Raw genomic sequence first — 54,996 nt, 5'->3', positions numbered from 1 at the left:
ATTCGGAAAATGATTTTTCGACTTTTTTTCAAGCGCGAAATCGAAACGGTTCTGAAACCGGCACCCAATTAAATAGGTGTCCCAAGAAGTGCCTTGGTGATGCAACGAGGAGGTGAAGACCATGCAATCCGGGATCTGGGTCTTGATCGTAATCGTTGTTGGCGTGCTTTTCTTTGGGATCGGTTATTTCGTACGCAAGTCCATTGCGGAGGCGAAGATCTCCAGCGCCGAGGAAGCAGCCCGTCAAATCGTCGAGAGTGCCAAGAAAGATGCGGAAGCGATCCGCAAGGAAACGGTACTGGAAGCCAAAGACGAGGTGCACAAGCTCCGAAACGAAGCGGAACGCGACATTCGCGAGCGCCGCAACGAGATACAGCGTCAGGAACGCCGGCTCGTCCAGAAGGAAGAATCGCTGGACCGCAAGCTGGAGTCCCTCGAACGCAAAGAGGAGCAAGTGGCCAACAAAGAGAAACGGATCGAAGAGACCCAAGAACAGATCGAAACGCTTCATAAGCAGCAAATGACCGAGCTGGAGCGCATCTCGAACCTGTCGATGGAAGATGCGAAGCAGTTGATCCTCTCGACCGTCGAGCAGGAAGTGCGCGTCGAGACGGCTCAAATGATCAAAGAAATCGAACAGCAAGCCAAAGAAGAAGCGGACAAGCGCGCCCGCGACATCATCTCGCTCGCCATCCAGCGCTGCGCCGCCGATCACGTGGCGGAGACGACGGTATCCGTCGTATCGCTGCCGAACGAAGAGATGAAGGGACGGATCATCGGCCGCGAAGGCCGCAACATCCGCGCGTTGGAGACGTTGACGGGGATCGACCTCATCATCGACGACACGCCGGAAGCGGTCATCCTGTCGGGCTTCGATCCGATACGACGCGAGATAGCGCGGACTTCGCTCGAGAAGCTTGTCGCGGACGGACGCATCCATCCCGCCCGCATCGAAGAGATGGTCGAGAAGTCCCGCAAGGAAGTGGACGAGAGAATTCGGGAATACGGGGAGCAAGCGACGTTCGAAGTGGGCGTCCACGGTCTCCACCCGGATCTCATCAAGATTCTCGGCCGCCTGAAGTTCCGCACGAGCTACGGCCAGAACGTGCTGAAGCATTCGATGGAGGTCGCGTATCTGACCGGCTTAATGGCTGCGGAGCTCGGGGAAGACGTATCGCTCGCCAAACGCGCCGGCCTGCTGCATGATATCGGCAAGGCGCTCGATCACGAAGTGGAAGGTTCGCATGTCGAGATCGGCGTGGAATTGGCAAAGAAATACAAAGAGCATCCGATCGTCATCAACAGTATCGCATCCCACCACGGCGATGTGGAGGCGACTTCGGTCATCGCGATGCTCGTCGGCGCAGCCGACGCGCTCAGCGCGGCTAGACCGGGCGCCCGCCGGGAAACGCTCGAGACCTACATTCGCCGGCTCGAAAAGCTGGAAGACATCTCGGAGTCGTTCGACGGCGTCGAGAAGTCTTACGCCATCCAGGCCGGACGCGAAGTCCGCGTTATGGTCCAGCCGGAGAAAATCGACGACGCCGAGGCGTTCCGCCTGGCGCGCGACATCACGAAGAAGATCGAGAACGAGCTCGACTATCCGGGCCATATCAAGGTCACCGTGATCCGCGAGACCCGCGCGGTCGAGTATGCGAAGTAAATGACGGGAAGGCTGAGAAGTGGCTGCGCAATCGCAGCCACTTTTCCCGTTCTTGTCCGCCCGGGACGCTACCTTCTCGCGGCTATCGCGAGTCCGCCGTCCATCCCCGGCCGGCCCGGGATCGAAAGGAGACGTTATGAAAGTCGTATTTATTGGAGATATCGTCGGCAACGTCGGACGCGACACCGTCAAGCGGCTGCTGCCTTGGTTGAAGGATCAATACCAGCCTCATCTCATTATCGCCAACGGAGAAAATGCCGCAGGCGGGCGAGGAATCAACGCCGCGATCACCCGCGAGCTGTTCGAAGCGGGCGTGCACGGCATCACGATGGGCAACCATACGTGGGATAACCGGGAGATCTTCGAATTCATCGACGACGAGCCCCGCATGATCCGGCCGGCCAATCTGCCGCCGGGTACGCCAGGCAGGGGATATACCGTCGTCAAATCGGGGAGCAAGGAGCTCGCCATCGTGAACCTGATCGGGCGCACGTTCCTTCCGCCGTCGGACTGCCCGTTCCGCAAGGCGGACGACATCGTAGACGAGCTGCGCAAGAAGCACCGCTGCATCCTCGTCGATTTTCACGCCGAAGCGACGAGCGAGAAAATCGCGATGGGCTGGCACCTGGACGGTCGCGCTTCGCTCGTGCTCGGCACGCATACCCACGTGCAGACGAACGACGATCGCATCCTGCCGGGCGGGACGGCTTACGTCACCGATGCCGGCATGACGGGACCGCGCGACGGCGTTCTCGGCATGGACCGGGAGAGCGTCCTCCGCAAGTTTATTACGGGCATGCCGACCCGGTTCCAGGTGGCCGAAACGAAGTGGCATCTGAACGGCGTCTTCGTCGACATCGACGAGGCGACGGGACGCGCGAACCGCGTCCGGACGATCCGCGTCGACGAGGACAGCTGGATCCCGGCCTAACCAGGTCTGGCGGCACGGCAAGGCGGCAATCCCCAAATGGGGGTTGCCGCTTTTTTTATGGCTATGTGTAACCATGATGTTGAAATTCGAATGATGCACGGTGTTGCTTGTTTGCCTGTAAGGTTAAATCTGGACCTCAACCTGCCTTTTGAAGGCGATGGGGGATTTGAATTCGAAAAATCGAATGGGAAATGCCCTTTTGGCGGGAGGGAGGACCTTTGGATGCGAAAATTCGAATTACATCCAGCTTTTTGGCGTGTAAAGAGACATTCGTATGCGAAAATTCATACTAAGAAGCACGAAGGGGACCGCAAATCGGCGGGCGCATAGGGGAATGACCACGCCTCGTTCGCTGCTATTATAATATGTAGCTTCGAGAAAACCCGGACGCATAGCAGTCGCCCGCGATGGCGCGGAGCCATGCCGGTTCTCGACATGAACTTTCAGAATTTTTCGTCCCTTTCTCCCCGACTCCATCTAAAGTTGCAGGAATTAATAGAGACGCTACCGAATAAGTATCCGTTAGTGGGCCCATCCTTTACCCCTGAGGAGGAAATGGTCATGGAAGTATTAAAGGTTTCGGCAAAATCGAACCCAAACTCCGTCGCAGGCGCATTAGCTGGGGTGCTTCGGGAGCGCGGAGGCGCCGAACTGCAGGCGATCGGCGCAGGCGCGCTGAATCAGGCGATCAAAGCGGTCGCGATCGCGCGCGGCTTCGTTGCGCCGAGCGGCGTGGACCTGATCTGCATTCCGGCGTTTACGGATATCGTGATTGATGGGGAGGACCGCACGGCGATCAAGCTGATCGTCGAGCCGCGGTAACCGGGAGAAACGGGCGTTTCAAATCGTCGACCTGTTGACATGGATGCGCGCGTTCGCGGCGAAGTATTTCGCCGCGCCGGCATCGCTGGGACAGGTTTTTTTGTTTTGGGCTAGCATTGCGAACAAGGGAGGCATCAGAATGAGACAAGTCGCCGATTTGCACTGCGACGTGCTGAGCAAAATGCTGCGGGACGACAAAGTGACGCTCGGCCCGCCGAACGACGGCAAGCTGGATGTCAGGCTCGGACGGCTTCGCCAGGGCGGTGTCGGGCTGCAGGTGTTCGCCATGTGGGTGCCGGACGGACTGGCCAAGACGCCGGAGACGCTGCTGCGGACATCGGAGCTGTATTGGTCCAAGATATTGACTTGCGAAGGAATAAGGCTCGTCCGCAAGCCGGCCGACGTCTCGGCCGTGCTGAGTGGCGACCCGGACGGGCCGACGGGGGCCCTGCTTTCGCTCGAAGGCGTCGATGCGCTGCAGGGCGAATGGTGGGCGCTGCGGCTGCTTCATAGGCTCGGTCTACGTTTGCTCGGCCCGACGTGGAATCATGCCAACTGGGCATGCGACGGCGTCGGAGAGCCACGCGGCGGGGGTTTGACGCGGGCGGGGAAGCAGCTCGTCGCCGAATGCGAGAAGCTCGGTATCCTGATCGACGTCTCGCATTTGTCGGATCGCGGCTTCTGGGACGTGGCGGACGCGGCGCGGCGTCCCTTTTTTGCGTCGCATTCGAACAGCAGGCGGCTGTGCGACAACCCCCGCAATTTGACCGACGACCAAATCCGGGCGCTGATTGCGGCGGACGGCCTCGTCGGCCTCACCTTCGTGCCGTACTTCGTCACGGTGCCGGGGCCGGCGACGATCGAAGACGTGATCCGGCAGGTGGAGCATGTGTGCGAGCTGGGTGGAGAACGGCATATCGCGTTCGGATCGGACTTCGACGGCATTGAAGTGCACGTCAAGGGCTTGTCCCATCCGGGCGAATACCCCGCGCTCGCCGAGGCGCTGCTACGACGGTATCCGGAGGCGCTGGCGGATGGATGGCTGAGCGGCAACGTGCATCGGTTTCTGACGACGAATCTGCGAGAATGATCGAAATACGGATCATTTATATCGGAATCATATGGGTTTCATCAAAAAGAGTTATACATTCATTTGGGCGGAAAGGCTTGCAATTTAACCTTGCGAATCATAAAATTTATGTGGTCAAACAAGTTCGTGAATTTTCTCTCATTTATAGGCACTTCTGAGCAGAAGTACGCAGCGCGCGTTGTCATAAGGGTCGAACCAGAGATTAGAGGAGATGTTATTTGTGATCAGTCAACTGTCATGGAAAATTGGCGGCCAGCAAGGGGAAGGCGTGGAAAGCACGGACCGGATTTTTTCCACTGCCTTGAACCGGCTCGGGTATTATTTGTACGGCTACCGGCATTTCTCCTCCCGCATCAAGGGCGGACATACGAACAACAAAATCCGCATCAGTACGAAGCCGATCCGCGCGATCTCGGACGATCTCGACATTCTGGTCGCCTTCGACCAGGAAAGCATCGATCTGAACGCCGGCGAGCTGCGGCCGGGCGGCGTTATCGTCGCGGACGCGAAATTTGATCCGAAAGTGCCCGAAGGGGTGCAAGCGCAGCTGTTCGCCGTTCCGATTACGAAGATCGCCGAAGACCTCGGCACTTCCCTCATGAAAAACATGGTCGCGTCGGGGGCTTCCTGGGCGCTGCTTGGTCTGCCGATGGAAGTGTTCAACCGGGCGGTCGAGGAGGAGTTCGGGCGCAAGGGCGCTGCCGTCGTCGAGAAAAATATCGAAGCCGTCAAACGCGGCGGGGACTTCGTTCTGGAGCAGGCCGGCGGCCCGCTCGAGGCGTTCCGGCTGGAGGAAGCGGACGGCAAACAGAAGCTGTTCATGATCGGCAACGAAGCGCTCGGTCTCGGCTCGATCGCGGCAGGCTGCCGCCTGATGTCCGCTTACCCGATCACGCCCGCTTCGGAAATCATGGAATACCTCATCAAAAAGCTGCCGAAGTTCGGCGGCACCGTCATCCAGACGGAGGATGAGATCGCGGCAGTCACGATGGCGATCGGCGCCAACTATGGCGGCGTACGCACGATGACGGCGTCGGCCGGCCCCGGCCTCTCGCTCATGATGGAAGCGATCGGCCTGTCCGGCATGACCGAGACGCCGCTCGTCGTCATCGACACGCAGCGCGGCGGTCCCTCGACGGGGCTGCCGACGAAGCAGGAACAGTCCGATATCAACGCGCTCATCTACGGGACGCACGGGGAGATCCCGAAGGTCGTCATCGCGCCCAGCACGATCGAAGAGTGCTTCTACGATATGATCGAAGCGTTTAATATTGCGGAAGTGTATCAAGTACCGGTCATCGTCGCGACCGACTTGCAGCTTTCGCTCGGCAAGCAGTCTTGCGAGCCGCTCGACTACGACCGCATCTCGATCGAGCGCGGCAAGCTGGTCACCGAGGAGCTGGAGCCGAACGAGCCGGGCAAGTTGTTCCCGCGCTATGCGTTTGCCCAAGACGGCGTCTCGCCGCGCGTGCTGCCGGGCGCCAAGAACGGCATTCACCATGTGACGGGCGTCGAGCACGACCAGGAGGGCCGGCCGTCCGAGAGCGCGGTCAACCGGCTAAAGATGATGGACAAACGTCTGAACAAGCTGGCGTCGCTCCGGATATCGGACGCCGTCAAATTCGACGGTCCTTCCGAACCGGCCGATCTGCTCGTCGTCTCGATGGGATCCACGGGCGGTACGATCAACGAAGCCCAGGATCGACTCGCGCAGGACGGCATCGCCTCGAACCATATTACCGTCCGGCAGATGCATCCGTTCCCGAACGAGCTGATCGAGCCGTATCTCTCACGCGCGAAAAAGGTGGTCGTCCTCGAAAACAACGCGACCGGCCAGCTTGCCAACCTGATCAAACAAAACGTAGGCTATCACGACAAAATCGTGAACCTGCTCAAATATGACGGCACGCCGTTCCTGCCTTCCGAAATCTACAAAGCCTGCAAGGAGTTGAACTAAGATGGCGACATTCAAAGAATTTCGCAATAACGTCAAGCCGAACTGGTGCCCAGGCTGCGGCGATTTCTCCGTACAGGCTGCGATTCAACGGGCGGCGGCAAACGTGGGCCTCGAGCCCGAACAGCTGGCCGTCGTCTCCGGGATCGGGTGCTCCGGCCGGATCTCGGGCTACATCAACGCCTACGGCCTGCACGGCATTCACGGCCGCGCGCTGCCGATCGCCCAAGGCGTCAAGCTCGCGAACCGGGAGCTGACGGTCATCGCCTCCGGCGGCGACGGCGACGGCTTTGCGATCGGGATGGGACATACGGTCCATGCGATCCGCCGCAATCTCGATATCACCTATATCGTCATGGACAACCAGATCTACGGCCTGACGAAGGGCCAGACCTCGCCGCGCAGCGCCGAGGGATTCAAGACGAAGTCCACGCCGGAAGGCTCGATCGAGTCGACGCTGTCCCCGCTCGAAATCGCGCTGTCGGCCGGTGCCACGTTCGTCGCTCAGTCGTTCTCCAGCGATTTGAAGCAGCTGACGTCCCTGATCGAAGCGGGCTTGAGCCACAAGGGCTTCTCGCTCATCAACGTCTTCAGCCCGTGCGTTACTTTCAACAAGGTGAACACGTACGATTGGTTCAAGGAGAACATCGTGAATCTGGATCAATTCCCCGAGTACGACCCGTCGAACCGGATCGCCGCCATGACGAAGATCATGGAGACGAACGGCATGCTAACCGGTCTGATCTACCAGGACAAGACGCGCCCGTCCTACGAGGACCTCGCCGTCGGCTTCAAGCCGGAAGCGTTGGCCAAGCAGGACCTGAAGCTGTCCCGCGAATCGTTCGACAAGCTGGTCAAAGAGTTTGTGTAATCCGCATAGACGTTTGAAGAGGGCTGCAGCCGGCAGCCCTTTTGACTTTTCCGCGGCCTTTATTCCGCAGGAGACGGCCAGCCGGGTTCGATGTTCGAATACCGCGCTAAAAACGACAATCTGGTGGCGGAAGGCGCGATAGGCGCCCAGAGGCAGGCGGATCGGGGCTATTCCGTTGGGTTTCACCCGTTGCGTGCGTTATAATAACGGTATAGCAGGAGGAAAGGTGGAATCTTCCATGAGCGATGCCAAACGCATTCCGATCGGCGTGTCCGCGCGCCATATTCATTTGACCCAAAAGCATGTCCATATCTTGTTCGGCGAAGGCGCGGCGCTGACCGAAATGAAGCCGCTGAGCCAGCCGGGACAGTTTGCCGCGAACGAGACGGTCGCCGTTTACGGGCCGAAGGGCTCCTTTCCCAAGGTGCGCATCCTGGGCCCGGTCCGCAAGGCGACACAGCTGGAGGTGTCGCGTACGGACGCGTTCGCGCTGGGTCTGAATCCCCCGGTGCGGGAATCCGGGAACATCGAAGGCACGCCCGGCCTCCGCATCGTCGGTCCGGCCGGCGAAGTGACGATCGACGAAGGCGTCATCGTGGCGGCGCGCCATATCCACTTCCATACGTCCGACGCGAATCGGCTCGGCGTGACGGACAAGCAGCTCCTCCGTGTCCGGGCAGGCGGCGATCGGGGCCTCGTTTTCGAAAATGTGATCGCCCGCGTATCGCCCTCCTTCGCGCTCGACATGCACATCGATACCGACGAAGGCAACGCCTCGGGCGCCGCAACGGGCGACTTTGCCGAGTTGATCGACTAAGGAGGACGCCTCTCGCGTCTCTCTCGATCCGGTCGCGCGTCCGATCGCCTGCTTGGCTGTTCACCGGGGAGGGTAAATAAGGAGGAATCCTTAGAAACCGGAGGTGGATCGACATGACGGGCAAGGGCGTAAACGACAAGAGAGGCGTCGACGTGCAAGAGGAAGGCAAGTTGTGGCGGGAACACGCCAACAGGGCGAAAACCCAGTTCGAGGCGGTCAAGGAACAACGAGCAGTCGGCACGAACGATCATCCGGACGGTCAAAACCGGATGATCGACACGCGCAACTTGCGAAAATAGGGAAACGAGCGGCCCCGGCAGCGAACGCGCTGACGGGGCTTTTCCTGGACGCAAGGGGATCTGCCCGCCGATTCTCGCCTTCCGGTTCGGCTTGGTTCGGCGCGGAATCTACTTGGGCGCCTTCCGTCGCTATGCTATAATGAAACATTGAATGGTCCCACGCAGTTGAGGGCTGACGACAGGAAGGAGTCGCTTCGCATGACGAAGGAAGGCCAAGACAAGCAAGCTGCCGGCCCGGCTAAAGACTACGCCAAATACTTCGACTTCTCGGACGCGAAGGTCGTCGCCCGGGAAGACGGCAAGACGACATATCGCATCAACGGGCGCCACGTCCAAATCTCGTCGCCGCCCGATCTCCGCGAAGGCAAAAAGAGGGGCAAAGAAGACATCCGGGTGCTCTACGATACGGGCATTCCGGAAGAAATGAAGTCGTTCGGCGCCGGCCGCTACTACTGCATCTTCACGTACGGCTGCCAGATGAACGAGCATGACACGGAAATCATGCGCGGGCTGTTCGAGGAGATGGGCTACGCCGCCACCGAAGACAAGCAGCAGGCGGACGTCATCCTCATTAACACATGCGCGGTGCGGGAAAACGCGGAGGACAAAGTGTTCGGAGAGCTCGGCCATCTGAAGCGCCTCAAGCTCGAAAAGCCCGGACTGATCCTCGGCGTATGCGGGTGCATGTCCCAGGAAGTATCCGTCGTGAATCGGATCCTCGAGAAGCACCCGCATGTCGATCTCATCTTCGGCACGCACAACATTCATCGGCTACCGCAGCTGTTGAAGGACGCGCACTTCGGCAAGGAGATGGTCGTCGAAGTGTGGTCCAAGGAAGGCGACATCATCGAGAATTTGCCGAAGAAAAGGGAAGGCCTGCGCGCATGGGTGAATATCATGTACGGCTGCGACAAGTTCTGCACGTACTGCATCGTCCCCTATACGCGCGGCAAAGAGCGCAGCCGACTGCCCGAGGACGTCATCGCGGAGGTGCGCGAGCTTGCGCGCCAAGGCTTCAAGGAGATTACGCTGCTCGGCCAGAACGTTAACGCCTACGGCAAAGACTTCACGGACCGCCAATACCGGTTCGGTGACCTGATGGACGACATCCGCAAAATCGACATCCCGCGCGTCCGGTTCACGACGAGCCATCCGCGCGACTTCGACGATCATCTCGTCGAGGTGATCGCGAAGGGCGGCAACCTCGTGGAACATATCCATCTGCCGTTCCAGTCCGGCAGCACCGAGGTGCTGAAGCGGATGAGCCGCAAGTATTCTCGCGAGCAGTTCCTGGACCTTGTCGGCCGCATCCGGAAGGCGATCCCGAACGTCGTGCTGACGACCGACATCATCGTAGGCTTCCCCGGCGAGACGGAGGAGCAATTCGAAGAGACGCTCGAGGTCGTGCGCGAGGCGGGCATCTCCATGGCATATACGTTCATCTATTCGCCGAGGGACGGCACGCCGGCCGCCGCGATGGAAGACAACGTGCCGTATGAGGCCAAGCAAAAGCGGCTTAAACGGCTGAACGAGCTGATCGCCGAGATGAGCCTCGCGAGCAACCTGGAGCTGGCGGGACAGGTCGTCGAAGTGCTCGTCGAAGGCGAGAGCAAAACCAACGCGAACGTCCTGTCCGGCCGGACGCGCTCCAACAAGCTGATCCACTTCGAAGGACCGAAGTCGTGGATCGGACAGTTCGCCCATGTACGCGTGACGCAGCCGCAGACGTGGTTCATCCGCGCCGAGGCGGTCGGCTTGTCCCCTTCCGTTCAGGAAGCTTATACGCACGGTGCTTAATACGCAGTTCAAGATCGAAGCGGGGCGCGTCCGTTGACCGGCTGCCCGTCCGCTCACGAATCGGGAGGAAACTCAAACATGTCGCAATTCGCGCATAACCATGATCACGATCACGACCATAGCTGCCAAGTCCCGGACCTCGGGCAGCCGGAGGGCTATATCATCCCGGAATACGACAACCGCGAGCTGATCGTTCGCGAGGACATCCTCGCCCGGGCCAAGGAACTCGCCCAGTTGATCACGACCGCCGAGGAAGTGGAGATGTACCAAAACGCGGAGCGTCTCATTCAGCGCCACGAGAAGGTCCAAGGCTTGATCGCGCAGATCAAGAAAAAACAAAAAGAGCTCGTCGCCTTCCAGACGACGTTTAAAAACGCGCAAATGGTCGAAAAGATCGAACAGGAAATTTCCGTGCTTCAGGACGAGCTCGACGGCATGCCGGTCGTACAGCAATTCCAGCAAAGTCAGACAGACGTGAATTATCTGCTGCAATCGATCGTCAGCATTATTCGCGATACGGTCGCGGAAAAGCTGGACGTCGAAGCGGCCAAACCGATTGAAGCACCCGAGGAGTGCGACTGACCGCACCCGGCGTGAGATCCATCAACCCATCAGACGGGCGGCGCCTTTTGGCGCGGCCCGTCTTTCGCTTAGGCACGGCCGGTCGGACCGAGGATCGTGAGGGTGCGGGTGCGCTGATCGTATCGCAAACCGTAGGATTTGCCCGGGGCCAGACGGAGCGCCTTGCCCGTACCTGGCGCGGTCTGCATCTCGTGATCGAATAGATTGCTGGGGGTGCCAACGAACATTTTCCGCACGGCGTCGCCGCTCTTGACTGTAACGGCGTAGCCGCGAATATCGGGAATGCCGAGCTGCGACTGCAGCTGGTAGCCGATCGATATCGTCTGGCCCCTGAGCCTTGGACTGTGCCGGTGCATGCCTGACGCCACGCTGACGGGAGCGGCATCGATGCGGACGACGTCGTTATTCGGATCGTGTACGAGCCGGTAGCGCTTGTAATCCAGGAGCCGCATCTTCTTGGCGAGCGCCGCATTCATTTCGAACATGCCGATAAAGCACTCCCCGGCCGCGCGAAACTGGATGGTGGCCTCCTGCCGCAATCTCCCATGCTGCAGGACGATTTTTTGTCCGGGGGCGAGCGAGGTCAGTTGTTGGTCGTCGTTCTGCAAAACGCCTTTGGTCAGATAGACGGTTTGATCCCTCACGGACGTGAGGTTCAGGTCCATGATGCTACTTGACATGTTGCCGGTTCACGCTCCTTGATTCGTTCCGCGTGGGTTGCCTCAATCCTACCTATTAGGGTATGCTGGCAACAATCCCGACGATTGTACCTTCGTCCCTGGGCGTACGGCCCGCCATTTTGGCGGGCGGTGCGGCCCGGACCAGACCAGAGAGGAGGAAGCGCCGTTGTCGGACTTCATGCAGATCAAGGGATTGACCGGGGAACTGAAGGTGTCGCACAAAAAAGGGCCTTTCGGGCTGACGCTTTCGACCCGGGAGCTCGTCGTTCAGAAGCCTCATATGAATTACTATATTTTGTTCGAGCACATGATCAGCGTCGTCCCATGCGAGAGCGTCAAAAGCGGCAAACCGGCCGTGGCCGCCAGCAAACGGAGCGAATGGTCGTTCGGCACGATCGCGACGGGGAGCGCGTACTACGCGATTTACGCCAAGGAGGTCGTGGTGCATCATCGCGGCGGCGTACACCGGACCGGTCCGATGGAGTTTCGGATCCCGATCCACCGGCGGCTCCTCGAAGAGCTAGCGCGCTACGGCGGGATGACCGCCTTTTGAATGGCGGCTCCGGACGCCCAAAAGGGGCCGTCCCAAAAGCCCCCGTTGGCGCATTTTGCTCCAACCGGCGGCGCCGCCGCTTCAGCGGGATTCGTTCGTGGATCATGCCCGGCCTTTCGCACCTCTCTCCGAATCGCGTGCCAATGAACGGGGGCTCGTTGTCGGTCCGTATAGGGGGAGTGCGGGGAATAAGGAACATTTTGCTCCCTATTTTGGCGGAGGGGCTGGGGCGCGTGGAATTAAGGAACATTTTGTTACCTATTTCGGCGGAGTGACGGGGGCGTGGGAGAATAAGGAACAATTTGTTCCCTAATTCGGCGGAGTAGTGGGGGTGCGTGGAAATAAGGAGCATTTTGTTACCTATTTCGGCGGATTGGCGAGGGAGCGTTGTTCCCTACTTCGGTAATTGAAGCCCGGCTACAACGTACAAATCGGCACGGAAAAGGGCGGTTATGAATTAAGGCCGGGGATTCCGGCGTTTTCTGCTTCGAGGCTTTCGCAAGGCGAGCCTGGAGGTCGGCTGGCTTTGCCTTGTTCATAGCCTGCTCAAGCGAGCAGCCAGCGACCAAAAACGCAAACGGGATGAGGCAGAATAGGAGTCTGCTTCATCCCGTTTTGCTCGTTGATCTTCATTTTGCATTTTGGAGCCGGGCGCGGCGCGTGAAATCCGCAGCCTAATCCGCGCGGCGCCGGCGCGGACGCCGAAAGCCGGGGACGAGCGGGCGCACCGTGCCGATGACGAACGTGGCGACCGCCGCCTTGAGAAGATCTCCGCCCAAAAACGGGTAGCAGGCGCCGACCATGGCGGCGGGCAGAGAAAGCTTGGCCTTGTAGGCATACCAAGGAACGCCGCCTATGTAAGCCAACGCAACGCCAAACAAACAGATGCCGGCGAAAAGGAGCGCGTACTGCAACGGTCCGAACCGCCGTTCGTCCCGGAACAGGCGGTCGCTCACCCAGCCGACGAACAGGGCTTCGAAAGGGAACATCCAAATAAAGCCGCCCGTGAAGCCGAACACGGTCGACAATCCGCCGTGCCCGCCGAAAAGCGGCAGCCCGGCGGTCGCCAGCAGAACGACGATCGCGATGCTCCAAAAGCCGTATCGCGCGCCGAGCAGACCGCCGGCGAGCATGACGGCCAGCGACTGAAGCGTGATCGGGACGCTTGTGAACCCGAGCGGCAGCTGGATCGAACCGAATGCGATGAACAGCGCGGCAAAGAGTGCCGTATAAACGGTGGAGCGGATCCAGGAGGTCGTCTCTCTCGCGCTTGCCAGCGTATCGAGCGTCGCCGCGTCGCCGGCCGGATTCGCTTGATCGACGGTGTTGGATGCAGGGGTAGAACGTGGCATTGTCAAATCTCCTCTCAAATGTTAACCTATTTTCTGGGTTGTGGTTAACATTTCGGATTGTATCACGAGCGGAATCAATTGGGAAGAGGGAATCGCATGAACGGATCGAATCGCACGGAACCGCTTCGGTTGACGAAGCTGTCGGTATATGGACGAATGCCCGGGGGAGAGAGGACGACGCGTCTCGAAGAAGCGACGCTCGCGCTTGCGCCCGGCGAATGGATCTACGTCGTGGGCACGAACGGGAGCGGGAAGTCCACGCTGGCGCAGCTCTTGGCCGGGCTCGTGCAGGAAGGCGCAGCGGGAGGCTATAGCCGCGGCTTTGCGGGCCTGCAGCCGGCGCCTTACGTCATGCAGCAGCCCGACGCCCAGCTGTTCGGGAGCACGCCGCGCGAGGAGCTCGTCTTCGCGCTCGAATGGCGCGCGGCGCCGCCCGAACGGATCGCGGCCGCGGCCGCGGAGATGCTCGCGGCCGTCGGGCTGCGGGAAGCGGCGGACGAGCCGTGGTCCCGGCTGTCCGGCGGCCAGCGGCAGCTTGCCGTCGTCGCGGCCGCTGCAGTCTGCGAGGCGCCGCTACTCGTGCTGGACGAGGCGACTTCGATGCTGGACGAGTCGGCCCGCCGGCGGGTTCGCGGCATCGCGGAGCGGCTGCACGCCCGCGGGGCGGCGATCGTCTGGGTGACCCAGCGGCTCGACGAGCTGGATCCGGACGCGCGGGTGATCGCGCTGCGGGACGCGCAGATCCGCTTCGACGGAACGGGCAGGCAGTTCCTGTACGGACCGGATCCGTTGCGTCCCAGCCGATCCGGCGCGGCGTGCGAGCAGGTCGGTCTCCGGCTGCCTTATTTGGCCGAGCTGGCTTACGGCCTGCACCGGCTCGGCAAGCTCGCGGCGCCGCTGCCGGCGACCGCGGAGGAATGGCGGCGGAGCGGGATCGGGAGCGGAATCGGAATCGGGATGACAGGCGATACGAGTCGGGATTCGGAAAGGATGGCAAGCGGAAATGGGTGAAGAAACCTTGAGGAAGCCGACCGACGCCGTCTTCGCGGAAGCGGAGTTGCGGATCGGCGGATTCGGCGACCGCTTGCTCCGACAGGCGGATGCCCCGGCCGAAAAGGACCGCGCGCTCGTGCTTCGGCCCAGGACGATCACGGTCCTGCTCGGTCCGAACGGCGCCGGCAAGACGCGTCTGCTCGAAATCGCTGCCGGATTGCGCGATCCGGAAGGGCTCGCGGTTTCGTACGGCGGAGAAGCGCTGTGGCGGAAGGGGCGTCGACGGCTGAAGCTTCGCCCGGACGTATTGAAACGCTACAGCTATGCCTGCCAATCAGCGGAGGAGCAGTTGTTCGCCCGATCGGTCGAGGCGGAGCTGCGCTACGTGCTCGCGCCGTTCGGCGGCGGCGAAGCGGAGGTCGCGGCCCGGGTGGAAGAAGCGCTGCGCGCCGTCGGGTGGGACCCTACTTGGCTCGCGCGCGATCCGTATGCGATGAGCGGAGGCGAGCGGCGCCGCACGGCTCTCGCATGCGCGTTCGCCGCGCCGGCGCCATGGCTGCTGCTCGACGAGCCGACGTCGGGCTTGGATGCGCGGGCGCACGAGATGCTGGCCGCGCGGCTGCTGGCGGAGCGGGAGCGGGGCAGGGGCGTGCTGCTCGTCTCGCACGACGCCGATTGGGCGCTGCCGCTGGCGGACATGCTCCTGCTGATGGCGCCGGGCGGCCGGATCCGTCCCTGCACGCCGGAGGAGCTGCTGGCTCGCCCGGAATGGTGGCGCGAAGCGGGGATGGATATCCCCGCGTGGTTCGAGATCGCGCGAGCGGGGTGGCGCATGGGGCTAAGCGCCGATGAGGTTCTCGATCCGCGCAGGCTGGCGGCTCGGCTGGGCGGCGAAGGATCTGGAGAGATCCCTTCGCCGCTCGCGCCTGTATCGCCTGAGCCGGCCGTCGTAAGCCCGACGGCTCGCCATGCACGGGCGGATGCGCCGCCGGATCGTTCGGCGCTGCAGGCGGTTTCCCCGGCGAAGCCTCATCCGCTCCTGCGTTTCGACCCCCGATCGGTTTGGCTATGCTACATTTTACTGTCGCTCGCGCTGTTCTCGATCCAAACCTGGATCAGTCTGGCCGCAGGCGCGGTCGTCACCTTCGCGGCCGTGCGGCTCGGGCGTTTTCCGCTTCGCCGCTGGCGAGGCGTGCTGCTCGGCTTCGCCTCGTTCGCCGTTTCGGCCACGCTGCTCGCCGGCTGGACCGGGAGCGGGGGAGACGGCTTGTGGCATGCGGACGCCGCCCGGGCGACGCTTCTGTCCTTCGGCCGTACGTGGCTCGTGCTGCTGCTCGGACTTGGACTGCCGCTGGCGATCCCGCCGCTGCGTCTGCGCCGTTCGCTGCTCCAGCTGTCGACGTTCCGCGGGCGGACGAGCCGCCGCGTCCAGCAGGTCGTGCTCACGGTAACGCTCATCCTCCGATTCGTCCCGCAACTGTTGGACGAATGGGGGCGGTTTACGCGCATCGCCATCGCGAGAGGCAAGGAAAACGCGAAGACGCCCGGCGCGATCGCCAGGCGTCTGAAAGAAACGTCCGTCCCGTTCCTGCTCGCTTTGTTCCGCATGGGCGACCAAGTGTCGCTCGCCCTCGAGAGCCGCGGGGTCGGGCGGGTGCCGCAGCCGACGATGTCCGAGCGGCTCCGCTGGCGGGGCGGGGACTGGCTGCTGCTTTTGGCCGTTGGAGGGATCGCGGCCGCGTTGGCGATCGGCGGACGACTCGGCTGGTATTAGCCGCGGTCTCGCCGCGAACGAAGCCAGGCGACCGCTGCTCCAAGAAGGCCGATCGCCGCGCCGAAGCCGAACCCGGCCCGGAGGCCGCCTTGGCCGTTCAGCCAGCCGGCCAGGTAAGGGCCGGCGAACATGCCGATCGAATACATCGACTGGTAAAAACCCATCGCCGTCGCCCGTTCCCGGGTCGGAATATCCCGGATGGCCAGCCCGAGCAAGAGAGGGAAATAAAGCGCCTGCCCGATGCCGTTAAACGCTTGCGTCACGATCAAACCCGTCAGCGAACCGCTGAACGGGATCGCGGCCGTGCAGACGGCGGCCGTCAAAAATCCCGCGACGATCACGGAACGCTCCCCGAAGCGGGGCGCGATGTAACGCCCGTTCCACAACGAAACGAGCGCGTGCGGCACCATAAAGGCGATCACAAGCCAGGTCAGCTGGCCTTCGCTCGCGCCGAGCTTGACCGCCTGCAGCGGCGTAAACCCGAACATCGTGATGAACAGGATGCAGTGCGCCATGATCGACAGCACGGACACCTCGATGAGCAGCGGCGAGTGCCGCAGCATCTCCTTCCAGCTCCGCCGGGGCTCATCTGCCGATCCCGCCGATTGGTTCGGAATCGCCCGGGGTTCATGCACGAACAAGGTCAGCGCAGCGCCGACCGCCGCTACCCCGATTCCCGTCCAGAACGCGGCGTTCCATCCGCCCTGCGACGCGAGATACCCGCTCGCCGTCATGCCGGTCAACTGGCCGATGACGGTAAGGAAGCTCAGCGTCCCCATCGCTTTGGTCGATTGATCCGGGGCGAAATAAGACGCGTAAAGCACCGAGAAAGCGACCCACACCGACGCGCAGATGCCGGCCACGAGCCGGCCGGCCAGCGGGCCGGCCCATCCGCCCGCCGTCAGGAACAGCACGCAGCTGCCGAGTCCGGCCAGCATTCCGACGAACAGGAACGGCTTGCGCCGCTGCAGGCGATCCGAGAACATCCCGAGCGGAAACCGAATCAGCATCTGCGTTAAGCCGTAGCTCCCCACGATCAGCCCGATCATCCCCATCGAAAGGCCCCGATCCTCCAGAAAAGGCGTCAAAATCGGCACATAAATATACATCGTCATCCAGTACATCAGCGTCGCCGCCGCGAAGATCAAGTGGCGACGCCGGGTTAAGCCGACCGCTTGCGCGGGCAAAGGCGCCGTGCGTGCGACATCGGCTTTCGACCTTCCCGCCGCGCGGCCCTGTAAGTTCGAATTGGGGTTCAATATGTCCATCCTCCGGTCCGCGGTCATTCGCTATGCCCCTTTACTTTAACGGAAGCGCGGCTTTCCGTGAAGCCCCGCGATCCTTCTTTCGTCCGCCGCCTTGCGAGGAAGCAGGTTCCGAAGCCGGGCCGTTTCAGGTAGAATGGTAAGGTGTGGAAATGGAGAACGACGACGGGAAGGCGGAGGTTGTTTGCTAGACAAACGCAACAGTTGGAAAAGCGTCGTGTTGATCGGATACGGTCTTCTCGTCTTGATCGCGGGGATCTTTTACGTCCCCTGTTACGAGGTTTGGGGACCCGAGCGGAATGTCGATAAGTACAGTTATCATTTTCGGTTCCAGCTGTCGAGAGGCACATATACGATCAACGGGTTTCGGGTGACGTACGAGATCGACTTCGCCAGGGTGCTATACACGATGGGCGTGCTGACACTGCTCGCGGCGACGGTGTGGCTTCTCCTTGCGACGTGGAGCCGGGAAGATCGGGATACCGCGGCGGCAGACTAAGCCGGCCGGATGCGATTCGACGGAGGCGTTGCCGATGACGAGATTTTTGTACCACTACTTTGATGCGAGCCGGGGACCGTTCCGCAATTTGTCCGGCTTGCCGATCCCCGATGCGGAGCGTCTATCGAGGCAGATCGTTCGGGAAGGCCGGGCCTTCGCCGCCAAGCGGCCGGAGGGCTATATGGCTGTCCGGAGAGAGCTGGAGGCGCGAGCGAGGAAGTTGTTCGAAGATAAGGGCGGGCGACCTCGAACGGCGTTTCCGCACTACATGACGCTGGAAGCCTGCGACTGGCTGTTGAGCTGGTACGAGAACTCCGACTGCCTCAGCATGGATTGGGACGTCTTTCCCGAAGACGCGATCAGCTTTACGTACGGCGATCTATTTCCGACGATGAAGGTGCAGGACGGCAAGCCTTATCGCGGGCAGGTGTATACGAAAAGCGAGATCGTACAGGTCATCGATGCTTACGGAATGCCCCAATCGTGGAACGCGAACGGGGAAAAGGGGCCCGAGCGGTATATCGAGGCGCAAATTTGGGACGAAGAGGGGATCCGGGCCTGGCTCGTCTGACCATCTTTCTACCGGCGTGGTGTCCGCACGCGTAGTTATCCCCTATTTCCTCGAGTGTCCAGGTGGAGGCCATTTATGATCATCCTGATTATTCTCGTCGCGTTCCTCTTGATCGGGTCGGGAAGCATCTACACATTGCTTAAACGTAAGCTGGAAAACGACCAAAAAATAATCGGGCAGCTGGAGCAAATTTTGGACGAATTGCGCAAACGCTAAGAGCATCACGAATCAGGAGGTGCGTCTTACGAATGGACGAGACGCTGAGGCAATTCATCACGATTTCCAAGCATCGCATGATCCATCACTATCTCCCAAAGCTGACCGCCAGTCTCGAATCGTTGGACGAGTCGACGCTGCGACTGAAGGAAGCGGAGGGCATGAACAGCATCGGGGGTATCGTCGGGCATGTGTTGTTACATATCCGCCGGAACACGCAGCGGTTCCGGGACCCGAGCGCCGTTTTCGCGCAGGGCATCGAGAACGAATTTCCGGAAGGGAACGGCGATAAGCGCGCGTTGATCGCGGAGGCTGAAGAGGCGTTCCAAGCGTTCGACGAGGCCGTCTGCGCCTGCAGGGATGTGGATATGTACGACCTGTATCATCTGGTCGAGCATACCGGCTATCATCTCGGACAGATCATCGATCGGGCGCAGCGGCTGACGGGAACGCGGTACCGCTTCATGCAAAGCGGCATTAGCGAGACGGCTTTAAAGGCGTGGATCGTGGGGGATTGAGACCGGATCGGATGCGGAAAGAAAAGCAATCGGCTTCGTCGGCAGACCGCAACGAGGGGCCGTTCTAGCTCGTCTAACATGGAAACGATAGGAGGCGCTGCGGGATGGAACCCCTTTGGCTGCAGTGGGCCAAGCAGATTCAAGCGATCAGTCAGGCCGGATTAGCTTATTCCAAGGACATCTACGACCTGGAGCGGTTCGAGATGCTGCGCACGCTCAGCGTCGACATTCTCAAACGGTATACCGATGCGGAGAGCGAACGGATTCGCGAGTTGTTCGCTTCGGAAACCGGGTACGCGACGCCCAAAGTCGACGTGCGCGGCGTCGTCTTCGAGGGAGACAAGATTCTGCTCGTCCAGGAGCGGCTCGACGGGGCTTGGTCGCTGCCCGGCGGTTGGGCGGATATCGGGCTGTCCCCGAAGGAAGTCGCCGTCAAGGAAGTGCGCGAAGAGTCGGGCTTGGACGTGAAGCCGGTACGGCTGCTCGGCATCTTGGACAAAAAGTTTCATGGCCATCCCCCTTCGCCCTGGCATATCTATAAAATATTCATCCTGTGCGAGTCGATCGGCGGCCGGATGGGTGCGGGAATGGAGACGCTCCAAGTCGGACTTTTCGAGCGGGACCAGCTGCCGGAGCTGTCCGCCCAACGGAATACGAAAGCGCAGATCGAGCGGATGTTCGAGCTCCGGGATCTTCCTGGAGAAGTGCTGTGCGATTAGCCGGGACCAACGACACACCGACGGGAGAGGAACAACTTCGGCTCTACCATATGAGCGAGGAGCCGGACATCGTCCGCTTCGTACCTCGACCGCCTCCTTCGCGGCCGGAAGATGCTCCCGTCGTGTGGGCGATCGACGAGGCGCATCTGGTTCACTATTTGTTTCCCCGGGATTGTCCCAGAGTGATCTATGCCGATTCGGACGCGGTCAGCGAGGAGGACCGCAGCCGCTTCTTCTCCATGTCCGCCGCCAGGAAGATAATCGCAGTGGAGCGGGCTTGGTACGAACGGATTCGGGACGGCGCGCTCTACCAATATCGGTTCGCTTCCGAAGGGTTCGTGTGCGCCGATGCGATCGCCGGCTACTACACGACGACGGAGCCGGTCGAGCCGGTCTCCGTCGCGCGGGTGGACCGCCTTCTCGACCGGATCGTCGCCGCCGACTGCGAGCTGCGCTTTACGCCGAGCCTATTTCCGCTGCGTGACGCCATTCTCGCCTCCACGTTGACGGACTTTTCAATCATTCGGTTTCGGAATGCGGGCTTGGAATCGGCGGAGTCGTGCTGACGGGTGCTTGCCCATCGTCGATCCACCGAAGAAAAGGCTCCGGATCGAAGCGAAGCGAGACTGCGACGAAGCCGGAGGCCTGAACGAGTAGCGCATACGGCTGCCGACCGCGTGCCAGAAACAAATAAGCCTCGCGGACGGGATAGGCGTAGAAGCGATGCCCGGGGGTCGCGGCGGGTTCGAAACGGACCCGCATCACCCAGCCGTCTTCCGGATCCAGACGAAGGCCGGGATATACCTGGGGATCCGAGGCGAGTGCCGCCAGGATGTCGGATTGCAGCGTCTTCGTAAGCGGCCGAACGGCGACGACCGTGCTTTGCCGGACGTCGAAAACCGATACGCGCGGCTCTTTTTCCGCGTGCGCGCTCGCAGGGCATAACGAACCGATCGCAAGGACGAGGAGCGTCAGGAACAGAGAAACGGGAAAAGGCTTGGGCATGCGAAACACCTCCGTTTTCTAGCATCGCCCAAATCCGCGTTCGTTATCTTCAGGAGCATCGCGAGATGCCGTTTGCATCGATCTACCTTTCCGAAGGGGGGTTTCCGATGAGTCCAACCACTTTTGACAAGGACAAGCTGTATCTCGTGGCGGATATGCCGGGCTATTCGCCGCATGTCGGGCGGTTGCTATCCATGATGAACTATGCCCGCTACACGACGTGGAGGGCGGTTCAAGGGCTCGGCGTCGAGGAGCTGGATACGGTCACCGACGTTAGCCGCAATTCGATCGCGATGCTGCTTCGCCACTTTGCAGCCGTGGAATATGCCTACCAAGTGCAGACGTTCGAAGAACGGCGCCTAAACGAATCCGAACGTGCCGAGTGGGGGCCGGCGCTGAATCTAGGCGATGAAGGGCGGGCTAGCCTAAGCGGCCGCGACATGGATCATCATTGGCACGTGCTGCAGTCGGTCCGCGACCGTACGCTGGCTTTGTTCCGCGAGGTCGACGATGCATGGCTGGCGACGGAAAAGCCGTTCTGGCAAGGCCATCCGGCCAACTACCATTTTATGTGGTATCACGTGTTCGAGGACGAGATCAATCATCGGGGACAAATTCGTCTCATCCGGCAGAGGTTGGAGGTTAGCCGCCATGGCTGATTACATTCTTCCCGACGCCAGCCTGATCGACGAAATCGAGCGTTCCGAGATCGCTTACATGTCCGATCGCATGACGGCCATCCGCGCACGGCCGGGCAATCCCGAAGGCGTTGACATTCGGGAATTCGGCGGTGCCGTGGCCTATTACAGCGAAACGATGCCCTGGGCTTCCTTCAACACGGTCAAGGGGCTTCGGGCGGGCGACGAATCGCTGCTCGCCGACATTGACGCCTTCTACCGCGAGCGGGGCAGGCGTCCGCAGATTGAGATCGTGCCGGGACTGACGGACAACGGGTTGACGCGGAAGCTGGGCGAGCTCGGCTACGAGCTCGCCGGATATCATACGACTCTTTATCGTGATTTGTCCGAGCCGCTCGTCTCGAGGGAGCCGGCTCTTCAGACGGTCGGAGATCGGGGAGAGATCACAAACCGCGTGCTGTTGGACGAGGAGATCGACCTTTACGCGGCGATCCAATGCCGGGCGTTCGGACTCCCCGAAGACGGGATCCGTCCGGTCGCGACGAACAACGGCGTGCTTCTCGGGCGTCCCGGCTGGACGTTTTGGTTGGCTGCGGTAGACGGGCGGCCGGCGGCTGCCGGGGTCCTGCACCTGCGGGACGGGATCGCCTCGTGCACGTTCGCCGCTACGCTGCCGGAGTTTCGCGGGAAGGGGTTGCAACGACTCCTCTTGAAGCGTAGATTGGAAGAAGCGATATCCGGCAGCTGCCGGTTGATGGTCGGACAGTGCGTTTTTCTGTCGCAGAGCCATCGCAATATGGAGCGTGCCGGGATGAAGATCGGCTATATCCGCTCCGCCTGGACGGCCCGGTCCTGACGCGGGCCGGGCGCCGGGCGGAGGGAGCGTCTTCGCCGGGCGCCACGACAACGAGAGAAGGAAGTCATGACCCGTGAGAGACCGAATTCCCGGGTACGATCCCGTTTGGCACGAGACGACCGAGGCGTTGATGGCGGCCGAAGGCCCGCAGCTGGAGCGGCTGCAGGGCTGCAGGCTGCTCAACGTCTATTCGCTTTGGGACGTCGGCATGGAATGTTGGCACGACCGGGCGCCGGTCGTATTCGAGCTGGATGCGTTCAACTTGGAGGTGTGCCATGCCGGATTGCATGCGTTGGCGGTGACGGTGAACGCGGTCGAGTTGATGCCTGTGCCCGGCTGCGAATGGCGAATCGGCCGACCGGAGCTGAACGGATTTGTCGGCGCCTTCATCGCGGGCGTCGACCTGGTGGAATTCGCCGCAACGCCCGCCGAAGGATCCGGCTGGATGCTGCACGGCATCGGATTCGAGACGACCACGGGCTACTTCGCCGTGGATAACGGATGGGACCGCAATGTGATCCGCATCGGCAAAGACTACGCCGACGACATACGGACGCGAATGGTGGTCGGATAAAAGGGGTGGGGAGAACGATGACGATCGAATTCAAGACGGCGCGCCTCGCGCTTCGGACGATCGACGAGACCGAGGCGGGCGCGCTGCTCGACTACATGCTGCGAAATCGCGGATTTCTGAAGGAATGGGAGCCGGACAGGCCGTCCGAGTACTACACACTGGAGCATCAAGCCCATCTCCTGCGGCACGACCAGATGACGATGGCCACGGGCCAGCTGTTCAGGGTATGGATGTACCCGCTGTCCGACCCCGAACGGATCATCGGCTCGGTCTCGCTCAGCAATATCGTGCGAGGAGCATTTCTGTCCTGTCACCTGGGCTACCGGCTCGATGCCGAGTTTGAATCGCGCGGCTACATGACGGAAGGGTTGAAGCCGGTCATCGATTATGCGTTCGAATCGCTCGGGCTGCACCGGATCGAAGCCAACATCATGCCGAAAAACAAAGGCTCGCTGCGCGTGGTGCAAAAGCTCGGTTTTTACGACGAGGGGCTCGCTCGGCAGTATTTAAAAATCAACGGGCGCTGGGAGGACCACATCCATATGGTGCTTCTTAACGACAAGGTGTAACGCGAGGACGCGGCGCTCGCGCATGCGAGCCTTGAAGCCGGCGGGGACGGGGCAAGCTCGTCATCCGTGCGGGCGAGGCGTGACCATTTCCCGGGAAGCCGCAGGATGCGACAGCTTCCGCAGGCGATGCCGCGAGATCGGGTGTCCGTCAGCGCCTCCGATTGATCTTTGGGCGGGATTTGCGTACGATTAGACCAGGACTGTTTATCGATCGAAGGGGCGAACGCAGGTGTTGAAGGATATTCGCGACCGGCTGGACAAGCCGCAAGTGTACGAGTTGCTCGAAATGGCGGTGTTTCCCGATCCCGACCGCATCGTGGAAGTGCTCCGGGAATACCGCGAGGATCCATCTCTGGACATCCGCGGCTTTTATGAGGAGGAGACGCTGATCGGCATCATTGGCTCCCGGATGGAGGACGACGGCGTCCTCGAGATCCGGCATATCGTCGTTGCGCCTGACGAGCGCGGACAAGGCTACGGCAGAGGCATGATCCTGACCCTGCTCGAAGCCCAAAACCCGAAGGCGATCGTCGCGGAGACCGACGAAGAGGCCGTGAATTTTTACCGCGGCATCGGCTTCACCGTCGAGAGCCTCGGCGAGCGCTACCCCGGTGTCGAGCGCTTCAGATGCACGTACGACGCCATGCTGGATTAAGTTAGCGCACCGGCAGAGCCGGCCGCCCGAACGGGCGTCCGGTTTTTGCGTATTTTCGCCTTCGGGCGCGATTAAAGATGACCGGGGCGCGGGCGGGATGGTATAGTTAGAGGATCATAGCCGATAGGAGGCCACTCCGATGATCGTACGCGAAAACGAATACGCTTTCGTCATGACGACGCAGGACGATCATGCGCGGTTGTCCGGGGAGATCGCCAAGGGGCTCCGGCGATCGTGGTTCGGAGACGGTCCCTATGTCGACGAAGCGCTGCTCGCCGTCGCGGAGCACGACCGCAGCTGGATCCGGCTCGACGATACGCCCGTCTGGTACGACCGGGCAGGCGCGCCCTTCTCGTTCATGGATTATCCGCTGCTGCCCAAGCTCACCTTTTACCGGCTGGGTGTAGACGAAGCGGAGGAAATGAGCGCCTACGCCGGGCTGCTGTGCAGCTTGCATTTCTCTTCGTTCTCTTCGCCGGGCGACGCATACGCCGCCGAATGGGCGGCCTTCATCGATGCGGAGCGGGCGAGGCAGCAGCGGCTCCGAGCCCACTTATATCATCCGGACGAAAGCATGGTACAGCGGCATCTCGATCTTTTGCAGCTGTGCGACCAGATTTCGCTGTACGTGTGCTTCAACGAGCCCGGCGTCGCCAAAGCCGACGAGCATCCGTGGTACCGGGAGGGCTTCGGCGTCCGGTTGGACGGACGGCAGCTGTCCGCCGCTTGGGAGGGCACGGAGCGCGTTCGCGTTTCGCCTTCGCTGTTCGAGGCTCCGTTCGGCGCAGCGTTGCGGACGAAGATCGTCCCGAAAGAGGCCGTGGCGGCGCTCGGCATCGCGAATGCGTTTCGGGAGACGCCGTGGACGGAGCAAATGATTCGGTTCGAATGAGAGGTGTCGAAGATCGCGAACTTTCTCTTTTTTGCGGGACTGATCATTTTCATCTTTGGCGGATTTATGGGAATCGTTACGAACCAATTCATCTTTATGCTCCTCAGCGTCGTCGGGGGTTTCCTGCTGATGGGGCAGTCCAAGCTGGTGGAACTCGCAGAGGGGACGCAGCGTCTCCTGGCCAAGCTGTCGGAGTCGAACGGCTCCGTGGCCCATGCCGTACGCAGCTCGGCCGAATACCCGATCGAAACCGACGTTTTCGAAGTTTATCCCGCGTTAGACGCGCGCTACCCGCTCGTCGTGCTCGACCATGAGCCGTACCTCCGAGTCAAAGCGTTCATCAAGCACGTCAGCCAGCAGGGCGACGAGTACAAATTCAGGCTGCCGGGAATGGAACCGATCGTCCTCCGGCGGTCGGATGCCTACTTTCAAGGCGTGGAACTGTTCGCCTTCGAAGAGCAGGTGCTCGTGATGCTGCGCAAGCTGGGCTGCCGGGCCAAGGTGGCGGGCGGCAAGCTGATGATCGACCGATTGGAAGACGCGGCCGACTGACCGCTTCGCAAGGAATAGGGAAGGGAAGCGAGACGCATGACGGACATCGAAAGCCGATTGCGGGAAGCGATCGCGATGCTGCTCCGACAGCTGGCCGAGACGAGCGCGGATGACGGCATCCGCGCCTACCGGCGGGCGATCGCTTTTTACGCGGCCGAATTCGAACGGGGGAGCCCATGAACGCATGGAGGGAAGGCCGGTACGCCGACAACGACGGCGTCCGTCTCCATTATCTCGATTCGGCGGCGGAGGCGAATCCGGCCCTGACGCCCCTGGTCATTTGCCCCGGGTTGTCGGAGACGGCGGACGAATACGCCGATTTCATGGCGTGGCTGCTCCCTCGCAGGAGCGTCGCGCTGTCGTTTCGCGGCCGGGGCCGCAGCGATGCGCCAGCCGCCGGATACGGTTTGGCACCGCATGTGTCCGATCTGGCGGCGATTTTGCGGGGGCTTTCGCTGTCCGAGTTTCATTTGTTCGCTTACTCGCGGGGCGTCTCCTATGCGCTCGGTTATGCGTCCGAAACGGCTGAAGGTCGGATTCGCAGTCTTGTGCTGGCGGATTATCCGCCGATGCACAAGCGGATGCCGACGGGTTGGGACGACGACTACATCTACGGTTATCTTCGCCCGGAAGGCCGGTCCGACCGGATCGCGGAAGCGGCCGTCCGCGGCATTCAGGCCGAATCGGAAGATGTCGCCTTCGCGCGGTTTCCGCCGATTCCGGCTCTTCTCCTCTATGGCAGGCTGGCGGACAGCCTGGTTCTCCCGAGCGACGTCGAAGCATACGGCCGTCTGTTTCCGTCCCTTCGCGCCGTCGCCTTCGACCGCGCCGGGCACACCGTATTCGCATCGGAGCCGGACAAGGCGCAGCGCGAGCTGCTCCAATTTTTAGCCGACCACGATCGCCCATGATCCGGAAAGAGGGAAAATCATGAACCGTTTCATCGAAGTCCATCCGGCCTCTGTCGCCGATTTGAGCGCCCTGGTCCCGCTGTTTGACGCCTACCGTCAATTTTACGGGCAGCCGTCCGATCCGTCCGGCACCGAGCAGTATTTATTCGAACGCTTTTCACAGCTGGAATCGGTCGTTTTCCTCGCGCGGGACGCGGATACCGGCGAAGCGCTGGGCTTCGCGCAGCTGTATCCGGCCTTCTCGTCGATCTCGATGAAGCGCGCCTGGATTTTGAACGATCTGTTTGTCGGCGCGTCCCATCGACGGCAGGGTGTCGCGAGGCGTCTCTTGACCGAAGTCATCGCCTACGGCCGTCTGACGCGCGTCAAAGGGATCGAGCTGTCGACCGCCCGGTCGAACGCGCAGGCGCAGCGGCTGTACGAGGAACTCGGTTTTGAGCGGGACGAGACGTTCATCTCTTATTTTTTGGCGTTGTGAGCGGCGCTGCCGAATAGACTCTCGCAGCCCGGCAAGCAAGTTCGCCCGGACCCGGCATACGATAAGAGTAGACGAGCCAAGGGAGGGAGGGGGGACGGCATGCGGTGCGAAATCCGGACGGCAGGGGAAGAAGAATTGCCGGTCGTCCATCGGATCATGAGAGAGGCGTTCGGCGAGTACGAGGGCAGGCTGCATCCGCCTCCGACCGCGCTGCGGGAAGAGGTGGAGGATATCCGCCGCAAGCTCGCGGGCCGCGGCGGCGCGGTGCTCGCGTGGCTTGGAGACGAACCTGTAGGCTCCGCTCAGTACTTTTTTCGCGGCCGGTATCTGTATATCGGGCGAGTGTCGATCCTCCGGCGTGTACGCACGCAAGGGATCGGCAGCGACGTCATGGCGGCGATCGAACGGCTGGCCCGGCGGAGCGGGTACGCGGAAACGCGAATCGAAGTGCGCGCCTCGCTGCCGGAGAACGTCGCGTTTTACCTCCGGCTCGGCTATGCGATCGCGAGGCGACACAATTACCCGGACGGAACGGACGGCTGGTACGTCATGCGCAAACGGCTTTCCGACCAGGACGTCCAAGAGGAGGGGAAACGCCATGGCGAACTTGCAGGGGCGTGAAGCGATCGCCGTCATATCCGATATCCACAGCAATCGGCCCGCGCTGGAGGCCGTCCTGCGCGACATCGGCGAACGCGGCGTCCGCCGCATCGTTTGCCTCGGAGACAGCCTGTTCGGGCCAATCGATCCGCTCGGAACGGCTCGGCTGCTCATGGACGAGCCGCGCCTCGTCCATCTGATGGGCAACTGCGACGAGGTACTGATTCGTCCCGAGGGTGCGGGCCCAACCTATAACTACGTGAAGCCTTTGCTGACCGGAGAGATTGCGCGCTGGATGTCGGACTTTCCGGCCGTGTGGACGGACGGGGATTGGCTGTTCTGCCATGGGACGCCGGATGCCAACTATGTTTACCTGCTGGAGGAGGTCGGCCCGAACGGCGCGTCGTACAAGCCGCTTGAGCGGCTGCGGCGGGAACTGGCGCACGTTCATGCGCGCCTGGTCATCTGCGGACACAGCCATGTGTTCGCAGCACGCAAGCTTCCGGACGGCAAGCTGGTTCTGAACGCGGGCAGCGTCGGTCTTCCCGCGTACGAAGACGACGAGCCGCTGCCTCACCGGATGGCCTCCGGCACGCCTTACGCCGAATACGCGATCGTGAGCGAAGGCTCCGCCGAGGGGGGCGGCGATCCGCAGATCGAGCACCGCCTCGTGCCCTACGACTGGGAGGAGGCGGCCGAGCTCGCGCTGCGGCGCGGGCGGACGGACTACGCGACCGCCGTCCGCACGGGCTTCATCTGACGCGTCAGGCGGGCGGGGCGGACCGATGCCCGGCTACCCGACCGCGATTTTTCACGAAGGAGTGTTCCCATGATTCTCGAAGTGGCCATTTTAAACGTCAAACCCGGCATGTCCAGCGATTTCGAGAGCAGCTTTCGCAAAGCCTCCAAAATCATCTCGTCGATGCGCGGGTACATCCGCCACGAGCTGAACAAGTGCGTGGAGAAAAAGGACCAATATATTTTGCTCGTCCAATGGGAAACGCTCAAGGACCATACGGTCGGGTTTCGCGGATCCCCGCAATATCAGGAGTGGAAAGCGCTGTTGCACCATTTTTACGATCCGTTTCCCGAGGTCGATCATTACATCAACATTCGGCTGGACGAAGGACCGATCCCGCCGATCGGCGTGCCGAACGAAACGGAACATTCGGAGGAAGAGAAGCGATCATGAGTACTGCCTACGAGATCGTCGACGCGACCCGGGACGACCTGCCCGCCATCGTCGACATTTACAACGCCACGATCGCGGGCAGACAGGTGACCGCCGATCTCTCGCCCGTCACGGCGGAGAGCCGCATCGGTTGGTTCGACGCGCACGAGCCGGTACGGCGGCCGCTGTGGGTGTTGAAGTCGGAAGGGGAGATCGTCGCCTGGTTTTCCTTCCAGTCCTTTTACGGGAGGCCCGCGTACGATGCGACGGCGGAGATTAGCATCTATATCGCGGAGAGCCATCGCGGCAGAGGGATCGGGAAGCTCCTGCTGCGCCAAGCGATTGAGGCGTGTCCGCGGCTCGGCCTACGCAATCTTGTCGGCTTCGTCTTCGGCCACAACGAGCCCAGCATCGCCTTGCTGACGAAGTTCGGCTTCGAGCGCTGGGGCTATTTGCCCCGGGTGGCCGAACTGGACGGCGTAGAGCGCGATCTGGCGATTCTGGGGCTCCGGGTGCCGGGCTGATCCGTGAAGCCGCGTGCGCCCGATTCGAGCGGAAACGCAATCGTGAGAGGAAACACCCATGCACGCATGGGTGTTTTTTTGGCGTGCAAACGGACTTGAACGACGCAAATGGCGGAACGATGCTGAACGACGCTGAACGACGCAAATGGCACAGCAGGAGTTTAACGACAAAAGGGATCAGCGTAGGCCGGAGCGGCAAACTCTCGATGGCCCGGGCAACGCCGTTCTGTATGATTTTTCGAATACATAAAGGCAAAATGGGGGCACACGGGCCCATTTTGTTCGATTTTTAAGCTTACTACCCAATTTTTCGAGACAAAAGGGGAAAGGAAGATGATTTTTCATATAGAAGGCTTCGTTTCCGCCCGCGCCGCTCTCGTTTGGACTCCGCTCATCGTATCGCTTCTCCTCTCGAAATCCGTTTCGGCTTGAAAAGGAAGTATTCAAAGACAAACAAATATGATATGATCAAAACAAATAAAAACAAACATTTATTCGGAGGTTATCATCCATGGTACAAAGCTTGTGGGATTCGGCTGCCGCTTCGCAGCAATCCGGCGGATTGAACGAACTCGTCTATCGCTCCAACCTGATCGGCGCGGACCGCCGCGTCTGCAACTGGGGAGGCGGCAACACCTCGGCGAAGACGGTCGTGAAGGATTTCCGCGGCCGCGACGTCGAAGTCATGTACGTCAAAGGCAGCGGCTCCGACCTGGCGACGATGAAGGCGGGCAACTTCACGGGCTTGCGCATGGATGATATCCGTCCGCTGTTCGAGCGCGCGGAGATGTCCGACGAAGACATGGTCGCCTACCTGGCGAACTGCATGATCGACGCCAAGCACCCGCGCGCTTCGATCGAGACGCTGCTGCACGCGTTCCTCCCGTTTAAGCACGTCGACCATACGCATCCCGACGCCATCATCAGCCTTTGCTGCGCGGACAACGGCAAAGCGCTGGCGAAGGAGATTTTCGGCGACCGCTTCGTGTGGGTGCCGTACATCCGCCCCGGCTTCTCGCTATCCAAGATGATCGCCGAAGGCGTGCTGGCGAACCCGAACGCCGAGCTCGTCCTGATGGAAAAACACGGCCTCGTCACCTGGGGCGAAACGTCCGAAGCCTGTTACGCGCAGACGATCAAGATCATCAGCGAGGCCGAAGCGTACATCGAGGCGCGCGTGAACGAAGACAAGCTGTTCGGCGGGGTCAAGCATCCGGCGCTGCCGGCCGACGTCCGCCGCCGGATCGCGGCCGCCGTCATGCCGACGATCCGCGGTGCGGTCAGCGACCCCAAACAAATGATTCTGACGTTCGACGACGAAGCGGACGTGCTGGCCTTCGTAGGCGGCGAAGCTTCGCCGAGGCTGTCGCAGGTCGGCGCGGCGTGCCCGGACCATCTCGTGCACACGAAGGTCGTGCCGTTGTTCGTGGACTGGACGCCGGACGCGGAGGACGTCGACGGCTTGAAGACCGTTCTCAAGTCGAGCATCTCCGCTTACAAGGCGCAATACAAAGCGTACTTCGAGCGCAACAAAAACGAAGGCGACGTCATGTTCGAAGCGGCTCCGCGCGTCATTCTGATCCCGGGCGTCGGCATGATCAACACGGGCAAGAGCTGGGCGATGTCCCAAGTGAGCGGCGCGCTCTACCACCGGGCGATCGCGGTCATGCGGGGCGCGACGGCGCTCGGCGAATTCGTCTCCCTGAGCGAGAACGAATCGTACAACGTGGAATACTGGCCGCTCGAGCTGTATAAATTGTCATTGGCCCCGCCGGAAGCCGAATTCACCCGCAAGATCGCCTTTATTACAGGCGGCGCCGGCGGCATCGGCAGCGAGACGGCCCGCCGCCTCGTCTCCGAAGGCGCGCACGTCGTGCTGGCGGACCTCAATCTCGAAGGCGCGGAAAAGGTCGCGGCCGAGATCAACGCCAAATACGGCGAAAACCGCGCGATCGCGGTGAAGATGGACGTCACGAGCGAAGAGGCGGTCCAGTCGGCCTACGCGGAGACGGCGATCGCCTTCGGCGGCGTCGACATCATCGTGAACAACGCCGGCCTCGCCACCTCCAGCCCGTTCGACCAGACGTCGCTGAAGGAATGGAACCTGAACATGGGCGTGCTCGGCACCGGCTATTTCCTCGTGGCGCGCGAAGCTTTCAAACGGATGAAGGAACAGGACATCGGCGGCAACATGGTATTCATCGGCTCCAAAAATTCCATCTACGCCGGCAAAAACGCGTCGGCCTACAGCGCGGCCAAAGCGCTCGAAGCGCATCTCGCCCGCTGCATCGCGGCCGAAGGCGGCGAATACGGCATCCGCGTCAACACGATTCTGCCGGACGCCATCCTTCAGGGCTCCGCGATCTGGAACAGCAACTGGCGCAACGAGCGCGCGGCCGCCTACGGCATCGAGCCGGATCAGTTGGAGGAGTACTACCGCAAGCGCACGACTTTGCTCGTGAACATTTATCCGCGGGACATCGCGGAAGGCATCGCCTTCTTCGCCTCCTCCAAGTCCGCCAAAACGACGGGCTGCATGCTGACGATCGACGGGGGCGTGCCTGCGGCGTTCACGCGTTAAGCCGGAAGACGACCGAACGGAAGGGGAGAGACGCAAAATGCCTCAAGCCACAGGCGAGAAGTTATGGTATATCCCGGACGCCTACATCCCGGAGAAAAGCGCGGGCGGCCTCGTCAGTCACGAATCGGTATGCGTCATCAATACGGCGGCGGAGGACGCGCTGCTCAGCTTTACGATCTTCTTCGAAGACCGCGAGCCGCTCGAAGACATCCTCGTCGTCGTTCCGGCCAGGCGAACCAAGCATATCCGCACCAGCTCGCTGACGAAAGGAGGGGCGTCGATTCCGGTCGGCGTCCCCTACGCCATCGAGGTGCGCAGCGACATCCGCATCATCGTGCAGTACAGCCGGCTGGACGCGACCCAAGCGGAAAACGCCCTCATGTCGGTCATCGCCTTTCCGATCCGCTCATCATCCTAATCCATGAAGGGCCGAAGCCCCGAGGAGGAATCATCGCATGCAAGAGATCATCACACGCCAATACGAGGACGCGAAAGCGCTTTACGAAGCGCACGGCATCGACGTGGACGCGGCGCTGGAGCGCCTCGCGCAGATCAAAATATCGATGCACTGCTGGCAGGGCGACGACGTGCGGGGCTTTCTCAACCGCGACCAGGATTTGACCGGCGGCATCTCGGTAACCGGCAACTACCCGGGGGCCGCGCGCACGCCGGACGAATTGCGGGCGGACCTGGAGAAAGCGTTCTCGCTCATCCCGGGCAAGCACAAGGTCAACTTGCACGCCATTTACGCAGACACCGACGAAAAGGTCGAGCTCGATCGGCTTGAGCCGAAGCACTTCGAGCGCTGGGTCGCCTGGGCGAAGGAGCAGGGACTCGGACTCGACTTCAACCCGACCTGCTTTTCCCACGAAAAGTCGGGAGACGGGTTTACGCTCAGTCACGCGGATCCGGACATTCGCCGGTTTTGGATCGACCACTGCAAAGCTTCGCGCCGCATCGGCGCTTACTTCGGCGAGCAGCTCGGACAGACTTGCGTCACGAACATTTGGGTGCCGGACGGCTTCAAGGACACGCCCGTCGACCGGATGGCGCCGAGACGGCGGCTGAAGGAATCGCTCGACGACATTTTCGCGGAGGAGCTGAATCCGGCCTACCATCTCGACGCCGTCGAGAGCAAGCTGTTCGGCCTCGGCTCGGAAGCGTATGTCGTCGGCTCGCACGAGTTCTACATGGGCTACGGCATCCAGCGCAACAAGCTCATCTGCCTCGACGCCGGCCACTTCCATCCGACGGAAGTCATCTCGAACAAGCTGTCCTCGCTCGCGCTGTTCGCCGACGGCATTCTGCTGCACGTGAGCCGGCCGATGCGCTGGGACAGCGACCATGTCGTCGTGCTGGACGACGAGCTGCTTGCGATCGGCCAAGAGCTCGTCCGCGGGGACCTGCTCGCCAAGACGCACATCGGCCTCGACTTCTTCGACGCCAGCATCAATCGCGTCGCGGCGTGGGTCATCGGCACGCGCAACACGATCAAGGCGCTGCTGCGCGCCATGCTGGAGCCGGTCGAGCCGCTGCGCGAAGCCGAGCTCGCGGGCGACTATACGACGCGCCTCGCGCTCGTCGAAGAATTCAAATCGTATCCGTTCGGCGCCGTCTGGGACTACTATTGCGCCAAGATGGGCGTTCCGGTGCGCGAGCAATGGCTGGCCGAGGTCAAGGCGTACGAGCGGGAAACGCTGCTGAAGCGCGGCTGATCGAAGCGAGGCGTTCGCAACGCTGCGTTCACTGCGACATCCAAACGAAAGGAGCTGCCGCATTTGGCGAGCATACTCGCATACGATCTCGGCGCCGGCAGCGGACGGGCGCTGCTCGGCCGCCTGACGGACCAAGGAATCGAGACCGAAGAGCTGCATAGGTTCCCGAATGACCCCGTTCAGGTCGGCGACCGCTTGCATTGGGACATCCTGCGGCTCTATCATGAGATGAAGCAAGGGCTGCTGAAGACCAAGCACCGGGGCGTCGAGGTGCATAGCCTCGGCATCGACTCGTGGGCGGTGGACTTCGGCTTCGTCGGCGCGGGCGGCGAGCTGCTCGGCAACCCGTACCACTATCGCGATCGGCACACGGAGGGCGCGATGGAGCGGCTGTTCGCCGAGATTCCCCCTGAAGACGTGTTCGGCCGGACGGGCATCCAGTTTCTGCCTTTCAATACGATCTTTCAGCTATATGCGCTCAAGCGGGCCAACCATCCGGTCCTGCGGGAGACGGAGCGGTTCCTGATGATCCCAGACCTGCTCCGCTACTTCCTCACGGGCGAAATGCAGAGCGAATTTACGAACGCGACAACCACGCAGCTGTACAATCCGACGCTCGGCGGCTGGGACAAGGATCTGCTGGCCAAGCTGGGGCTGCCCGCGTCGTGGTTCGGTCCGATCGCGCAGCCAGGCACGCTTGTCGGCGCGCTGCGCCCTTCGCTGACGGAGGAACTCGGCGTTGGGGCGGTGCCCGTCTACGCGGTCGCCGAACACGACACCGGATCGGCCGTCGCGGCGGTGCCGGCGCTGGATCGCTCGTTTGCTTACCTTAGCTGCGGCACGTGGTCGCTCATGGGCACGGAGGTTGAACGCCCGGTCATCGACGAACGGGCGAGGGCGCTCAACTTTACGAACGAAGGCGGCGTGAACGGCACGTTTCGGCTGCTGAAAAACATCATGGGCCTGTGGATTTTGAACGAGACGCGGCGCGCGTGGGAGCGGGCGGGAAAGTCGTACGCGTTTCCCGAATTGGTGAAGCTGGCGGGAGAGGCGCCGCCGCTTGCCGTCTTCATCGAGCCGGACGACGAGGCGTTCCTTCACCCTGGCGACATGCCGGGCGCGATCCGCGATTATTGCGTTCGCACGGGGCAGCGTCCGCCCGAGGCGCCGGGCGCCGTCGCGCGATGCATCCTGGAGAGCCTGGCGCTCAAGTACCGTTACGTGCTGGAGCTGACCGAAATGTTGTCCGGCCAGTCGTTCGGCGGCTTGCACATGGTCGGGGGCGGCATCCAGAATGCGCTGCTCTGCCAATGGTCGGCCGACGCGATCGGCAAGCCGGTGTGGGCGGGGCCCGCCGAAGGCAGCGCGATCGGCAACCTGGCCGTCCAATGGATCGCCCGGGGCGAGCTGTCGGACATCTGGGAAGCGCGCCGCGTCATCCGGGATTCGTTCCCGGTGGCCGTATACGAGCCGAGGGCTCGGGAAGCGTGGGACGACGCCTACGGCCGGTTTTTGCGCGTAACGGGATTACCGCGGCCCTAAGGCTCGCGGACCGAATCGAAAATAGATCAAGTCAGTGGAGATGAGGTTGCTTATGCTGGTCGCGGAACGCTACGAAAAAATAGTGGAGCTGGTCAACGAGCGAGGGAGTATACGGGTGTCCGAGCTGAGCGAGCTGTGCAAGGTCACGGAGGAGACGATCCGCCGCGACCTGGACCGGCTCGAGCAGGCCGGACGCCTGCGGCGCTCGCACGGCGGCGCGGTCAGCGTGAAGGATCAGCAGCAGCAGCAGCCGGAAATTCCGTATTTCGAACGGGAGATCGTCCACGCCGAGGAGAAGAAGCGGATCGCGCAGGAGGCGATCCAGCTCATCCGGCCGCACGACCGCATCCTGTTGGACGCGAGCTCGACGGCCTGGTACATGGCGCGCGAAATGCCCGACATTCCGCTCACCGTCCTGACCAACTCCATCAAGGTCGCCATGGAGCTCGCCGGCAAAGAGAAGATCGAAGTCATCTCTACCGGAGGCTCGCTCGCCCAGCGCTCTCTTTCGTTCGTCGGTCCGCTGGCCGAACGCTCGCTCGACGCCTATCACGTCGACAAGGCGTTCCTATCCTGCAAAGGCGTTCACCTCGAGCGCGGCATCAGCGAGTCGAACGAGCTGCAGGCGCGCGTCAAGCACAAGATGGTCGGCATGGCCGATCTAGTCGTCGTGCTGGCCGACGCCAGCAAGTTCGGCGTGCAGGCGTTCACGCACGTGGCGGATCTGGACGGCGTCGGCACGATCATCACCGACCGGCGTCTGCCGGCGGAGACGAAGCGGCAGTTCGCCGATCGGGGCATCGCGGTCCGGACGGTGTAGTGCCGCCCGGCTACGTCGTCCTGGAGAGGCGACGTAGCCGACGGTGCGCGGGAACGCGCCGCGTCTGCGCCATCTTTCCATATTCAACTTGTCTGACAACCTGACAAACTGATAAAATGAAGCAAGCAATCATCGATCGATTGATCCCAAAGGGGTGCCATTCATGAAGGTGTCGTTGTTCATCACCTGTCTCGGAGACGCGATTTACCCCCGCGTGGGGGAGGCGATGGTCCGGGTGCTGGCCCAATACGGCGTGGCGCTCGACTTTCCCCGGGTTCAGACGTGCTGCGGCCAACCGGCCTTCAACAGCGGCTATTGGAAGGAAGCCCGGACGAGCGCGCTGACGATTCTCGACGCGTTCGAGGACAGCGACTTCGTCATTTCGCCGTCCGGCTCGTGCACGGGCATGATCCATCACTATCCGAAGCTGTTCGAGGACGATCCGGCGCAGCGGGAGCGGGCGCTGAAGCTGCAAGCCAAGTCGTACGAATTCACCCAATTTCTCGTGAACGTGCTGGGCGTGACCGACGTCGGCGCGACGTTCCCGCACAAGGTGACGTATCACCCGTCCTGCCACGGCTCCCGTCTGCTCGGCATCAAGGACGAGCCGATGGCGCTCATGGAACGCGTGAAGGGGCTGGAGTTCGTTCCGCTGCCGTTCGCGGAGGACTGCTGCGGATTCGGCGGGACGTTTGCGGTCAAGATGGCGGACATCTCCGGCGCCATGGTAACGGAAAAGGCAGACCACGTTAAGGAGACCGAAGCCGAAGTTCTCGTCGGGCTCGACATGGCTTGCCTGATGAATATCGCGGGAAACTTGCGTTACCGCAACGAACCGGTACGGGTCATGCACCTGGCCGAGCTGCTCGCGGAAGGGGCGAACCTGGGATGAGCGCGACGGGTACGGCGCACGTTTCGGTCAAGGAGCGGGCGGAGCTCGCCTTGAACGACGAATTTTTGCGCAAGGCGGTCAAGTTCACGACCGAGCGGCTGCGCAACGGGAAGAAAAACGCATCGGCCGACCACGGCAATTGGGAAGAGTGGCGGGAGCGCGGACGCCAGATCCGCCTCCATACGATTGCGAACCTGGACTACTACTTGAATCTGTTTGTGGACAACGCGCGCGCCAACGGCGTGCACGTACACTTCGCGGAGACGGGCGAGGAGGCGGTCCGCATCTCGCTCGAGATCGCGGAACGCAAGTCCGCGAAAAGCGTCGTCAAGTCCAAGTCGATGGTATCCGAGGAGCTGCACCTGAACCGAGCGCTCGAGAAGATCGGCGTCGAAGCGATCGAGACCGACCTTGGGGAATACATCATCCAGCTGGCCGGCGAGATGCCGTCGCATATCGTCATCCCGGCCATCCACAAAAACCGCTACCAGATCGCCGATCTGCTCTCCGAAGTGGCGGGCGAGCGTCTGGAGGCGGATACGACCGTATTGGCCGGCTTCGTCCGCAAAAAGCTGCGGGAGAAATTTCTCGAGGCGGACATCGGGATGACCGGGTGCAACTTCGCGATCGCCGAGACCGGCTCGATGGTGCTCTTCGAAAACGAAGGCAACGCGCGTATGGTCACCACCCTGCCGAAGACGCAAATCACGCTCATGGGCATGGAACGGATCATCCCGTCCTTCGAGGATCTCGAGGTGATGGCGACGCTGCTGCCGCGATCGGCGACCGGGCAAAAGCTGACGATGTACATGTCGGGCATTTCCGGCCCGCGGCGGGCGGACGACGCGGACGGCCCGGACGAGATGCACCTCATCATCGTCGACAACGGCCGCTCCCTGCAGCTCGGCGATCCCGAATTCCAGGAGCTGCTCAACTGCATCCGCTGCGGCGCCTGCCTGAACGCCTGCCCGGTCTACCGCCATATCGGCGGACACGCGTACGGCAGCACGTACAGCGGGCCGATCGGCGCCGTCCTGACGCCGGCGCTGAACGAGAACGTCGCCGAATGGGACGACATCGCCAACGCGTCCAGCCTCTGCGGGGCGTGCTATGAGGCGTGCCCGGTCAAGATTCCGCTCCACGAAATGCTGATTTACCTGCGCCGCCGCAAGGTCGAAGCCGGCCACGGTCACAAGCTTGAGGCGGCCGGCATGAAGGGCTTCGCCCTGCTCATGGCGAACGCCTCGCGGCTGAAGGCGATTCTCGCGCTCGGGAAGGTCGGGCAAAAGCTTGTCGTCCGCAAGGGAGAGATCCGAACGAAGCTCGGACCGCTCAAGGGCTGGAACAGCTACCGCGTCACCCCGAGCCTGCCGCGCGCCTCGTTCCGCGACCGGTGGGCGACGCTGGACCAGGAGATCCGCCATGGGCTGCAAGAGCTGAATCCGGAAATGAAACGGCGGATGGAGCAAGCCGTGAAGCGGCGGGAGCAGGGAGGAGGCGCCGGACATGGCGGACATTAAGACGACCGATGCGGCCCATGCCGCGTGGCTGAAAGACATGGAAGCGGCTTCCCGGGCCAAGCAGGAGAAGTTCATGAACGGCATCGCCGCGCGGCTGGGACATCCTCGGACACGAGAAAAGCCCGCGCACTCGTTTCGCGGAGCGCCGGACTTTTGGCGGACGTTCGAATGGTCTTTGGAGGAGCGCGTCATCCGTTTCTCGGACAACTGGAAAAGCGTCGGCGGGCACGTCGTCAGGCTGTCGAACATGGACGAGGTGCGCGCTTTTATCGCGGACAAAGGGCGGGAGCTCGGCGCGCGCTTGGTCGTCCGGCAGAACCAGCCGGAGCTGGCCGCGCTCGGATTGGAGGCGGCGCTGCCCGAGGCGCGGGTCTCGGTTTGGAACAGCGACCCGTCGGAGCATTGGAAGGCGCGCGCTGCGGAAGCCGACATCGGCGTCGTTATGGCCGATTACGCGGCGGCGTACACCGGCTCGGTGACCGTTCTGTCCGGCAAAGGCAAGGGACGCTCGGTCTCGCTGCTGCCGACTGTGCTTCTAATCGTCGTTCCGGTCGAGCGGCTCGCGACGCGGCTCGGCGAAGTGCTCGCGAATTTCGACCGCGCAGGGCGGGAGCAACTGCCGGCCGGCATCCACTTCATCTCCGGCCCGAGCCGGTCCTCGGACATCGAGAACGACCTGACGATCGGCGTCCACGGACCCGGCGTCGTCTACGCGCTGCTCGTCGGTTGATCCCGGACCGCGCCGCTTGGCGATGTCGGCCGCGCGCGGCGGCCATTTCACGGAAAAAGGAGGTTCGCGCGGCATGGAGGCGACCCGGCTGACGAAACGGAACCATTACGAACAAATGACGGAGCATCTGAAGCGACAAATCGTCGAGGGCAAGCTTCGGGTCGGCGACAAGCTCCCTTCGACGAAGGAGATCTCCGAGCGCTTCGGCGTCGGCCGCTCGACCACGCGCGAGGCGCTGAGCGCCCTGAAGGCGATGGGGCTGATCGAAATTCGCCAGGGAGGCGGCTGCCGGGTCATCGCGAGCATTCCCGCCGCCCCCGCGATTCCCGAGCTTGAGGCGCTGCGCGTGAACCGCGAGACGCTCCTGGAGCTGCTGGAGGTCCGGAAGACGCTCGAGCTGTCGATCGCGGCCATCGCCGCGGCCAAGCGTACGGAAGCGGACGTCCGGGCGCTCCGCGGGCTCGCGCGGGAGATGGCAAGCGCGATCGGAGACGACAAAGAAGGGGAGCGGACCGATCTGCAGCTCCATCTGCTGCTCGCCAAGGCGACGGGAAACCAGATCATGCTCGGCTTGTTCGAATCGATCACGGGCCAGCTGGAGCGGGCGATTCGGGAGGTGCGGCGGGCGGAGCTGTACGCGAACCGCTCCGTCGCGGAGCGGCTGTACGCGGAGCATGCCGCGATCGTCGACGCGGTGGCGGACGGCGATCCGGAGGCGGCCTCGTCGCGGATGAGCGAGCATTTGCGCCATGTGGAGAGCATTCTCATGAAGCATTTGTGAGGCCGTCGCGCCCGACGCCGCGTTTGCGTTCCAACCGAAAAAGAAGCCCGAGCATGACGGCCGCGCCTGCGGCCCTGCTTGGGCTTCTTCTTCGTTTAACCGCCGCCCGGCGCGTTCCGGGAGACGATCCGGGTCACCCCGTAGATCGTTTTGGCCAGCAGCGCGTTTTTCGGATAAGCCAGGTATCGGGGCTCCCAGTCGGGATCGAACTTTTCTTTGAACCGCCGAAGTCCCTGAAAGCTGTAAAAGTGGTCGCCTTTCAGGAAAATGAGGCGGGCGATACGCTCTCCGCGGTACGAATATTCGGATTCGCCGACGCTCGCGAGCGGTGCCATGCCGAGATTGAACCGCTCGTAGCCGGCGGCTTTCGCCCATTGGAGCAGGTGGACGAACAGCACGTCCATCACGCCGCCGTGAAGTCCTTTGCGGTAGCGCATCAGGTCGACGGAGACCGACCGGCCGCCGTCGTAGACGGGCATGAGGCTCGCGAAGGCGGCGATTCGGCCCTCCCCGTCCTTCAGCACGGCGACGGGAGCGAGCTCCAGGTAAGACTCGCGGAACGCCCCGAGCGAGAAGCCTTTCTCGGCGCGGCCCGCGAGCCATTCGTCCGACACTTCGCGCAGCTCGACCAGAAACAGCGGCGGAAAGGGAGGCTCGACCATCTCGAAGCGGTACCCTTCCCGTTCGAAGCGGTTGCAGGCGGCGCGCAGATCGGCTTTGCTCCGTCCGGTCAGGCCGAACTTCGCCAGCGGCACGACGGCTTCCTCGCCGAGCTTGAAGAAGCGATAGCCGAATTCATGGTACATCGGCAGATGCTCCGCCTTGATTTGGTAAAAGACGGCCGTCGACGCGTGCCGGTCGGCGTACTCTCGGAACGTGCGGACTGCTTCGCGGATGGCGGACGCCTCTCCGATCGGATCGCCGAGCGCGACGAGCGTGTGGCGTGTGCGGCCGTACGCGAGCATCGCTTTTCCGTCAGAAGTCCACAGGAAGCTTTTGTCCCCGAGAAACAGCAGATGCGTGAGGAAGTTGCCGTTATGCGTCTTCAGAAATTCCTGCAGACGCGCGAACGCCCGGCTGTCCGGCAGCGGGGAAGCCGGCAGCCGCGGACGCAGCAGCCAACGGACCGACAGCAGCAGCCAGGTCATCGCCAGCGCCAGCGCCGCCTCATGCAGGAAATCTTGGTCCCGCAGCATGTAGCGCGTATACACCTTGGTCGGAATCCACCGCTCCGGCGGCTCGTTCGCGAGTCGGCCTACGGATAGATAGAGGATCGTGACAACCAGTGTGACGGCGCCCCAGACGGCGACCTTCCGGACGGAGAAGACGACCTCCTCGCGGCGGAACCGGTCTTTGGACACCCAGAGAAGGATGAACACGAAGGCGAGGAACAGCGCTTCCTCGTAATCGAACCCCTTCAGGATGGAGAAGACCGCTCCGGCCGTCAGCAGGACGAGCGTCGCATAGTACGCGCGCTTCACCTGGAGGCGGATGCCTTCGGAGAGCACCAGCATGAGCAGTCCGATCAGCACGGTGAGCTGATGGGAGCCCTTCATCGTGAGCGGCGTAATATATTGCTCGAGCAGATGCATCCGGTGCCACTGCCCCGGCGTCGCCGCGGACATCAGCAGCAGCGCGCCGCTCAGGAAGACGAGCGCGGCCAGCGCCCAGCCGCCGAAGTCGCGGAGAATGGCGACCTGGGAAGGCCAGTTCCAGATCGCCTGCCAGCGCCGGACCGCGGGCTTCAGCATCTGGCCGGGAGCGGCGTTCCGGGCCTCTTTGCCGGGGAGCCACTCCGTCGTGGCGAGCGCGAGGCCGATCGACAGCGGGATGAAGTAGTAGAATGTCCGGAAAACGAGGACGACGGCGAGCGCCCGCTCGGGCGGAACGCCGAAGCCGTACAGGCCGAGCAGCGCGACGACGTCGAACGAGCCGAGGCCGCCGGGCACGAAGCTGACGATGCCCGCCACGGCGGCCATTGCGTAGATGCCCATCGCGTCTTGAAGGCCGAGATGCAAATGCAGCGTCCGCGTGACGAACCAAAAGGTGAGCGCGGCAGCGCCCCATTCGACGAACGACGCGCCGATCGCGGCGAACGCGGGCGAGAACCGCCCGCCGTTGCCGGCCTCCACGCCGAGCCAGCGGCGCAGCGGCGTGAGCACCTTCAACAGCGCGAAAATCGGCAGGTAGGCGGCGACGCCGACGACGGCGATGAGCAGCCACGGATGATCGCGAAGCAGGCCGTGATCCCGAACGGCGCCGCCGAGCAGCAGCAGGCAGAGCACCGACAACCCGGTCAGCACCGACAGGCTGAGGTAGAGGAGCGAGCCGAGCAAGCCGGGGCCGGCGACGCCCCGCTTGCGGTACAGCATGAGGCGCAGGCCGGCGCCCGTGAAGCCGGCGAAGCCCAGCGCATTGTTGAGCGAGTTGGAGATCCAGCTGATCTTCCCGACCGCGCGCAGGGGCAAGCGGGCGCCGTTCCACCGCAAGAGAAGCAGGTCGTAGCCGATCATGACGGCGACCGCGGCGAGGCTGACGGCCAGGAGCTGCAGGTGGCCGGACAGGTGGATGCGGCCCATGATGTGCAGCGCGACGGAGGGCTTGATGCCGCGCAGAAACGCTTGCGTCTGGCTGTAAAGAAAGGCCAGGATCAGCAGCGGCAGCACGAATTTCAAATAGCGCTTGCCGCGTTCGAGCCAAGCGGACCAAGAAACGGACACGTTCATGAGTGCTCCTTTGATTACGAAGGTTGGTTTACTTTCACATTACCCCTTCGCTGCAATTTGTTCCAGCCTACGGCCGCTCCTTTTAACGCCGCCCACATCGATTTGAAGATGACGTAAGCCATCAGCTGCCGGTAGACGATGCGCTGGAGGAACAGCCAGACCAAAGGGCGCGGGCTTGCGCCTTCCAGCCGGAAGGCGAACCAGGCAACCAGCAGGTCGAGGACGAAAAACGCCGCGTAGCTGATGACGGCGACCTTGGACGAACCCGCGATCAGCGAGAAAACGAACAGCAGGTCGATGAGCGGCGACAGGCAAGAATAGACGTATTGGAACAGCCACATGTTCGGCATGCCGACGAAGCCGAGCGACCAGGGCCGCGCGCGGAAGAGCGCGCCGCGGTGCTTCCACAGGCATTGCAGCGTTCCGTACGTCCACCGGTAGCGCTGCTTGACGAAGCTGCGGACTTCCTCCGGCGCTTCGGTGAATGCGTAGGCGCGCTCCTCGTACCCGATTTTCCAGCCGCGCCGCAGCAAGGAGAGCGTCAAGTCCGCATCCTCCGCGAGCGTGTCTTCCCTGTACAGGCCCGCTTCCTCGACGACCGTTTTGCGCCAGGCGCCGATCGCGCCCGGCACGACCGTAATGCAGTTCAACCGGTCGAACGCCCGGCGCTCCAGGTTAAACCCGGTGACGTATTCGATATGCTGCCAGATCGTGAGCGGATTGCGGGCGTTGCCTACGCGCACGTTGCCCGAGACGGCTGCGACGATCGGGTCCCGGAAGCGGCGGACGAGCAGGGAGACGGCGTCGCGCGCGATCAGCGTGTCGGCGTCGAGAGCGACGACGATGTCGCCGCGCGCTTCGCGAAAGCCGGCGTTGACGGCGGACGCTTTGCCGCCGTTCGCCTTGGAGACGAGACGGACGTCCGCCCGACCGCCGAAGGCGGACCGAACCGCGTCCGCCGTATCGTCGGTCGACCCGTCATCCACGACGACGATCTCGAAGGCCGGATAGTCGCTTTCCAGGAGCGACTCGATCGTCTTGCAAATGACGCGTTCCTCGTTGTAGGCGGCGATGACGACGCTGACGAAGGGCCGGTAGCCGTCGTCCGCCCGGACGGCCGAATAGGCGCGCTTATGCCGCCAGGCCAGGACGAACAGGAAGGCGACGCGGAAGACGCCGAGCGCGATGGCGGCGTAGAAGATCGCCTGCAGGGCCCATCCGGCCCGATGCAGCGCCTCGAATACCGCGCGGTCGTAAGCCATCAGAGGCGCGTCTTGGCTGGAGACGCGAGGCATCGTTTGCTCCCGCGTCTGGCCAATTAGCGCGCTCAGCGTCGTGAAAGAATATCCCTCGTGCTGAAGCCGCTCGATGAGGACCGGCAGCGCCCGGACGGTTTGGTCGCGGTTGCCGCCGGCATCGTGAAGCAGGATGACGTTGCCTTCCGGGAGCTGGGACATGACCCGCCGCACGATCTCGGGCGCGGACGGCCGCGCCCAGTCCTCGGGATCGATCAGCTCGCCGACCATCGTATAGCCCATCTCTTGGCCCCGCAATATCGGCAGAAGCTCGGAAGGGGCGGATGGCTCCGCGTCCGCGACGTAAGGCGGCCGGAAAAACGTCATCGAATGGCCCGTAATCTCCTGGACGAGCCGTTGGGTCGCGTTCAGCTCGAGGCGCGTCCGCAGCGGAGAGGTCGAAGCGACGTTCGGATGCGTAAAGGTATGATTTCCCAGCTCATGGCCTTCTTTGTAGATCCGCTCGATCAGCTCGGGGTGCATCTCGGCGTTTTCCCCGACTACGAAAAACGCGGCATGGATGCCATACCGATGCAAAATGTCGAGAATTTGGGGCGTATAGCTGCCGCTCGGGCCATCGTCGAATGTCAGCACGACCTGTTTGCCCTCGGGCTTGCCGTACCGTTCGATCTCGAACGGCTTCGGATACGAGGCGTACGTCTCGTCCGCGACGTAGCCGTCTTCGTCCGTCTCGAACGTCCGCCGCCCGTCCGCCGACGCGTCGCGGATGCGCAGAATTTCGCCTTTGCCCGAATCGTGCACGGGAGTCGGGCTGCTCAGCGCGGTCAGGGCTTCCAGCTTCGGATTCTCCTGCCCGAGCAGGCGCCAGAGCGTAGGGTCCTCGGAGCCGAGCCGCCACAGCGCGACGCCCGGAAAGCCGTTATCCCGGACGACCTTGAGCTGGTCGTAGGCGGTGGCCGCGTCGAGGAACCAGACGATATGCGAGTCGCCGTCTTCCCGGTAGCGCATATACGGGTTGCCGCTTTCGTCGTCCCAGTGGATGACGAGCTTCGATTGCTCGGCCAGCGTCATGATGTCGCCGAAGGTGAGCGTATCCGCCGGCTGATCGCCGTTTTCGACCCAGTCGTAGCCGTAGCTGCCCATGCTGACGATCAATTTGTCCTGCGGGATGTCCAGCCGGTCGAGGGACTGCTCGAACCAGTTGTCCGACGCGACAGGACCCGGCTTGCCCTGGGAATCGTGCTCGTCGTACATCATGACGATGAGCCGGTCGGCCGACTTGGCCAAGGCGCCGTAGTCGAAGGCGTCGTCGTCCGCGGGAACGTCGACGGTCACCTGCAGGCCGTGCTCGTGGAACACGGTCGCGAGCGATTGGACGAAGGCGGTGTAGGCGTCCTGATCTTCGGCGCGGAGCGCCTCAAAGTCGAGATTGACGCCCGATTCGCCATGCGCCTTCGCCTGCCCGATCAGCTGTCCGATCAGCCGCTCCTGCCGGACGGGGTCCTGGAGCAGCCGATGCAGCGCCGCGTCGTCCCACTTGTCGTTCGAATAATTGTTGATTAAAGGCTCGACCTTCTCGCCGAAGCTTCCCGCGATCTGCAGAACGGCGGGGTCGGTCTGATCGTCCAAGCCGAGATCGGGCTTCAAATGGTACCACTCGGGGAGCAGCGTGTTGATCGCCTTGCCGTATTGGAGGAGCGAATGCTTGCTGTTTTCGTCCCAATTGACGTAGAAGGCATAGACCTCCCGCGCGCCGGCCGCGGCGCTTCCCGCCTTGAATTGGCGGTGCTTGCGGTAGTCCAGCTGGAACGTCGGATGCAGGCGCTCCTCCTCCCTTAGTTGCTGAAGCAGGGCGTTCTCGCTGAGCTTCTCCGCGACCGGGCTGATGCGGGAGGCCGACCGGGCGTGGCCCAGCGCGAGCTTGGGCAGGAACGGATCGTTGCCGAGGCTGGCCCCGAAGCCGGCGCCGACCAGCATCGCGACCGCGAGTCCCAACGCGCCGAAGCGAAGGACGAGCGTGCGTCGTCTGCCGCTCTCGTCCTGGAAGACGAAGTCCCGGCGGCGTGTCCTGCCGAGCCGGGGCAGACGGTACAGCAAGGCGAACGCGGGAAAAGAGACGGCCGCGAGCGCGAGTCCGGCGACGCCGCTGCCGATCAGGTGCATCCGGCTGCCCGGCGTCCATTGGGCCAGATGCGCCAGCGAGAGGTACTTCGGCGAATAAAAGGGAATCTCGTACCCGGCGAGCCGCTCTCCGACGGCAAACGACAATACATGCAGGAGGGGGAACAAGGCGGTGACGGCGAGACCGAGCAGGAGCGCGCCCAGATTAAGGCGGAACAGCAGGGAGACGGCGAGCAGAAGGGCCCAGCGGATGCCGTACAGCGGCAGCATGCCAACGATCAAGCCGATCGAGCTGGCGGCTGCACCGCGAAAGGCGGTGACGGGAGCGAAGAGGGGGGCTAACAGATGACGTAGGATGTCTTTGCGCATGAGGCACGCTCCACTTTTTTGCTATTTTCTTCAATATAGCAAATCGCCCGTTTTTATCAAGGCGCTGGAGGAGGCACTTTTGTGACAACGCGGGGATGGCATTTTAGCTGACATGGACTTGCTTCGCGCCGGTTTGCCGCATATACTAAATGCCAATATCCGACGATCGGTCGGACGAAAGACGGCAAAGGAGCCGATGTGCATGAACGTACGCAAGCTGCGGTTGTACGATACCGAGAACGTCCACTCCGGCGAAGACCGGGATGAATTCGAGAAAGATTACGCGAGGCTGATCCAATCGCCTTCCTTTCGCCGGCTGCAGGGGAAATCCCAAGTGTTCGGAGCCGGGTCGGGCGACTATTACCGCACGCGGCTTACCCATTCGCTAGAGGTGTCGCAGATCGCACGGGAAGTCGCCCGCCGGCTCGGCAAACCATATCCGTTTCTGGCGGCCAAGGCGCACCCCGGCTTGATGCTGGATCCCGAGGTCGTCGAGGTCGCGGCGCTGGCGCACGATCTCGGACATCCCCCGTTCGGGCACAAGGGCGAAGAAGTGCTGAACGACGTTCTGGCCGCGGAGCACGGGCTCAAATACGAAGGCAACGCGCAAAACTTTCGCATCCTCATGTTTCTGGAGAAGCGGGCCGGCAGCGACAGCGGCCTGGATTTGAGCGCCGCCGTGCTGCTCGGCATCAACAAATATCCTTATTGCATCGATGAACCCGGCCGGGTCAAAGGCGTCTACCGGACGGAATGGGAAGGCATCGAATACTTGCGCCGGCTGTGGGGGATGCCGGAAGGGTGCGCGACGCTGGAGGCCCAGCTCATGGACCTGTGCGACGACATCGCCTATTCGACGCACGATCTGGAGGACGGCATCCGCGCGGGGAAAATCCCGATGAGCCGCACACTGTTCGAGGACGACCGGATCATCGCCCATCTGATCCGCGAGATCGAGGACGATCCCGGCAACAAGGACATGAATTGGGAGCAGGTCGATCTGCCGGAAATGGTGCGCCGGGTGCTCGGCGACTATCTCGCGCAATGGGAGACGATCTATACGGAATGCGACGGTGAGCCGTCGCGCACGCGGCGGGAAATGAAGGCGCGGTGGGTGCGCCGGTTCGCCAACCAGGTCGGCATCCTGGACGACGCGGCGCGGGGGTGGAAGAAGGTGACCTTTATCCGGGAGGGAGCCGAAGACCTCGAGCTGCTGCGGACGATGGAAATCTTAAAGAAGCTGGCCTGGGTTACGCTGATCAAGGACTTCCGCGTGCAGCGTCTGCACAAGCGAAGCGAAATTATGATCCGCGGACTGTGGGACAGCTTCAAAACGTACGAGACGGGAAGGCTGATCCTCCCGCCGGACTGGCTCGAAACCTACGAAGCGCAAAAGGGCACCTGGCCCTGGGAGCGGCTCGTGGCGGACTACCTGTCGGGCATGACCGACGCTTACGCGGAAAAGGTGTACGCCGAATTTTTCGCGAGCCGCTCCGGCTCCATCTACGAGCGGGATTAGCGACGGCTGACGGACCGTCGCGACCGCTCAAGCTGTCCCGCCTCAGGCATTCGCGGCCCCGCAGGGCCGATCGGCGTCGGCATCGGCGGCTGCCGTTTCGCCCAGCATACCGGCTGCGAAATCCGGATCGCCCAGCATCGGCCGGCCTACCGCGATCGCGTCGGCGAGCCCGTCGCTCAGGATGCGGTTCGCGTACTCGCGCCGGTGGATAAGACCGACCGCGATAACCGGAACGTCCACGTACTGCTTGATTGCCGCGGCGTAGGGCACTTGATACCCGTCGGGCGTATGCTCGGGCGCGACCGGCAGGAGGCCGCCGGTCGAGACGTCGACGGCGTCGATGTCGATCGTCCTCAACATCCGCCCGAGCTCCGCGGCGTCGAGGCCGCCCGGGGCGTAGTCGGTCGCCGACACCCGCACGATCACGGGGTAGTCGGGACCCGTCTCCTCCCGGATGGCCGCCACGATCTCGCGCAGCAGTCTGGCGCGTCCTTCGGCGGAGCCCCCGTAACCGTCCTTGCGGAAGTTCGCCAGCGGCGACAGAAATTCATGCACGAGGAAGCCGTGTGCCGCGTGGACTTCGATGCCGTCGAAGCCGGCCTGCAGGCTCCGCCTGGCGGCCAGGCGGTATTCCTCGACGATCGCGCCGATCTCGGACGGCGTCAACGCGTGCGGCGTGCCGTAAAACGCGTCGTAGGCGACCGCGCTCGGCCCGACGAGGCGGCGGGTCGTCTGCGGATCGGACTTGCGCCCGCCGTGGGACAGCTGGATGAAGACCGGCGCGCCGGCGTCGTGGACGGCGGCGACGATGCGGCGGATCGGCTCGAGGTGGTGATCGGTGTAGATGCCGATATCGTTCGGATTCAGCCTTCCGTCCGCCGAGACGGCGACCGATTCGACGAGGACGAGGCCGACATGGCGCGCGCGGCGTCCGTAATGGCGGACATGATGATCGGTCGCGAACGCTTCCGGCGTTCCCTGGTACTGCTGCATAGGGGCTAATACCAATCGGTTGCGCAGGCGGAGACGGTTGATCGTCAGCGGTTCGTTCAAGGGGCTTGCAGGGTTCATGTTCATTCCTCCCGAGTCGTGATGCGTTCATTTTACGGCGTTTGGCGGCTTGAGAACAGACAGATCTCATAGCGTTTTCGCGCCGCCGCTGGTACAATGAAAGCCAAATCGGCCCGAAAACTTTGAAAGATAAAGGTGGATGAACATGGATCATATCGACCGGCAAATTCTCGCTTTGCTGGAGGAGAACGCGCGCGTCTCGATCGCCGAAATCGGCAGGACGGTGTCCATGACGCAGCCGGCGGTTGCCGAGCGCGTCCGCCGGCTCGAGGAGCAGGGCGTCATCCTTGGCTATCGCGCCGTTTTGTCCCCCAAAAAGCTGGGGCGCGGCGTGACCACGTTCGTGCAGTTCAAGACGAACGACTGCCTTCGGTTCGAGCGGTTCTGCGAGCAGGAGCCCGAGGTGCTGGAGCTATACCGGACGAGCGGAGAGTACAACTATCTGGTTAAGATCGGAACCGACTCGCTGGAGGCGTATACCGATTTCCAGCGCCGCTGCGGGGCGTACGGCTTCTCGCTGTCCATGACGGTGCTGGCGCCGGTCATCGCCGGCAAGCCGCTCTCCGCCGGGGAGCCGGGCGAAGGCCAAGCCCAATCCTCCTGACCGCTTGACCCTCACATTAATGGGAGGGTCTACAATGGAGCCAGCCCCGGAAAGGAGGATTCGGCCATGAAGATCGGCGAGCTGTCCGCCCGCACCGGCGTGAGCATCCGCTCTCTCCGCTATTACGAGGAGCAGGGACTGCTCACGCCCGTTCGCGAGGCGAACGGCTATCGGACGTACTCGCCGTACGCCGAAGAGCAGGTGCGGACGATTCAGCTGTATTTGCAGCTCGGTTTGTCTACGGAGCAGATCTCCGGCTTTCTGACGTGCGTGCTGCAGCATCCGGAGACGTTCTGCCGGGAGGTGCTTCCGGTCTACGAGCAAAAGCTGCGGGAAATCGAGGAGCAGATCGAGCAGCTCGGCCGGATCAAGACGAATCTGCAGGACCGGATCCGATACTTCGGGGCGAATCCGAAGGATGCCCAGGAGGGATGACAGATGCATTTGACACCGGTAAACGATGCGACCTTTCAAGACCATGTGCGTGCGCAGGGCGTGACGCTGGTCGACTTTAGCACCACATGGTGTCCGCCTTGCCGCGTTCTGCTGCCCCAGCTGGAGGCGCTGGCGGACGACTACGGCGAGCGGGTGGCGATGCTCAAGGTGGACTGCGACTATTCGCCGGAGACGGCATCGGCCTACGGCGTCATGTCGAATCCGACCGTCATCGTCTTCCGCGACGGCGAACCGGCCGAGAAGCTCGTCGGCTTGCGGCCGTCGGAAGTGTACCGCACGCTGCTGGACCGGCAGCTGGCGCTGACCGGAGAAGATTAAGTCCGGCCGTTGTTCAACGGATCGGCAAGAAACCGTTCTTTTGAGGTTCAAAAGGCGGTTTTTTTGCGTTGTTGCGGGCGTAGAGGGCCACGGCCTTCGCAGGCGGCGTGTGTCACCCGAAAAATTCGGGTACAGCCCGCCGAGGGCGTCGCTGGCCCCTACGGCCGCCGCTAGATGGAGCAAAATGCTCCAACTGTGGGCACAGAGGGCCCTTGCTACCGCCTGTGTTGGGCTCGACATACCCCGGAGGGGTATGATAGAATGGTCGCAAGAAGCGAGCGACGGAGCCGGCGGCGCAGGAAAGCGGCGGCCGGTAGGGCGCATCTACGGAGAAAAGGACGGGGAGGCTAACGATATGCAAAACGTTACGCTAAAAGTAGACGGCATGTCCTGCGCGCATTGCGTAAGCAGCGTCGAAGGCGCCGTACAGCAGCTCGGAGCCAAAGCCAAGGCGGATCTGGCGAGCAAGTCCGTCACGATTCAGTACGACCAGTCGAAGACGACGCTGGCCGCGATCAAGGAAGCGATCGAGGATCAAGGATACGACGTCCGCTAAGCGCGAATAGGCGCCTGCGCGCCCGGACGACAAGCAAGCCCCGGAGGCTACCGCCTCCGGGGCTTGCTTGCGTCAACGACCTTGCATGCGTCAACGCTCTTCCTTACATCATGCGTCCGGTTCCGCCTCCGAGCTGCTGCTCGGCCATTTGCACCAGGCGGCGGGTGATGTTGCCGCCGATCTGGCCGGTTTCGCGTGTCAGCATATTGCCGTAGTTGCCGTCCTGCGGGATTTGGATGCCCAGTTCGCGCGCGACCTCGAACTTCATTTGTTCGAGCGCTGCGCGCGCTTGCGGGATGACGAGTTGGCTGCGACGTGCCATTGGTATCACCTCCATCATTTGCCACTTATTATGCTGCGGGAAAATGCCACTTATGCATACAATTACATTCCCCCGTGCGCATTGCATAGTGCTACAATCAATAGATCACACGAGGAAAGGCGGCCGTCCCCATGTTTATCGCGCCCATGCTGCCGGAGCGGCAGGAAGAACCCTTCGACGACGAAGGGTTTTTGTTCGAGCCGATGATCGACGGACGCCGCCTCCTCGTTTCCGTCGACCGCGGGCGCGTGAGGCTGTTCACCCGTGGCGGCACCGATGTGACGCTGCAATATCCGGAGCTGCACCGGATTCCGCTCGCCGACGCGACGGACGCGGTGCTGGACGGCGAACTCGCCTGCTTCGCGACCGAGACGGGGATGTTTGCGCCGGAGGCGCTGGCCGAGCGGTTCCGCATGCGCAAGCCGCTCCAGATCCGCGAAGCGGCCATGCGGCGGCCGGTTCGCTTCTTTGCCTTCGACCTGCTGCGGTACGAAGGCCGGGACCTGCGCGAACTGCCGCTTGAGCGGCGCAGAGCGCTGCTCGCCACGGCGCTCGAGGATAGGGGCGCGTACGTCAAGCTGCCGGCGGTCGAGGGCTGCGGCCGCGCTTTTTTCGATGCGATGGCGGGAAAGCCTTTCAAAGGAATGGCGGCCAAACGGAAATCGAGTCGGTATGTCGAAGGCAGAGCCGCGGATTGGCGAAAGATTTTGCGATACCGGTATGCGAATGCCGCGATCGTAGGCTATCGCAAGCATTCTTTCGGCTGGCTGCTGGAGGTGGATCGGCAAGCTGCGGGGGTGCTCGAGAGCGGAGTGCCGGCGCCGTACAAGCAAGCGTTCGGCGGAGTCAGCCGGACGATCGAAACGGGCGAAGACCGGGAATACGTCTATGTTCGGCCGGCGATCGAGGCGCGCGTCCGGTTCCTCGGCCGGTTGCCGGACGGCCGATTGCGCAAGCCGGAGTTTCTCGGATTCGCCGAATGAAGACAAGCCCCGCGAAGGAGCGAGAACGGGCGGAGGATGTTTCACGTGAAGCAACATTTTTTGCCATTTTTCGTCCGTCCGCCGAAGCCAAACGCCGAAATCCCTCGAATCGCCGGCGCTCGGAGGCGTTTTCGGGCGCCGTTCCGCCTCCGGTTTGGCGTCTGCTGTCGGAAGGGAATGTCTGGTCCAACGGTTCCATATGCGTACGTGCTGGTGCATCTTCGGCGGGGATGTGCTATAGTACATACGTCCAAAGGAAGAAAATCCGGCGCGCGGATCGCGGCCGGGAGAGGTTCGCAAACTCCCTCTATAAAAAACTAAGGCCCGACCTTCCCCCCCGTCCGGCGGGGCATCCGCTCCGTCCGCCGCAGCGGACAGGTCTGCATGTCCGTCCCGCCGCAAGCTCCGAATCGTTTCGCCGTCCGCGAAATGCCGGGGCGTCGGGGCGTCTTAGTGGTTTATACGGCGCGTTATTCGAATCTCTTTCTTCTTTTCGCATCCGGGCCAGCCGCAGAAGCGGCCGGACCCAACAGAAAAGGGAGGAGATTTTTTTGTCGTCCACAGGAAGAAACGGCGAGGAGCTGCAAGGCGTTACGCTGCTCGGTCACCGAGGCGCCCGTTATCCGGATCGGTATGCGCCGGAGGTGCTGGAGTCGTTCGAAAACAAGCATCAGAACCGCGATTATTTCGTCAAGTTCAATTGCCCCGAATTCACGAGCCTTTGTCCGATGACGGGTCAACCCGATTTCGCGACGATTTACATCTCGTACATGCCGGACGTACGCATGGTGGAGAGCAAGTCGCTCAAGCTGTATCTATTCAGCTTCCGGAATCACGGCGACTTTCACGAAGACTGCATGAACGTCATCATGAACGACCTGATCGCGCTCATGGCGCCCAAGTACATCGAGGTGTGGGGCAAATTCACGCCGCGCGGCGGCATTTCGATCGATCCGTACTGCAACTGGGGCAGGCCCGGGACGAAGTACGAGCGCATGGCGGAGCATCGGCTCCTGAACCACGACCTGTATCCCGAGAAAATCGACAATCGGTAGGAGGCGCGATATGAAACTTCCCCGATCCGCATCGATTTCCTCCGTGCTCGTACTGTCATATCTCACTGCCATCATCCTGGCTAACGTTCTAACGGCCAGCCTTGCCCCGATTGCCGCAGGTTCGCTACTGATCCCGGCTGGTTCGTTCTTGATCGGGGCGACGTTCATCCTGCGCGACCTTGTCCAGCAAGCGATCGGGCGACGGCATTCGTACCTCGCGATCGCCGCCGCAATGATTCTCTCCGCGGTCAGCTCCCTCGCGCTCGGGGATTCGATCTGGATCACGGTCGCTTCGGCGGCGACGTTCCTGTTCTCCGAATCGGCGGATACGGAGGTCTACACCCGCCTCCGCTTGCCGCTCGCGCAGCGTGTACTCTATAGCGGTCTCGCCGGAGGCGTCATCGACAGCGCCATCTTCGTCGTCATCGGATTGTCCCCGCTCGGCGCTGGCGTGCTGCCCTGGGCGCTCGTGGGGCCGGCGATCGGCGGCCAGGTGCTCGTCAAGACGCTCCTCCAAGTCGCGGGCGCGGCCGTCATCCACGAGCTGGCCAAGCGCCGCCGCCTCCCGAACGGGGGGCTGGAGAGGTCTCATTGATCCGATAGGCTGCGCCACAAGTAAAACGTCGCGAAGGCTTCCCATCCTGCCCATGGCGCATATAGCGCGCGAAGCTCCGCAAGCGACGGCTTGGCTTCCAATCCGAGCAGCTTTCGAACCGCTTGATGAATGCCCGCGTCCTGGATCGGAAACGCTTCGGGATAGCGGAGGCACCGCATGAGCGCGTAGTTGGCGGACCAAGGCCCGATGCCGTGCAGCGACGTGAGCCGGGCTACGGCGGCGTCGAAGCCGCTGCGGAGCGCAGTCGATGTCCTGTCCAGCGCGCCGCTCTCGGCTTCGCGAGCGACGCCGACAAGGAACGCGGATTTGCTCCGCGAAAACTGCAGCGGCCGCAGATCGTCCGGCGTCAGTCGCGCGATGGCCGCCGGATCGGGAAACGTCCAATAGCGCTCGCCTTCGTAGTCCACGGCTTCGCCGTACGTTTGGACGAACCGCTTTTTTAATTGATAGGCGAAGCTGAGCGTGATCTGCTGTCCGATGATGGACCAGCAGAGCGCCTCGAACAGGTCCGGGACGCCGATAATGCGCAGGCCGTCGTGCCGCGCGACCAAAGGCCCGAGGACCGGATCCCCGGACGCCATCCGGTAGAAGGCGTTCAGATCGGCGTCGAGTCCGAACCACTCCCAAACGTAGGCGGCCGCCTCGAGCAGGCGTTCGGGCTCCCGGCCGCCGCTCAGCGAGCGGATGCGCAGCTCGCCTCTGGATTCGTCGTTCGACACCTCCATCAGAAGCGGCCGGTCCCGAACGCGAAGCAGCTTCAAAATCCGGCCGTCCTCCGTCACGCGATGGAGGACTTCTTCGTTGGAGCGCTTCAAATAGTGGAGCGTCTCGATGTAGGAAAACGGCTGCGGGACGGTCAGGACGACGCCGTCGCCGTCCGCCGCCGCACGGATCGACTGCTGCGAGTCGGCGTGCATATTCATGGGCGTTCCTCGATTCTTGGAATATCGTCTTTCGCGTTGGTTCTTTATCGTTCCAGTATAAACGTTTTTTTCGGCTCAGTGGAAGACGCCACGCATGGCGGATTCGATAGCTTGAAGGAATCGATCGAA

General features: G+C 62.3%; 60 protein-coding genes, 1 pseudogene and 1 riboswitch. Of the genes and pseudogenes, 52 read left to right on the top strand and 9 right to left on the bottom strand.

Going from position 1 to position 54,996, the window contains the following annotated elements:
- The first annotated feature begins 121 nt into the window (after positions 1–121).
- The 11 genes from rny (at position 122) to LKX83_RS01725 (ending at position 10,826) form a co-directional block, all read left to right on the top strand.
- Complete coding sequence (rny, locus tag LKX83_RS01775; RefSeq protein ID WP_227880271.1) at positions 122–1,663, top strand: ribonuclease Y; 1,542 nt, start codon at positions 122–124, stop codon at positions 1,661–1,663.
- Positions 1,664–1,799: 136 nt separating this feature from the next.
- Positions 1,800–2,594: a TIGR00282 family metallophosphoesterase gene (locus LKX83_RS01770; protein WP_227880269.1), complete on the top strand. Its 795-nt coding sequence runs from the start codon at positions 1,800–1,802 to the stop codon at positions 2,592–2,594.
- A gap of 36 nt (positions 2,595–2,630) precedes the next feature.
- Complete coding sequence (locus LKX83_RS01765; protein WP_227880266.1) at positions 2,631–2,924, top strand: hypothetical protein; 294 nt, start codon at positions 2,631–2,633, stop codon at positions 2,922–2,924.
- Positions 2,925–3,155: 231 nt separating this feature from the next.
- Positions 3,156–3,416, top strand: coding sequence for a stage V sporulation protein S (locus LKX83_RS01760; RefSeq protein ID WP_006211249.1), 261 nt, complete (start codon positions 3,156–3,158; stop codon positions 3,414–3,416).
- 139 nt (positions 3,417–3,555) lie between these two features.
- Entirely contained in the window at positions 3,556–4,506 is a 951-nt protein-coding gene (locus LKX83_RS01755; RefSeq protein ID WP_227880261.1) for a dipeptidase, read from the top strand.
- 220 nt (positions 4,507–4,726) lie between these two features.
- The gene (locus tag LKX83_RS01750) at positions 4,727–6,463 is read left to right on the top strand and encodes a 2-oxoacid:acceptor oxidoreductase subunit alpha (RefSeq protein WP_227880260.1); all 1,737 of its coding nucleotides are present in this window, start codon (positions 4,727–4,729) and stop codon (positions 6,461–6,463) included.
- A gap of 1 nt (position 6,464) precedes the next feature.
- Positions 6,465–7,331, top strand: coding sequence for a 2-oxoacid:ferredoxin oxidoreductase subunit beta (locus tag LKX83_RS01745; protein WP_227880259.1), 867 nt, complete (start codon positions 6,465–6,467; stop codon positions 7,329–7,331).
- Positions 7,332–7,569: 238 nt separating this feature from the next.
- Positions 7,570–8,148 (top strand): phosphate propanoyltransferase, encoded by a 579-nt coding sequence (gene pduL / locus LKX83_RS01740; RefSeq protein WP_227880253.1) that lies wholly within the window; start codon positions 7,570–7,572, stop codon positions 8,146–8,148.
- 113 nt (positions 8,149–8,261) lie between these two features.
- Positions 8,262–8,447 (top strand): hypothetical protein, encoded by a 186-nt coding sequence (locus LKX83_RS01735; RefSeq protein ID WP_227880252.1) that lies wholly within the window; start codon positions 8,262–8,264, stop codon positions 8,445–8,447.
- Between the two features lie 198 nt (positions 8,448–8,645).
- The gene (gene miaB, locus LKX83_RS01730) at positions 8,646–10,244 is read left to right on the top strand and encodes a tRNA (N6-isopentenyl adenosine(37)-C2)-methylthiotransferase MiaB (protein ID WP_227880246.1); all 1,599 of its coding nucleotides are present in this window, start codon (positions 8,646–8,648) and stop codon (positions 10,242–10,244) included.
- Positions 10,245–10,322: 78 nt separating this feature from the next.
- On the top strand, positions 10,323–10,826 hold the full coding sequence (locus LKX83_RS01725; RefSeq protein WP_227880244.1) for a YlbF/YmcA family competence regulator: 504 nt from the start codon (positions 10,323–10,325) through the stop codon (positions 10,824–10,826).
- Between the two features lie 68 nt (positions 10,827–10,894).
- Here LKX83_RS01725 and LKX83_RS01720 read toward each other — a convergent pair whose 3' ends face one another.
- Complete coding sequence (locus LKX83_RS01720) at positions 10,895–11,506, bottom strand: hypothetical protein (protein ID WP_227880241.1); 612 nt, start codon at positions 11,504–11,506, stop codon at positions 10,895–10,897.
- A 166-nt stretch (positions 11,507–11,672) separates the two neighbouring features.
- Here LKX83_RS01720 and LKX83_RS01715 point away from each other — a divergent pair, with 166 nt between their 5' ends.
- Positions 11,673–12,059 (top strand): hypothetical protein, encoded by a 387-nt coding sequence (locus LKX83_RS01715; protein ID WP_227880236.1) that lies wholly within the window; start codon positions 11,673–11,675, stop codon positions 12,057–12,059.
- A 464-nt stretch (positions 12,060–12,523) separates the two neighbouring features.
- Positions 12,524–12,655, top strand: a pseudogene (locus LKX83_RS34665) (transposase); the annotation flags it as partial.
- A 78-nt stretch (positions 12,656–12,733) separates the two neighbouring features.
- Here the strand turns inward: LKX83_RS34665 and LKX83_RS01710 are convergent.
- Complete coding sequence (locus LKX83_RS01710; protein WP_227880234.1) at positions 12,734–13,411, bottom strand: biotin transporter BioY; 678 nt, start codon at positions 13,409–13,411, stop codon at positions 12,734–12,736.
- A gap of 96 nt (positions 13,412–13,507) precedes the next feature.
- Here LKX83_RS01710 and LKX83_RS01705 point away from each other — a divergent pair, with 96 nt between their 5' ends.
- Complete coding sequence (locus LKX83_RS01705; protein WP_227880233.1) at positions 13,508–14,422, top strand: ATP-binding cassette domain-containing protein; 915 nt, start codon at positions 13,508–13,510, stop codon at positions 14,420–14,422.
- Complete coding sequence (locus LKX83_RS01700) at positions 14,415–16,178, top strand: ATP-binding cassette domain-containing protein (RefSeq protein WP_227880232.1); 1,764 nt, start codon at positions 14,415–14,417, stop codon at positions 16,176–16,178. The genes LKX83_RS01705 and LKX83_RS01700 overlap by 8 nt, the downstream gene beginning before the upstream one ends.
- Here LKX83_RS01700 and LKX83_RS01695 read toward each other — a convergent pair.
- Entirely contained in the window at positions 16,175–17,437 is a 1,263-nt protein-coding gene (locus LKX83_RS01695) for an MFS transporter (RefSeq protein WP_227880231.1), read from the bottom strand. The two genes, LKX83_RS01700 and LKX83_RS01695, sit on opposite strands and share 4 nt — an antisense overlap.
- Before the next feature lie 190 nt (positions 17,438–17,627).
- Here LKX83_RS01695 and LKX83_RS01690 point away from each other — a divergent pair, with 190 nt between their 5' ends.
- The 6 genes from LKX83_RS01690 to LKX83_RS01665 all read left to right on the top strand — a co-directional run bounded on the left by LKX83_RS01690 (position 17,628) and on the right by LKX83_RS01665 (position 20,532).
- Positions 17,628–17,942: a hypothetical protein gene (locus LKX83_RS01690; RefSeq protein ID WP_227880229.1), complete on the top strand. Its 315-nt coding sequence runs from the start codon at positions 17,628–17,630 to the stop codon at positions 17,940–17,942.
- A gap of 34 nt (positions 17,943–17,976) precedes the next feature.
- A complete protein-coding gene (locus LKX83_RS01685) occupies positions 17,977–18,513 on the top strand; it encodes a hypothetical protein (RefSeq protein WP_227880228.1) in 537 nt (178 codons plus the stop codon).
- 75 nt (positions 18,514–18,588) lie between these two features.
- On the top strand, positions 18,589–18,729 hold the full coding sequence (locus tag LKX83_RS01680; RefSeq protein ID WP_227880226.1) for a hypothetical protein: 141 nt from the start codon (positions 18,589–18,591) through the stop codon (positions 18,727–18,729).
- Positions 18,730–18,761: 32 nt separating this feature from the next.
- Entirely contained in the window at positions 18,762–19,247 is a 486-nt protein-coding gene (locus tag LKX83_RS01675; RefSeq protein ID WP_227880224.1) for a DinB family protein, read from the top strand.
- A gap of 104 nt (positions 19,248–19,351) precedes the next feature.
- Entirely contained in the window at positions 19,352–19,966 is a 615-nt protein-coding gene (locus LKX83_RS01670; protein ID WP_227880223.1) for an NUDIX hydrolase, read from the top strand.
- Positions 19,957–20,532, top strand: coding sequence for a DUF6886 family protein (locus tag LKX83_RS01665; RefSeq protein ID WP_227880222.1), 576 nt, complete (start codon positions 19,957–19,959; stop codon positions 20,530–20,532). Before LKX83_RS01670 ends, LKX83_RS01665 begins: the two co-directional genes overlap by 10 nt.
- Here the strand turns inward: LKX83_RS01665 and LKX83_RS01660 are convergent.
- Positions 20,486–20,971, bottom strand: a complete 486-nt coding sequence (locus tag LKX83_RS01660; protein WP_227880219.1) for a hypothetical protein — start codon at positions 20,969–20,971, stop codon at positions 20,486–20,488. The genes LKX83_RS01665 and LKX83_RS01660 overlap by 47 nt on opposite strands.
- Positions 20,972–21,078: 107 nt before the next feature.
- Here LKX83_RS01660 and LKX83_RS01655 point away from each other — a divergent pair, with 107 nt between their 5' ends.
- From LKX83_RS01655 to LKX83_RS01545, 23 genes are all read left to right on the top strand, one after another.
- Positions 21,079–21,630, top strand: a complete 552-nt coding sequence (locus tag LKX83_RS01655; protein ID WP_370638998.1) for a mycothiol transferase — start codon at positions 21,079–21,081, stop codon at positions 21,628–21,630.
- Positions 21,623–22,465 (top strand): GNAT family N-acetyltransferase, encoded by an 843-nt coding sequence (locus LKX83_RS01650; RefSeq protein WP_227880217.1) that lies wholly within the window; start codon positions 21,623–21,625, stop codon positions 22,463–22,465. Before LKX83_RS01655 ends, LKX83_RS01650 begins: the two co-directional genes overlap by 8 nt.
- 73 nt (positions 22,466–22,538) lie before the next feature.
- The gene (locus tag LKX83_RS01645) at positions 22,539–23,039 is read left to right on the top strand and encodes a hypothetical protein (RefSeq protein WP_227880213.1); all 501 of its coding nucleotides are present in this window, start codon (positions 22,539–22,541) and stop codon (positions 23,037–23,039) included.
- Positions 23,040–23,056: 17 nt separating this feature from the next.
- Complete coding sequence (locus tag LKX83_RS01640) at positions 23,057–23,608, top strand: GNAT family N-acetyltransferase (RefSeq protein ID WP_227880211.1); 552 nt, start codon at positions 23,057–23,059, stop codon at positions 23,606–23,608.
- Positions 23,609–23,837: 229 nt separating this feature from the next.
- Entirely contained in the window at positions 23,838–24,263 is a 426-nt protein-coding gene (locus LKX83_RS01635) for a GNAT family N-acetyltransferase (protein ID WP_227880210.1), read from the top strand.
- Positions 24,264–24,402: 139 nt separating this feature from the next.
- Positions 24,403–25,155, top strand: a complete 753-nt coding sequence (locus LKX83_RS01630; RefSeq protein ID WP_227880209.1) for a DUF3891 family protein — start codon at positions 24,403–24,405, stop codon at positions 25,153–25,155.
- 66 nt (positions 25,156–25,221) lie between these two features.
- Positions 25,222–25,707 carry a hypothetical protein gene (locus LKX83_RS01625; protein WP_227880207.1) on the top strand — a complete coding sequence of 162 codons (486 nt, stop codon included), beginning with the start codon at positions 25,222–25,224 and terminating at the stop codon, positions 25,705–25,707.
- Positions 25,708–25,743: 36 nt separating this feature from the next.
- On the top strand, positions 25,744–25,887 hold the full coding sequence (locus LKX83_RS01620) for a hypothetical protein (protein WP_227880205.1): 144 nt from the start codon (positions 25,744–25,746) through the stop codon (positions 25,885–25,887).
- Complete coding sequence (locus tag LKX83_RS01615) at positions 25,884–26,618, top strand: alpha/beta fold hydrolase (RefSeq protein WP_227880204.1); 735 nt, start codon at positions 25,884–25,886, stop codon at positions 26,616–26,618. Before LKX83_RS01620 ends, LKX83_RS01615 begins: the two co-directional genes overlap by 4 nt.
- Before the next feature lie 19 nt (positions 26,619–26,637).
- Entirely contained in the window at positions 26,638–27,096 is a 459-nt protein-coding gene (locus tag LKX83_RS01610) for a GNAT family N-acetyltransferase (protein ID WP_227880203.1), read from the top strand.
- A 99-nt stretch (positions 27,097–27,195) separates the two neighbouring features.
- A complete protein-coding gene (locus tag LKX83_RS01605) occupies positions 27,196–27,717 on the top strand; it encodes a GNAT family N-acetyltransferase (protein ID WP_370638997.1) in 522 nt (173 codons plus the stop codon).
- Positions 27,695–28,456 (top strand): metallophosphoesterase family protein, encoded by a 762-nt coding sequence (locus tag LKX83_RS01600; protein ID WP_227880200.1) that lies wholly within the window; start codon positions 27,695–27,697, stop codon positions 28,454–28,456. Before LKX83_RS01605 ends, LKX83_RS01600 begins: the two co-directional genes overlap by 23 nt.
- Before the next feature lie 69 nt (positions 28,457–28,525).
- Positions 28,526–28,888: an antibiotic biosynthesis monooxygenase family protein gene (locus LKX83_RS01595; RefSeq protein WP_227880199.1), complete on the top strand. Its 363-nt coding sequence runs from the start codon at positions 28,526–28,528 to the stop codon at positions 28,886–28,888.
- On the top strand, positions 28,885–29,391 hold the full coding sequence (locus tag LKX83_RS01590) for a GNAT family N-acetyltransferase (RefSeq protein ID WP_227880198.1): 507 nt from the start codon (positions 28,885–28,887) through the stop codon (positions 29,389–29,391). The genes LKX83_RS01595 and LKX83_RS01590 overlap by 4 nt, the downstream gene beginning before the upstream one ends.
- A 511-nt stretch (positions 29,392–29,902) precedes the next feature.
- On the top strand, positions 29,903–31,972 hold the full coding sequence (locus LKX83_RS01585; RefSeq protein ID WP_227880197.1) for a bifunctional aldolase/short-chain dehydrogenase: 2,070 nt from the start codon (positions 29,903–29,905) through the stop codon (positions 31,970–31,972).
- A gap of 37 nt (positions 31,973–32,009) precedes the next feature.
- A complete protein-coding gene (locus LKX83_RS01580; RefSeq protein WP_227880196.1) occupies positions 32,010–32,390 on the top strand; it encodes a sensory rhodopsin transducer in 381 nt (126 codons plus the stop codon).
- A 37-nt stretch (positions 32,391–32,427) separates the two neighbouring features.
- Positions 32,428–33,687 (top strand): L-rhamnose isomerase, encoded by a 1,260-nt coding sequence (gene rhaA / locus LKX83_RS01575; RefSeq protein ID WP_227880194.1) that lies wholly within the window; start codon positions 32,428–32,430, stop codon positions 33,685–33,687.
- Positions 33,688–33,750: 63 nt separating this feature from the next.
- Positions 33,751–35,229, top strand: a complete 1,479-nt coding sequence (locus LKX83_RS01570; protein ID WP_227880192.1) for a rhamnulokinase — start codon at positions 33,751–33,753, stop codon at positions 35,227–35,229.
- A 52-nt stretch (positions 35,230–35,281) separates the two neighbouring features.
- Positions 35,282–36,049: a DeoR/GlpR family DNA-binding transcription regulator gene (locus LKX83_RS01565; RefSeq protein ID WP_227880189.1), complete on the top strand. Its 768-nt coding sequence runs from the start codon at positions 35,282–35,284 to the stop codon at positions 36,047–36,049.
- Between the two features lie 163 nt (positions 36,050–36,212).
- On the top strand, positions 36,213–36,941 hold the full coding sequence (locus LKX83_RS01560; RefSeq protein ID WP_227880188.1) for a (Fe-S)-binding protein: 729 nt from the start codon (positions 36,213–36,215) through the stop codon (positions 36,939–36,941).
- Positions 36,938–38,461: a LutB/LldF family L-lactate oxidation iron-sulfur protein gene (locus tag LKX83_RS01555; RefSeq protein ID WP_227880184.1), complete on the top strand. Its 1,524-nt coding sequence runs from the start codon at positions 36,938–36,940 to the stop codon at positions 38,459–38,461. The genes LKX83_RS01560 and LKX83_RS01555 overlap by 4 nt, the downstream gene beginning before the upstream one ends.
- Positions 38,448–39,191, top strand: coding sequence for a LutC/YkgG family protein (locus LKX83_RS01550; protein ID WP_227880182.1), 744 nt, complete (start codon positions 38,448–38,450; stop codon positions 39,189–39,191). Before LKX83_RS01555 ends, LKX83_RS01550 begins: the two co-directional genes overlap by 14 nt.
- 73 nt (positions 39,192–39,264) lie before the next feature.
- Complete coding sequence (locus tag LKX83_RS01545) at positions 39,265–39,972, top strand: FadR/GntR family transcriptional regulator (protein WP_227880181.1); 708 nt, start codon at positions 39,265–39,267, stop codon at positions 39,970–39,972.
- Positions 39,973–40,067: 95 nt separating this feature from the next.
- Here the strand turns inward: LKX83_RS01545 and mprF are convergent, their stop codons facing one another.
- Together mprF and LKX83_RS01535 are read right to left on the bottom strand one after the other, a co-directional pair.
- Entirely contained in the window at positions 40,068–42,692 is a 2,625-nt protein-coding gene (mprF, locus tag LKX83_RS01540) for a bifunctional lysylphosphatidylglycerol flippase/synthetase MprF (protein WP_227880179.1), read from the bottom strand.
- A 20-nt stretch (positions 42,693–42,712) separates the two neighbouring features.
- Entirely contained in the window at positions 42,713–46,444 is a 3,732-nt protein-coding gene (locus tag LKX83_RS01535; protein ID WP_227880178.1) for a polysaccharide deacetylase family protein, read from the bottom strand.
- Positions 46,445–46,646: 202 nt separating this feature from the next.
- On the opposite strand from LKX83_RS01535, the gene LKX83_RS01530 reads away from it, so the two are divergent.
- Positions 46,647–47,963 carry a deoxyguanosinetriphosphate triphosphohydrolase family protein gene (locus LKX83_RS01530; protein WP_227880177.1) on the top strand — a complete coding sequence of 439 codons (1,317 nt, stop codon included), beginning with the start codon at positions 46,647–46,649 and terminating at the stop codon, positions 47,961–47,963.
- Positions 47,964–48,005: 42 nt separating this feature from the next.
- Here LKX83_RS01530 and LKX83_RS01525 read toward each other — a convergent pair whose 3' ends face one another.
- A complete protein-coding gene (locus LKX83_RS01525; protein ID WP_227880176.1) occupies positions 48,006–49,034 on the bottom strand; it encodes an oxidoreductase in 1,029 nt (342 codons plus the stop codon).
- A 145-nt stretch (positions 49,035–49,179) separates the two neighbouring features.
- Here LKX83_RS01525 and LKX83_RS01520 point away from each other — a divergent pair, with 145 nt between their 5' ends.
- The 4 genes from LKX83_RS01520 (at position 49,180) to LKX83_RS01505 (ending at position 50,968) form a co-directional block, all read left to right on the top strand.
- A complete protein-coding gene (locus LKX83_RS01520; protein WP_227880175.1) occupies positions 49,180–49,638 on the top strand; it encodes an Lrp/AsnC family transcriptional regulator in 459 nt (152 codons plus the stop codon).
- A 66-nt stretch (positions 49,639–49,704) separates the two neighbouring features.
- Positions 49,705–50,073, top strand: coding sequence for a MerR family transcriptional regulator (locus LKX83_RS01515; protein ID WP_227880173.1), 369 nt, complete (start codon positions 49,705–49,707; stop codon positions 50,071–50,073).
- A gap of 3 nt (positions 50,074–50,076) precedes the next feature.
- Positions 50,077–50,412 carry a thioredoxin family protein gene (locus LKX83_RS01510; RefSeq protein ID WP_227880171.1) on the top strand — a complete coding sequence of 112 codons (336 nt, stop codon included), beginning with the start codon at positions 50,077–50,079 and terminating at the stop codon, positions 50,410–50,412.
- Between the two features lie 355 nt (positions 50,413–50,767).
- Entirely contained in the window at positions 50,768–50,968 is a 201-nt protein-coding gene (locus LKX83_RS01505; protein WP_227880169.1) for a copper ion binding protein, read from the top strand.
- 103 nt (positions 50,969–51,071) lie between these two features.
- On the opposite strand, the gene LKX83_RS01500 is transcribed toward LKX83_RS01505, so the two are convergent.
- Positions 51,072–51,290 (bottom strand): alpha/beta-type small acid-soluble spore protein, encoded by a 219-nt coding sequence (locus LKX83_RS01500; protein ID WP_227880164.1) that lies wholly within the window; start codon positions 51,288–51,290, stop codon positions 51,072–51,074.
- 131 nt (positions 51,291–51,421) lie between these two features.
- On the opposite strand from LKX83_RS01500, the gene LKX83_RS01495 reads away from it, so the two are divergent.
- The 3 genes from LKX83_RS01495 to LKX83_RS01485 all read left to right on the top strand — a co-directional run bounded on the left by LKX83_RS01495 (position 51,422) and on the right by LKX83_RS01485 (position 53,923).
- Complete coding sequence (locus LKX83_RS01495) at positions 51,422–52,273, top strand: ATP-dependent DNA ligase (RefSeq protein ID WP_227880160.1); 852 nt, start codon at positions 51,422–51,424, stop codon at positions 52,271–52,273.
- Positions 52,274–52,556: 283 nt separating this feature from the next.
- Positions 52,557–52,600: riboswitch (PreQ1 riboswitch) on the top strand.
- 224 nt (positions 52,601–52,824) lie between these two features.
- On the top strand, positions 52,825–53,328 hold the full coding sequence (queF, locus tag LKX83_RS01490; RefSeq protein WP_227880157.1) for a preQ(1) synthase: 504 nt from the start codon (positions 52,825–52,827) through the stop codon (positions 53,326–53,328).
- A 10-nt stretch (positions 53,329–53,338) separates the two neighbouring features.
- On the top strand, positions 53,339–53,923 hold the full coding sequence (locus LKX83_RS01485) for a VUT family protein (protein ID WP_227880154.1): 585 nt from the start codon (positions 53,339–53,341) through the stop codon (positions 53,921–53,923).
- On the opposite strand, the gene LKX83_RS01480 is transcribed toward LKX83_RS01485, so the two are convergent.
- A complete protein-coding gene (locus LKX83_RS01480) occupies positions 53,917–54,867 on the bottom strand; it encodes a DNA-3-methyladenine glycosylase family protein (RefSeq protein ID WP_227880153.1) in 951 nt (316 codons plus the stop codon). The genes LKX83_RS01485 and LKX83_RS01480 overlap by 7 nt on opposite strands.
- Positions 54,868–54,996: the final 129 nt, after the last annotated feature.

This window comes from Cohnella baijiui (genome assembly GCF_020731285.1).
In the GTDB taxonomy this organism is placed as follows: domain Bacteria; phylum Bacillota; class Bacilli; order Paenibacillales; family Paenibacillaceae; genus Cohnella.
The sequence above is the reverse complement of the archived record's forward strand: the minus strand, read 5'-3'. Positions and strand labels throughout refer to the sequence as shown.

What these genes read in the sequence shown, in the direction of transcription:
- LKX83_RS01545 (WP_227880181.1), top strand. Translation starts at nt 39,265, where the DNA reads ATGGAGGCGACCCGGCTGACGAAACGGAACCATTACGAACAAATGACG.
- LKX83_RS01585 (WP_227880197.1), top strand. Translation starts at nt 29,903, where the DNA reads ATGGTACAAAGCTTGTGGGATTCGGCTGCCGCTTCGCAGCAATCCGGC.
- LKX83_RS01755 (WP_227880261.1), top strand. Translation starts at nt 3,556, where the DNA reads ATGAGACAAGTCGCCGATTTGCACTGCGACGTGCTGAGCAAAATGCTG.
- LKX83_RS01650 (WP_227880217.1), top strand. Translation starts at nt 21,623, where the DNA reads ATGGCTGATTACATTCTTCCCGACGCCAGCCTGATCGACGAAATCGAG.
- LKX83_RS01535 (WP_227880178.1), bottom strand. Translation starts at nt 46,444, where the DNA reads ATGCGCAAAGACATCCTACGTCATCTGTTAGCCCCCCTCTTCGCTCCC.
- LKX83_RS01670 (WP_227880223.1), top strand. Translation starts at nt 19,352, where the DNA reads ATGGAACCCCTTTGGCTGCAGTGGGCCAAGCAGATTCAAGCGATCAGT.
- LKX83_RS01760 (WP_006211249.1), top strand. Translation starts at nt 3,156, where the DNA reads ATGGAAGTATTAAAGGTTTCGGCAAAATCGAACCCAAACTCCGTCGCA.
- miaB (WP_227880246.1), top strand. Translation starts at nt 8,646, where the DNA reads ATGACGAAGGAAGGCCAAGACAAGCAAGCTGCCGGCCCGGCTAAAGAC.
- LKX83_RS01745 (WP_227880259.1), top strand. Translation starts at nt 6,465, where the DNA reads ATGGCGACATTCAAAGAATTTCGCAATAACGTCAAGCCGAACTGGTGC.
- LKX83_RS01600 (WP_227880200.1), top strand. Translation starts at nt 27,695, where the DNA reads ATGGCGAACTTGCAGGGGCGTGAAGCGATCGCCGTCATATCCGATATC.
- LKX83_RS01615 (WP_227880204.1), top strand. Translation starts at nt 25,884, where the DNA reads ATGAACGCATGGAGGGAAGGCCGGTACGCCGACAACGACGGCGTCCGT.
- LKX83_RS01500 (WP_227880164.1), bottom strand. Translation starts at nt 51,290, where the DNA reads ATGGCACGTCGCAGCCAACTCGTCATCCCGCAAGCGCGCGCAGCGCTC.
- LKX83_RS01495 (WP_227880160.1), top strand. Translation starts at nt 51,422, where the DNA reads ATGTTTATCGCGCCCATGCTGCCGGAGCGGCAGGAAGAACCCTTCGAC.
- LKX83_RS01630 (WP_227880209.1), top strand. Translation starts at nt 24,403, where the DNA reads ATGATCGTACGCGAAAACGAATACGCTTTCGTCATGACGACGCAGGAC.
- LKX83_RS01580 (WP_227880196.1), top strand. Translation starts at nt 32,010, where the DNA reads ATGCCTCAAGCCACAGGCGAGAAGTTATGGTATATCCCGGACGCCTAC.
- LKX83_RS01710 (WP_227880234.1), bottom strand. Translation starts at nt 13,411, where the DNA reads ATGCCACGTTCTACCCCTGCATCCAACACCGTCGATCAAGCGAATCCG.
- LKX83_RS01480 (WP_227880153.1), bottom strand. Translation starts at nt 54,867, where the DNA reads ATGAATATGCACGCCGACTCGCAGCAGTCGATCCGTGCGGCGGCGGAC.
- LKX83_RS01605 (WP_370638997.1), top strand. Translation starts at nt 27,196, where the DNA reads ATGCGGTGCGAAATCCGGACGGCAGGGGAAGAAGAATTGCCGGTCGTC.
- LKX83_RS01515 (WP_227880173.1), top strand. Translation starts at nt 49,705, where the DNA reads ATGAAGATCGGCGAGCTGTCCGCCCGCACCGGCGTGAGCATCCGCTCT.
- LKX83_RS01720 (WP_227880241.1), bottom strand. Translation starts at nt 11,506, where the DNA reads ATGTCAAGTAGCATCATGGACCTGAACCTCACGTCCGTGAGGGATCAA.
- LKX83_RS01655 (WP_370638998.1), top strand. Translation starts at nt 21,079, where the DNA reads ATGAGTCCAACCACTTTTGACAAGGACAAGCTGTATCTCGTGGCGGAT.
- LKX83_RS01620 (WP_227880205.1), top strand. Translation starts at nt 25,744, where the DNA reads ATGACGGACATCGAAAGCCGATTGCGGGAAGCGATCGCGATGCTGCTC.
- LKX83_RS01520 (WP_227880175.1), top strand. Translation starts at nt 49,180, where the DNA reads ATGGATCATATCGACCGGCAAATTCTCGCTTTGCTGGAGGAGAACGCG.
- LKX83_RS01735 (WP_227880252.1), top strand. Translation starts at nt 8,262, where the DNA reads ATGACGGGCAAGGGCGTAAACGACAAGAGAGGCGTCGACGTGCAAGAG.
- LKX83_RS01625 (WP_227880207.1), top strand. Translation starts at nt 25,222, where the DNA reads ATGGGAATCGTTACGAACCAATTCATCTTTATGCTCCTCAGCGTCGTC.
- LKX83_RS01590 (WP_227880198.1), top strand. Translation starts at nt 28,885, where the DNA reads ATGAGTACTGCCTACGAGATCGTCGACGCGACCCGGGACGACCTGCCC.
- LKX83_RS01555 (WP_227880184.1), top strand. Translation starts at nt 36,938, where the DNA reads ATGAGCGCGACGGGTACGGCGCACGTTTCGGTCAAGGAGCGGGCGGAG.
- LKX83_RS01485 (WP_227880154.1), top strand. Translation starts at nt 53,339, where the DNA reads ATGAAACTTCCCCGATCCGCATCGATTTCCTCCGTGCTCGTACTGTCA.
- LKX83_RS01525 (WP_227880176.1), bottom strand. Translation starts at nt 49,034, where the DNA reads ATGAACCCTGCAAGCCCCTTGAACGAACCGCTGACGATCAACCGTCTC.
- LKX83_RS01660 (WP_227880219.1), bottom strand. Translation starts at nt 20,971, where the DNA reads ATGCCCAAGCCTTTTCCCGTTTCTCTGTTCCTGACGCTCCTCGTCCTT.
- rhaA (WP_227880194.1), top strand. Translation starts at nt 32,428, where the DNA reads ATGCAAGAGATCATCACACGCCAATACGAGGACGCGAAAGCGCTTTAC.
- LKX83_RS01530 (WP_227880177.1), top strand. Translation starts at nt 46,647, where the DNA reads ATGAACGTACGCAAGCTGCGGTTGTACGATACCGAGAACGTCCACTCC.
- LKX83_RS01680 (WP_227880226.1), top strand. Translation starts at nt 18,589, where the DNA reads ATGATCATCCTGATTATTCTCGTCGCGTTCCTCTTGATCGGGTCGGGA.
- LKX83_RS01565 (WP_227880189.1), top strand. Translation starts at nt 35,282, where the DNA reads ATGCTGGTCGCGGAACGCTACGAAAAAATAGTGGAGCTGGTCAACGAG.
- LKX83_RS01510 (WP_227880171.1), top strand. Translation starts at nt 50,077, where the DNA reads ATGCATTTGACACCGGTAAACGATGCGACCTTTCAAGACCATGTGCGT.
- LKX83_RS01640 (WP_227880211.1), top strand. Translation starts at nt 23,057, where the DNA reads ATGACGATCGAATTCAAGACGGCGCGCCTCGCGCTTCGGACGATCGAC.
- LKX83_RS01595 (WP_227880199.1), top strand. Translation starts at nt 28,526, where the DNA reads ATGATTCTCGAAGTGGCCATTTTAAACGTCAAACCCGGCATGTCCAGC.
- LKX83_RS01675 (WP_227880224.1), top strand. Translation starts at nt 18,762, where the DNA reads ATGGACGAGACGCTGAGGCAATTCATCACGATTTCCAAGCATCGCATG.
- LKX83_RS01560 (WP_227880188.1), top strand. Translation starts at nt 36,213, where the DNA reads ATGAAGGTGTCGTTGTTCATCACCTGTCTCGGAGACGCGATTTACCCC.
- LKX83_RS01610 (WP_227880203.1), top strand. Translation starts at nt 26,638, where the DNA reads ATGAACCGTTTCATCGAAGTCCATCCGGCCTCTGTCGCCGATTTGAGC.
- LKX83_RS01550 (WP_227880182.1), top strand. Translation starts at nt 38,448, where the DNA reads ATGGCGGACATTAAGACGACCGATGCGGCCCATGCCGCGTGGCTGAAA.
- rny (WP_227880271.1), top strand. Translation starts at nt 122, where the DNA reads ATGCAATCCGGGATCTGGGTCTTGATCGTAATCGTTGTTGGCGTGCTT.
- pduL (WP_227880253.1), top strand. Translation starts at nt 7,570, where the DNA reads ATGAGCGATGCCAAACGCATTCCGATCGGCGTGTCCGCGCGCCATATT.
- LKX83_RS01505 (WP_227880169.1), top strand. Translation starts at nt 50,768, where the DNA reads ATGCAAAACGTTACGCTAAAAGTAGACGGCATGTCCTGCGCGCATTGC.
- LKX83_RS01770 (WP_227880269.1), top strand. Translation starts at nt 1,800, where the DNA reads ATGAAAGTCGTATTTATTGGAGATATCGTCGGCAACGTCGGACGCGAC.
- LKX83_RS01725 (WP_227880244.1), top strand. Translation starts at nt 10,323, where the DNA reads ATGTCGCAATTCGCGCATAACCATGATCACGATCACGACCATAGCTGC.
- LKX83_RS01685 (WP_227880228.1), top strand. Translation starts at nt 17,977, where the DNA reads ATGACGAGATTTTTGTACCACTACTTTGATGCGAGCCGGGGACCGTTC.
- LKX83_RS01765 (WP_227880266.1), top strand. Translation starts at nt 2,631, where the DNA reads ATGGGGGTTGCCGCTTTTTTTATGGCTATGTGTAACCATGATGTTGAA.
- LKX83_RS01700 (WP_227880232.1), top strand. Translation starts at nt 14,415, where the DNA reads ATGGGTGAAGAAACCTTGAGGAAGCCGACCGACGCCGTCTTCGCGGAA.
- LKX83_RS01705 (WP_227880233.1), top strand. Translation starts at nt 13,508, where the DNA reads ATGAACGGATCGAATCGCACGGAACCGCTTCGGTTGACGAAGCTGTCG.